At 43.9% G+C, this 55762-nt stretch carries 44 protein-coding genes; 8 read left to right on the top strand and 36 right to left on the bottom strand.

The window, feature by feature from the left end; genetic code table 11:
* Positions 1–341, bottom strand: a 341-nt coding sequence (locus tag ACRRU2_RS23670) for a hypothetical protein (RefSeq protein WP_432505480.1), incomplete at its 3' end; no start/stop codon positions are given.
* A 223-nt stretch (positions 342–564) separates the two neighbouring features.
* Positions 565–1161 carry a xanthine phosphoribosyltransferase gene (locus ACRRU2_RS23665; RefSeq protein ID WP_432505478.1) on the bottom strand — a complete coding sequence of 199 codons (597 nt, stop codon included), beginning with the start codon at positions 1159–1161 and terminating at the stop codon, positions 565–567.
* 196 nt (positions 1162–1357) lie between these two features.
* On the opposite strand from ACRRU2_RS23665, the gene ACRRU2_RS23660 reads away from it, so the two are divergent.
* Together ACRRU2_RS23660 and ACRRU2_RS23655 are read left to right on the top strand one after the other, a co-directional pair.
* On the top strand, positions 1358–1783 hold the full coding sequence (locus ACRRU2_RS23660) for a MerR family transcriptional regulator (RefSeq protein WP_432505476.1): 426 nt from the start codon (positions 1358–1360) through the stop codon (positions 1781–1783).
* A gap of 55 nt (positions 1784–1838) precedes the next feature.
* Entirely contained in the window at positions 1839–2048 is a 210-nt protein-coding gene (locus ACRRU2_RS23655; protein WP_432505474.1) for a hypothetical protein, read from the top strand.
* A 577-nt stretch (positions 2049–2625) separates the two neighbouring features.
* Here ACRRU2_RS23655 and ACRRU2_RS23650 read toward each other — a convergent pair.
* The 6 genes from ACRRU2_RS23650 to ACRRU2_RS23625 all read right to left on the bottom strand — a co-directional run bounded on the left by ACRRU2_RS23650 (position 2626) and on the right by ACRRU2_RS23625 (position 12167).
* Positions 2626–6642 (bottom strand): S-layer homology domain-containing protein, encoded by a 4017-nt coding sequence (locus ACRRU2_RS23650; protein WP_432505472.1) that lies wholly within the window; start codon positions 6640–6642, stop codon positions 2626–2628.
* Between the two features lie 267 nt (positions 6643–6909).
* Entirely contained in the window at positions 6910–7794 is an 885-nt protein-coding gene (locus tag ACRRU2_RS23645; protein ID WP_432505470.1) for an NAD-dependent epimerase/dehydratase family protein, read from the bottom strand.
* A gap of 677 nt (positions 7795–8471) precedes the next feature.
* Positions 8472–9629, bottom strand: a complete 1158-nt coding sequence (locus ACRRU2_RS23640) for an MFS transporter (protein ID WP_432505468.1) — start codon at positions 9627–9629, stop codon at positions 8472–8474.
* Between the two features lie 117 nt (positions 9630–9746).
* Positions 9747–10613, bottom strand: coding sequence for an AraC family transcriptional regulator (locus tag ACRRU2_RS23635; protein ID WP_432505466.1), 867 nt, complete (start codon positions 10611–10613; stop codon positions 9747–9749).
* A gap of 82 nt (positions 10614–10695) precedes the next feature.
* Positions 10696–11259: a general stress protein gene (locus ACRRU2_RS23630; protein ID WP_432505486.1), complete on the bottom strand. Its 564-nt coding sequence runs from the start codon at positions 11257–11259 to the stop codon at positions 10696–10698.
* Between the two features lie 20 nt (positions 11260–11279).
* Positions 11280–12167 (bottom strand): LysR family transcriptional regulator, encoded by an 888-nt coding sequence (locus tag ACRRU2_RS23625; protein ID WP_331698928.1) that lies wholly within the window; start codon positions 12165–12167, stop codon positions 11280–11282.
* Positions 12168–12284: 117 nt separating this feature from the next.
* On the opposite strand from ACRRU2_RS23625, the gene ACRRU2_RS23620 reads away from it, so the two are divergent.
* Together ACRRU2_RS23620 and ACRRU2_RS23615 are read left to right on the top strand one after the other, a co-directional pair.
* Positions 12285–13463: an MFS transporter gene (locus ACRRU2_RS23620; protein WP_331698927.1), complete on the top strand. Its 1179-nt coding sequence runs from the start codon at positions 12285–12287 to the stop codon at positions 13461–13463.
* A 243-nt stretch (positions 13464–13706) separates the two neighbouring features.
* Entirely contained in the window at positions 13707–14273 is a 567-nt protein-coding gene (locus tag ACRRU2_RS23615) for a beta-class carbonic anhydrase (RefSeq protein WP_432505463.1), read from the top strand.
* Between the two features lie 240 nt (positions 14274–14513).
* Here the strand turns inward: ACRRU2_RS23615 and ACRRU2_RS23610 are convergent, their stop codons facing one another.
* The 4 genes from ACRRU2_RS23610 to ACRRU2_RS23595 all read right to left on the bottom strand — a co-directional run bounded on the left by ACRRU2_RS23610 (position 14514) and on the right by ACRRU2_RS23595 (position 19175).
* Positions 14514–15425 (bottom strand): polysaccharide deacetylase family protein, encoded by a 912-nt coding sequence (locus ACRRU2_RS23610; RefSeq protein WP_432505461.1) that lies wholly within the window; start codon positions 15423–15425, stop codon positions 14514–14516.
* A 199-nt stretch (positions 15426–15624) separates the two neighbouring features.
* A complete protein-coding gene (locus tag ACRRU2_RS23605) occupies positions 15625–16869 on the bottom strand; it encodes an MFS transporter (RefSeq protein WP_432505459.1) in 1245 nt (414 codons plus the stop codon).
* A 200-nt stretch (positions 16870–17069) separates the two neighbouring features.
* On the bottom strand, positions 17070–18173 hold the full coding sequence (locus tag ACRRU2_RS23600) for a glycerol dehydrogenase (RefSeq protein ID WP_432505457.1): 1104 nt from the start codon (positions 18171–18173) through the stop codon (positions 17070–17072).
* 105 nt (positions 18174–18278) lie between these two features.
* Complete coding sequence (locus ACRRU2_RS23595) at positions 18279–19175, bottom strand: LysR family transcriptional regulator (protein ID WP_331698922.1); 897 nt, start codon at positions 19173–19175, stop codon at positions 18279–18281.
* Between the two features lie 143 nt (positions 19176–19318).
* Between ACRRU2_RS23595 and ACRRU2_RS23590 the strand changes: the two genes are divergently transcribed.
* Entirely contained in the window at positions 19319–20806 is a 1488-nt protein-coding gene (locus tag ACRRU2_RS23590) for an SLC13 family permease (protein WP_432505455.1), read from the top strand.
* A 16-nt stretch (positions 20807–20822) separates the two neighbouring features.
* Positions 20823–22058 carry a 2,3-bisphosphoglycerate-independent phosphoglycerate mutase gene (apgM, locus tag ACRRU2_RS23585; protein ID WP_432505453.1) on the top strand — a complete coding sequence of 412 codons (1236 nt, stop codon included), beginning with the start codon at positions 20823–20825 and terminating at the stop codon, positions 22056–22058.
* A 181-nt stretch (positions 22059–22239) separates the two neighbouring features.
* On the opposite strand, the gene abc-f is transcribed toward apgM, so the two are convergent.
* The 17 genes from abc-f to ACRRU2_RS23500 all read right to left on the bottom strand — a co-directional run bounded on the left by abc-f (position 22240) and on the right by ACRRU2_RS23500 (position 45965).
* Entirely contained in the window at positions 22240–23877 is a 1638-nt protein-coding gene (abc-f, locus tag ACRRU2_RS23580; RefSeq protein ID WP_432505451.1) for a ribosomal protection-like ABC-F family protein, read from the bottom strand.
* Positions 23878–24061: 184 nt separating this feature from the next.
* Positions 24062–24199: an RAxF-45 family protein gene (locus tag ACRRU2_RS23575; RefSeq protein WP_432505449.1), complete on the bottom strand. Its 138-nt coding sequence runs from the start codon at positions 24197–24199 to the stop codon at positions 24062–24064.
* A 74-nt stretch (positions 24200–24273) separates the two neighbouring features.
* Positions 24274–24966, bottom strand: a complete 693-nt coding sequence (locus ACRRU2_RS23570) for a hypothetical protein (RefSeq protein WP_432505447.1) — start codon at positions 24964–24966, stop codon at positions 24274–24276.
* A gap of 59 nt (positions 24967–25025) precedes the next feature.
* Entirely contained in the window at positions 25026–25640 is a 615-nt protein-coding gene (locus ACRRU2_RS23565) for a CatA-like O-acetyltransferase (RefSeq protein ID WP_432505445.1), read from the bottom strand.
* A gap of 96 nt (positions 25641–25736) precedes the next feature.
* Positions 25737–27041, bottom strand: coding sequence for a D-arabinono-1,4-lactone oxidase (locus tag ACRRU2_RS23560; RefSeq protein ID WP_432505443.1), 1305 nt, complete (start codon positions 27039–27041; stop codon positions 25737–25739).
* Positions 27038–28180 carry an amino acid deaminase/aldolase gene (locus tag ACRRU2_RS23555; RefSeq protein ID WP_432505484.1) on the bottom strand — a complete coding sequence of 381 codons (1143 nt, stop codon included), beginning with the start codon at positions 28178–28180 and terminating at the stop codon, positions 27038–27040. Before ACRRU2_RS23555 ends, ACRRU2_RS23560 begins: the two co-directional genes overlap by 4 nt.
* Positions 28181–28255: 75 nt before the next feature.
* The gene (locus ACRRU2_RS23550) at positions 28256–29149 is read right to left on the bottom strand and encodes a DUF72 domain-containing protein (protein WP_432505441.1); all 894 of its coding nucleotides are present in this window, start codon (positions 29147–29149) and stop codon (positions 28256–28258) included.
* Positions 29150–29318: 169 nt separating this feature from the next.
* Positions 29319–31415 (bottom strand): alpha-rhamnosidase, encoded by a 2097-nt coding sequence (locus tag ACRRU2_RS23545; RefSeq protein ID WP_432505439.1) that lies wholly within the window; start codon positions 31413–31415, stop codon positions 29319–29321.
* Positions 31416–31490: 75 nt separating this feature from the next.
* Positions 31491–34988 (bottom strand): DUF4838 domain-containing protein, encoded by a 3498-nt coding sequence (locus ACRRU2_RS23540; RefSeq protein WP_432505437.1) that lies wholly within the window; start codon positions 34986–34988, stop codon positions 31491–31493.
* A gap of 36 nt (positions 34989–35024) precedes the next feature.
* Entirely contained in the window at positions 35025–36323 is a 1299-nt protein-coding gene (locus ACRRU2_RS23535) for a Gfo/Idh/MocA family protein (protein ID WP_432505435.1), read from the bottom strand.
* A 39-nt stretch (positions 36324–36362) separates the two neighbouring features.
* Complete coding sequence (locus tag ACRRU2_RS23530; protein ID WP_432505433.1) at positions 36363–37202, bottom strand: carbohydrate ABC transporter permease; 840 nt, start codon at positions 37200–37202, stop codon at positions 36363–36365.
* Positions 37203–37220: 18 nt separating this feature from the next.
* Positions 37221–38159, bottom strand: a complete 939-nt coding sequence (locus tag ACRRU2_RS23525; protein WP_432505482.1) for a carbohydrate ABC transporter permease — start codon at positions 38157–38159, stop codon at positions 37221–37223.
* Between the two features lie 86 nt (positions 38160–38245).
* Positions 38246–39736, bottom strand: a complete 1491-nt coding sequence (locus ACRRU2_RS23520; RefSeq protein WP_432505431.1) for a sugar ABC transporter substrate-binding protein — start codon at positions 39734–39736, stop codon at positions 38246–38248.
* A 183-nt stretch (positions 39737–39919) separates the two neighbouring features.
* Complete coding sequence (locus ACRRU2_RS23515; RefSeq protein ID WP_432505429.1) at positions 39920–42022, bottom strand: AraC family transcriptional regulator; 2103 nt, start codon at positions 42020–42022, stop codon at positions 39920–39922.
* A gap of 149 nt (positions 42023–42171) precedes the next feature.
* Positions 42172–43752, bottom strand: a complete 1581-nt coding sequence (locus ACRRU2_RS23510) for a hypothetical protein (protein WP_432505427.1) — start codon at positions 43750–43752, stop codon at positions 42172–42174.
* A 273-nt stretch (positions 43753–44025) separates the two neighbouring features.
* Positions 44026–44940, bottom strand: coding sequence for a Gfo/Idh/MocA family protein (locus ACRRU2_RS23505; RefSeq protein ID WP_432505425.1), 915 nt, complete (start codon positions 44938–44940; stop codon positions 44026–44028).
* Positions 44937–45965, bottom strand: a complete 1029-nt coding sequence (locus ACRRU2_RS23500) for a Gfo/Idh/MocA family protein (protein WP_432505423.1) — start codon at positions 45963–45965, stop codon at positions 44937–44939. The genes ACRRU2_RS23505 and ACRRU2_RS23500 overlap by 4 nt, the downstream gene beginning before the upstream one ends.
* 244 nt (positions 45966–46209) lie before the next feature.
* On the opposite strand from ACRRU2_RS23500, the gene ACRRU2_RS23495 reads away from it, so the two are divergent.
* Positions 46210–47637, top strand: a complete 1428-nt coding sequence (locus tag ACRRU2_RS23495) for an extracellular solute-binding protein (protein ID WP_432505421.1) — start codon at positions 46210–46212, stop codon at positions 47635–47637.
* A 391-nt stretch (positions 47638–48028) separates the two neighbouring features.
* Here the strand turns inward: ACRRU2_RS23495 and ACRRU2_RS23490 are convergent, their stop codons facing one another.
* From ACRRU2_RS23490 to ACRRU2_RS23475, 4 genes are all read right to left on the bottom strand, one after another.
* Positions 48029–49162, bottom strand: a complete 1134-nt coding sequence (locus ACRRU2_RS23490; RefSeq protein WP_432505419.1) for an SGNH/GDSL hydrolase family protein — start codon at positions 49160–49162, stop codon at positions 48029–48031.
* 91 nt (positions 49163–49253) lie between these two features.
* Entirely contained in the window at positions 49254–49910 is a 657-nt protein-coding gene (locus ACRRU2_RS23485) for a GAP family protein (protein ID WP_331698916.1), read from the bottom strand.
* On the bottom strand, positions 49900–50676 hold the full coding sequence (locus ACRRU2_RS23480) for a MerR family transcriptional regulator (RefSeq protein ID WP_432505417.1): 777 nt from the start codon (positions 50674–50676) through the stop codon (positions 49900–49902). The genes ACRRU2_RS23485 and ACRRU2_RS23480 overlap by 11 nt, the downstream gene beginning before the upstream one ends.
* 28 nt (positions 50677–50704) lie before the next feature.
* The gene (locus tag ACRRU2_RS23475; protein WP_432505415.1) at positions 50705–50851 is read right to left on the bottom strand and encodes a hypothetical protein; all 147 of its coding nucleotides are present in this window, start codon (positions 50849–50851) and stop codon (positions 50705–50707) included.
* A 223-nt stretch (positions 50852–51074) separates the two neighbouring features.
* On the opposite strand from ACRRU2_RS23475, the gene ACRRU2_RS23470 reads away from it, so the two are divergent.
* Positions 51075–51737, top strand: coding sequence for a DUF4097 family beta strand repeat-containing protein (locus ACRRU2_RS23470; RefSeq protein ID WP_432505413.1), 663 nt, complete (start codon positions 51075–51077; stop codon positions 51735–51737).
* Positions 51738–51790: 53 nt separating this feature from the next.
* Here ACRRU2_RS23470 and ACRRU2_RS23465 read toward each other — a convergent pair whose 3' ends face one another.
* From ACRRU2_RS23465 to ACRRU2_RS23455, 3 genes are read right to left on the bottom strand one after another with little or no spacing between them, the layout of a single operon-like run.
* Positions 51791–53917: an alpha-galactosidase gene (locus tag ACRRU2_RS23465; protein WP_432505411.1), complete on the bottom strand. Its 2127-nt coding sequence runs from the start codon at positions 53915–53917 to the stop codon at positions 51791–51793.
* A 42-nt stretch (positions 53918–53959) separates the two neighbouring features.
* Complete coding sequence (locus tag ACRRU2_RS23460) at positions 53960–54784, bottom strand: carbohydrate ABC transporter permease (protein WP_331698911.1); 825 nt, start codon at positions 54782–54784, stop codon at positions 53960–53962.
* Positions 54784–55656: a carbohydrate ABC transporter permease gene (locus ACRRU2_RS23455; protein WP_432505409.1), complete on the bottom strand. Its 873-nt coding sequence runs from the start codon at positions 55654–55656 to the stop codon at positions 54784–54786. The genes ACRRU2_RS23460 and ACRRU2_RS23455 overlap by 1 nt, the downstream gene beginning before the upstream one ends.
* Positions 55657–55762 lie beyond the last annotated feature (106 nt).

The following is a 55762-nucleotide window of genomic DNA, read 5'->3' as shown; positions in this document are numbered from 1 at the left end:
CCAAAAATCACGATTGTATATGAAATTTCATACACATTACGCTGAAAAGCCTCGAAAAACACAATTGTATATGAAATTTCATACACATTAACCCGAAACGCCCCAAAAATCACAATTGTATATGAAATTTCATACACATTAACCCGAAACGCTCCAAAAATCACAATTGTATATGAAATTTCATACACATTACGCTGAAACGCCCCAAAAATCGCAATTGTATATGAAATTTCATACACAATAACCCGAATTGCTCCAAAAATCACAATTGTATATGAAATTTCATACACATTAACCAGAAATGCTCCAAAAATCACAATTGTATATGAAATTTCATACACATTACCCCGAAACGCCCCAAAAATCACAAATGTATATGAAATTTCATACAGAATCGGTCCGCGCTACCTCAAAACTACCTCTAGTTAACACATTTCGCGATAGATGGTTTTTTCAACAGCCTGACTATATCTGTTTAAGAGAAAAAAGAGCGAATACCAGGTGATATTCACACGGCTCAATAAAACTTATTGAAACTTATTTTCGGTCCAATTACTCCCTAGCTTACTGACTAACGTCCTCATAGTCCGCTTCCAAAAATTCTATATGGCCTGGTGCCATGGAAACAATTCTCGCTAAAGAATGTACCCGTATGCCCCTTTTTTCTATCAAGCCGCGGCCTTCCTGAAAGCTTTTTTCGATTACACAGCCTATCCCGACAAGCTCAGCACCCGATTCCTCGACAATATCAGCCAGTCCGATAAGCGCTGCCCCAGTAGCTAAAAAGTCATCGATAATTAATACTTTATCCTCTGGGCTCAAATAATTTTGAGACACACTAATTTGATAATCTTCATTTCGCGTAAAAGAATGAACAGGCGCTGTATAAACCTTCTCACTCAGCGTAACTGCCTTCTTCTTTTTTGCATAAATAAAGGGTACTTTAAGCGCAATGGCTGTTGCCATTGCAAATTGAATGCCGCTCGCCTCAATTGTAACAACCTTCGTAATCGTTTCATTGCCAAAAATACGTCCGAATTGCTGCCCGATTTCAACCGCTAGCTCCGTATCGACCTGGTGATTAAGAAACGCATCCACCTTGAGCACCTTATCGGATAAAATCAGCCCTTCTTGGCGTATTCTCTCTTCAAGTAATTTCATGTGATTTGTTCGCCCCTTTGATAAAATAAAAATAAGGCCATATTCCGGCAATGATACCAGTCTAGTTTAGCTCATCCTGTAATTCTACAGGATCAATTTCAGCGCTTCAACAGTAAAATTTTCAACTTACAAGACGAATTAACTATTGACCCTGCACCTTGGTTCAGGGTTCATAATGAGAAAAGGAGGGCGGGAGATGATCAATCTGACCATTAGCGAATTAGCAAAACTATGTAACGTTAACGTTGCAACCGTTAGATATTATGAAAAAAGAGGATTAATAGCGACTCCGCCCCGAACGGAAGCCGGATACCGCATGTTCTCTCTCGAAACCGCAGCAGACATTAAATTAATTAAGCTTGCACAGGACTTAGGATTTACACTTGAAGAAATTAAAACCATTCTAGTGATTTATAAGACAGAGCATTACTTTCCAACAACGGATATGTATCGATTCGCCAAGAGCAAAATAAAAGAAATTGAAGAAAAAATAAATCAACTGAACAATCTCAAATTCCTACTTGAGAAAGCTGTGAATGATTCAGACTCAGCGCTGCCGCCTCCTAAACCATTATGTCCATTGATGAAAATATTATCTGAAGGAGAGGGTAAAAATAGCTAAAAAAGTAGAAATTTTCACTGCCAGTTCATATTTATGCGATGACGTCGTTAGCCGAGTGCAAGGAATTGTATGTAAGCGATGTGAGGTTATTGTTTATGACTTAAACAAGCTGAATGTGACCGCTGATGCCAAAGAAAAGGCTGCCAACTATGGCATACAATCTGTTCCGTCAATTGTGGTAGATGGGAAACAAGAAGATATTGAGCTGTTGAAAAAAAACAACTTGCTGCATCAATGGTTTCGTAAAAAAGCCGTTGATCAATGAAAAAGCAACCAGCTTCACTCTTGTCGAGGCTGGTTGTCTTTTAACTTGCCTATCTGCTTAATACGACACTATTACTTTCCTCAATCCACATCACCTTCAACTCGAGCTGTTGGGCAAGAATAAGTATGGATGTAAGCCTTATTTTTGAATTTTTTAAAGTGTATCGCTTCATCCTCAGTCTCTTATTCACCGCCTCTCCTAGCTGGTCAGTCGTTCCGTTATTTCGCCCAAAATCGCCGTTTTGAGGCGGCAAAGTGACACACGTTCCGTTATTGACCAATAAATCGCAGAAAAAGGTTAGTAACGTTATACCTGTCTACAATAAATAACTCCACTCATTTACGGCCAAAAAAGTAGCTCACCGAGCATTAAAATATTTTTCATTTTAGTTCTCCCTATGTAATTTTAAAAAGCTTACCATATAAATATAATACGCGGATCTTTGTTTTTAAGATTGCAACGCAAAGCCTGTCCCGCTTCTTATTTAATATAAGCTTAGGTAGAAATCACGCTATCTGTAAATACCAAAAGATCCACCCGCTCAAAGCAGGTGGATCTGTGCATGAAATATAGTTAATTACTTCAACATTCTAATGATAAGCGCAACCGCTTCCGCTCTGGTGATTGACTCATTCGGAGCCAGCAAAATGCCTTTCTGTCCTCCGCGGCCTTCAATAAGCCCTTCTTTCACAGCAGCTATGAACTCCCCAAATGCCCACTTCGGAACATCATTCGCATCTGCAAATTCAAGCGTTCCATGCGGATCAATCGGCAGCTGTAAACCTCGCACAACCATAACGATAGCTTCCGATCTCGTCATTTGTTTTGCCGGACGGAATGTGTTGTCATGAAATCCGCCTATGATCCATCTTTTCACAAGACTTGCTACATAAGGCTTAGACCACGCCGGAATTGCATTAGTATCGGCAAATAAAAGGTTGTCCTCATCGCCTTCTAACTGCAAGGCACGGGCAAGCATCGCGGCAAATTCCATTCGTGTTACTTCGCGATCTGGACGGAACGTTCCATCTGCGTATCCATTTACAATCCCCCGTTTAATCGCTTGCCGGACAAGTTCATTCGACCAATGACCCGAAATATCTGTAAACGAGAGCGTTGGCTCCTGCGGAGGCTCTGGCTGTTCGGGTTGTTCAGGTTGTTCAGGTTCTTCAGACTGTTCTGGTTGTTCAGGCTGCTCTGGAACGTTAGGAATATACGGATATTCCGGTGTGCTTGGCTGGCCATTGCTTTCGGTAACAGTCATCACAAATGGCTCTGATTCAACCGAGACGCCATCAAGCGTTACTTGGACTGTAATTTGCACAGTGCCAGCGCGTTTAGCCTGCACATTCCCTGCACTGTCGACCGCTGCAACGGACGGATTACTGCTCGTATAAACTTTTTTAGCACCAGTAAGCTCTCGTGTTGTCCGGCCTTTTTCAAGTATGCCTGTTAAAGAAAGCTTTATTTCTTTGCCCGCTTCGATCTGGGCGGCTTCTGCCGAAACTTGTACACCCGTCAGCTTTAGCAGCAGCTCTGGAATCGTATACCTATACAGATTCGGACTCTCTGGCTCGGTGAACATATAAAAGTTACCGAAATCGTCCTGCGCCAGTTTACGAGCACCGGTCGCTAAAACAGTCACTTCTTTTGTCTGTGCATCTACTTTGAAGAAATGACCTCCAACTGTGGCATAGACGTTACCGTCGCTCCCTGTTTCCATAGAGCCGTCAATCCATCTTCCAGCTGCGTTCGGAAAGGCGTTATTGCTGTAAATGACTTGCTTTGTATCGATATCAAAAATAAACAATGCCCCGTTAGCAAGCCCCCACACATTTCCGTCAGGGCCAATATGCAGCGCTGTTATCGCCTTTTTACCTGGTACAGGTACGAGTTCAAACACTTTCTTCTTCGCCGATATGTCCCAAACAAACAGTACAGCCTCGCTTGCTGTCGGTACTCCGCCTTGTCCGCCATAAATCGAAGTCCCTCCATAAAGAAGACCATCTTTGTAGGCAAATGACAATATGCTCTGATCTGGAACAACTTCATTATCGGAATAAAGATCGGGCTCTCCGCCGTTTGCCAGATCATAGACAGCCAGCATCCCCCCCAGCATACCGTTTTTTGGAACCGTTCCGACAAACAACTTATTCAAATCTTCTGCGCCTTCAATGGCAAAAGGCCTGTCCTGATTCAAATCCCCCAAGGTGAACAAACGATTTGGATTAAGATGATCAGCATTCGAGCGATTCCACGGCTTATCCGGATCATATTCGTAAATGCTGGCGTTAGGATAGATTCCGAGGTACAGCTTGTTATGAATGGATGTCAACCCTTCACCTTGGCCAATACCATCCAAGTACATACTTTCTCCTGACGACGGTGTATAGACACCCAAATTTCCTTGTAAGTATCCTGCCGTATAAATTTTACCATCAGGCCCTTTCGTAATTTCATGAATGTTTACAGGCTCCGCTGGCACTTGTACATCGGTCAGCTTTACCTTACCTGTTTCAAGATTATATTTATACAGCTTACCTGAATTACCGGACAATCCAACCAAGCTATACCCTGGGAAGCCTTCTTCATTCAACTGAACAAATTCATAAGCAATGGCAGCGCCTTCAATAGAAGCTCCAAGCGACTTGTACACATTTGAATCCAAATCGTATTCGAACAATTCTCCTCCAGCTCCAGCAAAATATATTTTGCTAGCTATTGGCGATACCGGAGATACGCCCCTCGACAAATTGGTGAACGTTGCTGCAACTACTCCCGTGTCCCCATTCCTCGTCTCAATCAATTCGCCGCTTGTGATATCGATAACGAATGTTTCGTTCGCATTGTTCGCTTCTTTACGGGCAAATAGCTTGCCTCCTGCAATGTTCAGGTCGTATACGGATACAATATTTTCAAAGCCTTCAGGCAGCAGATCCCTCTTTGCTCCAGTCGAAAGATCATATTCTAAAAGGCGTGGTACATTGCCTACACCTGCATAGATTTTATGATGCTCCTCGTCGTAGGCAACAACGCGCGTCCAACGCTCACCTGAGGTCAATTTCGACATCGTTCCATAATCCTCAAATTCGTTCAATGCAGGATTATATGCGTACAAATGAGCTGTCGGATACGTGCTGCCGTACATGATGCCGTCCTTCCCTGCAGCCATCGGATATAGGACAGAATCCTTGGTAGCGAATGGATGTCCGAGATTCGTCAATTTATTAGCAGCGGGCTCGTATCGATACAGCAAACCTAAATTGTATGCCCCTAAATATACCGCCCCGTCACTAGACATCGTGACCGACCATGCCCCTGACGTATCCGGCATCGGAATGCTGTTCACAACCTTCTCGGTCTCCAAATCTATAACCGTAAATATGGACGGGGCTCCGGCCACTACGGTGTAAATAACGTCGCGCCCTTCGCCATCCTTCCCGATTGCCCCGCGCATTAGTGTTGCTTTTCGGATTTGCGGTCCAAGATCGTCTCCAATTATGCTGATTGCATTTTCCGGAATAGGCTCTTCTATAATTTCATGTTCTCCGCGCAGCAGCTGGACATCATCTATATAATAGGAATACGTCTTCTTATTGCTGCCGGCAAACAGAATTGCTGCATATTGAGCACCTTCCGGTGCTTGGGCGGTTACATACTGATCGAACCAAACGTCCGTAGGACCCGATTTGATGCTCCACGCCTGTTTGCCCATATAGACGTGATCCGCATCAAAAAATCTGACATACATATCCGCAGAACCGTTTTCAATCCAGGTACGAGACTTCGCCGTATAGGTAGCCCCTGCCTCGACTGGAATGAAGTCGCTGATGACATTTAAAAATTTTTCAGGTGTATTCGTCAAATGAAGGCTTTTGCTTCCTTGGCTGTAACGATCGCCAGTCACGTAGAATGACGAAGCATCGTCCGGCTTCGTCTTGCTCCAGCCCGGAATAATACCGTCTTGTACAGGCTGTTCAAAATCACCATTGCCTACTCGCTTCGTAACACTGATCTCATCTACATAGAAACGAAGATCCTTTTTATTTCCTGTTATTAATGACACCTTCAGCTTCTCTCCCCCTGGCTGCACCTTGAACGTCCTTTCGTGGTAGTTCCATTGGTCGTGCCCTGTTGTCGCATTTAAGTAAACGTGGAAGTTCTGCTGCCCCTCACTCTTGACAAGATTGCCATCCCCATCATATACGTATACGTACAAACCTTCCATCGTTCCTGTCTGCAAGAGTACTTCTGCAGAAAGCGTATATTCTGTATTCTCTTCTATGTCTATGAAATCCGACTCCATGTTGATTGCTTTATTTCCTGCTTTCAGGCTAGCCAACAAACTTTGGCTCCCTGCTTTGGCCTCATCGCCCGCTAGCGTTGGCTCGCCGGATATAATTGTCCAATTTGGAATTTGTTCCCCTTCTTTTGGTTCCTTCTCAAAACCAGCATTTGCAATTGACAAGCTGGATTTCGGAATCAGTTCAGCTTCAGCTAGAACCTTCTCTTGGGGTACCCCCATGAAAGAAAGCGTTAACAATAAGAAGCATAAAAATAAACTTACTCCTCTTCTTACTTGTTTGTTGTACAAAATCGATTCCTCCTTAGGAAAAAAAGTCTTATAATTCAAAAAACCTGTATACGTGTATAATACATGTATACAGGTTGTAATAAAGTTCGTCAAGGCATAATTTGTAGAATGAGTCAAAATAACTAATATTTTCATTTCTCGGTTCATGCAGCTGTGCTTGGATCCCTATCATATATTTTCACTTTACCGCTAACAGAAAAAGGCGAAGATTATATTTAATCCTCGCCTTCTTCTTTGTTCTCGGCTCAATAATGAGCAATTATTCCGTCATGTATTTTTTGTTGTAACAAGCGCCTTAATTAACGGCTGCAGCCAATCGTGCAAATTTGAAAAACGGAATCCATCTTTTGCTGCTTTGTCATTTATCATTAACCACGAAGCTGGAATGGCATATGGCGAGCGGATATCTTCAGGTCCAGCTAAAGATATTTGGGCAGCTTTGCCTACTTCTTGTTCGATTAGCGCTATTAATTCATGTAACGAAATTTTTCCGTTTGAAGCTGCATTATAAGATCCTTCGATTCCGCTTATGCCCGCCCACTTTAAAAACTGTGCTGCCTCCGCCGCTTGAATAAATGGCATTTCTGCATCCATGTCTAAAAATCCAATTGGTTCTTCCCTTGCAATACGTTCCACATGGAAATGCAATCGGCGTGTATAGTCATCCTCTCCCATTACGATTGGGAAGCGAACGGCTGCAACAGGAAATTCGGCATATTTTAAAAACACAGCTTCAGCTTGGCGTTTGCCTTCCCCATAAGTGAAATCTGTTTTATCGCCCATTATAATTTTATAACTATAGGGATCAAAATCGACCTCGCTCTTTTCTGCCCCATCTGCCTCATACACTGCGAGTGTAGAGGTGAATACAAGTCTGCCAATCTTCCCGTTAAATATTTCACAAAACTCAAAAGCTTCATTAGGCGAGTAACAAATATTGTCATATACTATGTCAAATTTACGCCCTTCAAACTTGCTTGCCAACTTTTCCTTATTCGTACGATCCGCTATAATATGTTCTACTTTATTACCATATGGATTACCTGATTGACCGCGTGTCATAATTGTTACGTTATGCCCGTCTTCAATAAGCAGCTCCACTAATTTACGGCCAAAAAAACGTGTCCCGCCCAGCACTAAAATATTTTTCATTTTATAGCTCTCCTTACTAGTCAATTTTATTATCAAATTCTAACCACTTTAATGAGACTGTCGATTAATTGTGGATAGAGCAACAAGCAATAGAAAGGGAGGCCACTGCGGTCAAGGTTGGGATTCCGACCGCTGTTGTAGTCCAATTTTTGTGATTAAATAACCCCTGTAGAGGATAAAATTGACCTACAAAGGCGGACGCTGCCGCTTCTCCATTCCCAATCTTGCTCTTCGCCCCTTTCTTATTGCCTATCAATCGTTGCCCACAATTAATCGACAGTCTCAAATGATGCGTTGCTATTTGCGGTGCGGTCATCCATGACCGTTAGAACCAAATAGCAGTCTTTTTGCTGCATACGCGGACATTTATGACCATTAGAAGATAATTCCGTCGAATTCTCAAGCTTTTTTCCCTCTAAGGGACATTTCTGACCGCTAGAAAGTGGGAGTTGGCGAAATATGAGCGCTAACGGTCAAAATTGTCCTCATCCTTACGCATCATTACGTATCATTAGAATCAATTCGAGCTCAACAACTACATCGAATTCTTTAATGATTGCATAATTTCCTAAACAATTAGAAAAGCCGAGCAAATACCAGAAAAATCCTAGATCTGCTCGACTTTGTTCTGCACTACCTTATTAACGCGAAACATCTGTTAATTAATAATTGCTTCATTATCTTTTCTTTTGATTCCGATAATCCTTATAAACTAGAACAGCAACAATAATAAAACTTAGACTTACGATCCGAAAGATCAGCTCTAAACTTATCCATTCTGCTAAAAAACCTAATCCAAACGCGCTGATTCCAACTCCAACGTCAAAACTGGAAAAGAAGGTTGCGTTGGCAGCACCGCTTTTTTCTTCACTTACCTTTTGAACGGCCCAGGTTTGCAAGCATGGCATAACCGTTCCATACCCTGCACCGAATAATATCGCTGCAATGATAAGCTGAAGATCATTGGCTGCAAATGAAAGCACAACCAGAGATAGGAATCCTAAAATAGCGGACACTATAATAATCTGCCACGGCCCTTTTTTGTCATACCATTTCCCTGTAAAAGGACGCAATAATGTTGCTGCCGTTGCATTAACTAGGAAGAAAAGAAAAATATGCTCCAGTCCTTTTTGCTGTCCAAAAAGAACTAAAAATGTGATAATCGCTCCAAAGCCTAAAGTTGTAATAACCGTCAGCAATGCGGGAAACCATACTTCTTTTTCGTAAATCATATCCCAAAATTGAAATGGTCGCTTCTCACGCTTTACCGGAGCTGGCGAATAAACAAATTGAAGAGCAATGACAGCCAGCAGGCTCAGTGCCGCTGATGACCAAATTAATATATCGAAAGAAAAAGAATTGTAGATAAAGATTCCTATGCTCGGTGCAATGATCGCTCCGATCGTTGTTGATACAGAAAAATACCCCATTCCTTCTCCGAGCCGCGACTTAGGAATTAAATCGACTACCATTGTACTATTCGCTGTAGTGGATACTCCCCAAGCTGCTCCATGAAAGGGCCGCATCACTAGAAAAAGCCATACGATATTAAGATAAGGATAAATAAACGTTATTATCGATAATGCTGCACTTGCCCCAACCGCCAGACTTTTCCGCTTGCTATCTATTAAAAAGTACCCTGCAAAGGGTCTAATTAAAACGGCGCCTATAGTAAATATCGTTGTCACTAAACCCGCTTGAATAGATGATGCGTTCATACTTAACAAGTAGGCTGGCAATATAGGAAGAAGCATTTCAAACCCTACAAATACTAAAAAATTGCTTATAAATAAAAATAGAAAAGATCGATTAAAGATTATTTTTTTATTTGGCATTTCAAATTCCTCGCTTCTAAATTATAATTGCTAATTCAGAAGCGCTTGGAACACTGAAACATTTTTCAATTGTCTAAGCTTTTTAGTCAACTGACTCACCTCTCATGTAGAAGCTTATTATAGCACAGGAATCCATATCTCGCTTTTAAAATGCGGTGATTGTAAATCTTTGCTTTCATTCCACAGCAGCTCTGGCCCTTCAGTCTGCTCGAAATTAGACGACGGAAACCATTCGGAATAGATACGTCCCCACATATTTTGCAAGGCATCAGGGAAGGGGCCAATCGACTGGAAAACCGCCCACTTAGAAGCAGCTACTTCAAGACATTTGAAATGACTTGGACACTCCTTCGTTGTTGCTGCCCCAATATAATGGTCCAGTTCTCCCTTTTCCTCCATTCGTTCTTCCGAAAAGTTAACCGAAGCACTAATCAATCCATTCGGCTCTATATTCGAAAGCTCCTTCAGCTGCTTGATCATCTGCTCATTCATGCTCTGCCACATAGCATTAATCTCAGGATTTACACCGTTGAAAATAATAGGCACTCTTTTATGCAAACCGACAATACGAAATGCTTCCTTCTCTACAATACGGTAGTTCATTTCTTCAGCTCCCCGAATAGTTAGTTGGAAGGTCATTGGTGGAAAGGCTTTAAGTGATTTACCGTTATGCCTGGCTTCTGACGGATTGATTCCGTGCATATTTTGAAATGCTCTTGCAAAAGAATCTGCGGAATGGTAGCCGTATTTGATCGCAACATCGATCACCCTGCTGTTATGATCTCTGAGCTCAAATGCGGCAAGAGTAAGACGTCTGCGCCGGATATACTCGGATAACGAAACACCTGAAAGAAAAGGAAACATTCTTTTGAAATGATATTCCGAGCTGCAAGCCCGCTTGGCCACTTCTTTGAAGTCGATTTCTTCCGTAAGATTATCCTCAATATATTGCATAGCGTTGTTCACATTTTTAAGCACATCCATGTTCATAACCTCCTTACTCTCAAGATATCAGAAGCAAAATGAAGAAACCCGACAATTCGTGCACCTTTTTGCAGCATCCTCTCTATACATCATGCGTTATTTTTTTGGTCAAAATAGTGTTTTGTCCTCTGCTCAGTCTTTTAAAATCTTTACGCAAGCATGACTGCTTCAGCCTTCTTGTTATGAAAAGATATTTTAAATCTGAACGATTATCATAGGAAAGCTGGACATGGAAATAATTAATGTATTCGATACAGGCAAAAATATAAATAAAAGCTGAAACAGAAAGTCCGCTTATAGGCAGTGCCGGAGCCCACTTCACGACATCAACAATAAAGCCGACAGGAGCGGCGATCATCCAAGCGATATTCCATTTTATTAAGCTTTTTAACTGTTTGACCAGCTTGATCGGAGTTACAGAATTCTTTTCCGTTTTCAATCTTTTCCATTTTACATACCAATACACTGTGCCTTGCAGCAACAAAAATTCCAAATAGATAAAGGAAGACCAAAAGGATAATAGAGAATACAGCTTTAATCCTGGAAAGGTTTGATTTACAAAAAAGCTAGTCACAATAAATATAATGGATGAAAATAACTCGCCTGTATATAAATAAGAAAGTCTTTTTTCAATATGCCACAAAATGGATAACCTCCGCAAAGTTTTTATCTAGCTGCTGTGTGCTGAAAAAACTGCTGCAGTCTTTTCATGAATGTTTGTGCGGCTACACTCATATATTTATCGTTACGATAACAAATTTCCAAATCTCTAATCGGCGCATTTTCAATTTGAATCTCACAAATGCCCAATGACTGAAAACTTTCGTACAGAGAACTCGGTTGAATAGTCGCCCCTACTCCTTCCTTCACTAGCCGAAACAAAGAGGTTACGGATCCCGTATCCATCATCGTCTCAATCGTAACGCCCCGCTCCTCCCCCCATGCCTCGATCAGTTCACGCCCAACATATCCCTTTGGATACATAACAAATGGAAGTCCCATTAATTCTTTCGGAGAAATCATCGTTCTGCCCGCAAGCTCGTGCTTATTATGAACAAATAAACTGTAGGTTTCAGTATAAAATGGAATTCGTTTTAATCGGCTGTCTGGTTTGCTTGTAAGACCAACCCCGATATCTGCTTCATTGTCCAAAACCATATCTACAATCTCAATCGATGGATTTACTTGAACCTTCGTATTTGGAAATTCTTTATGGAAATCAACCAGCAAGGCTGTTAATCGATAATCAAGATCGGAAGGCAGTACAGCAACTCTTAATTGCCCTGCATGCAGCTCTGTAAGATCAGTAATAGCGTTTTTAGCATTTTCAAGCTGCTGCATAATGTCTAGTGCATACCGCTCAAGAATTGCGCCCGCTTCCGTCTTCACTGTCTTTTTACCAATGCGGTCAAATAAGGGCACACCGATTTCATCTTCTAACACACGTATTTGCTGACTTAGAGTAGGCTGAGAAATTCCGATTTTATAGGCCGCTTCAGAAAAATGAAGCTCCTTGCACAAGGTAAGAAAATATTGCAGCTGCCGAAATTCCAACTTGAAAGCTCCTTCCAGCTATAGTCCCAAGCTATAGTTTTTATAGAAAAAATAGTATTGATCTATTATACATGCCATCATAAACTTAATTCTATAATAATTGAAGGAAGTGTTGAAATGCGTTTTATTTACCTCATCATCGTGATCTTCTTACTCTCATTGAATTTACGGCCCTCGATTACATCGGTAGGCCCTCTACTTGATATCATTAAAACAGATCTTGGCATGAGCGGCATTACAGCTAGTTTGATTACGACCCTTCCTGTATTTTGCATGGGGTTATTTTCATTATTATCCATTAAATTAAGCAATCGTTTAGGGATCGAAAAATCATTGCTATTTGCCATGATCCTTATTTTTGCTGCAACCTTGCTTCGTGTCTTTTTTCATAGCAGCGCATTTTTGATTGTAACTGCATTCGTTGCCGGCGTTGGCATAGGTATTTCAGGACCGCTTATTTCGGGGTTTGTTAAGAAGCACTTTCCAGATAAGCTTGGAGTCACTAGCGTTTATTCCTTGGCGATGGTTATTGGCGCTGCTGTTGCGATTACCTTCTCGATTCCATTATTCCATGCGTTTAATGATTCTTGGCAATTATCTTTAAGCTTTTGGAGCATTTTAGCTTTGGCTGCAGCGCTCTTCCTTATTCCACTTCTAAAAGGAAAACCTGATCATCAGGCATTCGCGCTTCCTTCACTGCGCATTGCGAATAAACGAGTGTATGCGTCTATCTTGTTTTTTGGCTGTATGGCAGCTATTTTTTACTCTGTTACAGCTTGGCTTGCTCCCTTTGCACAGTCAAAAGGAATGAGCTATGCGGAATCCGGGCTTCTGCTCACATTATTCACACTCATACAAATTCCTATCAGCTTTTTATTTCCTATGCTCGCAGGCAAAACCGTAAGCAGAAAGCTTTTGCTGCTTTCATGCTGCTTATCAGAAATGATTGGCATCCTATTATTGTTAACCTATATTTCGCCGTGGGCTGCTGCGATCTTCTTAGGAATTGGGGCTGGCGGCCTGTTCCCTCTCGCATTGCTGATTCCAATTGCCGATTCGAAAAATACAGAGGAAGCAACCTCATGGTCTGCTCAGATGCAATTTGGCGGATTTATGCTCGGATCTATTGGCCCTTTAGTATTTGGTCTTACTTTAGATATGTTCGGCAGCTTTACACCTGCGTTGGTTGTCGTTTTGGTTACGATTCTGGTTATGAGTGCGGCGATTGTAGGAATGGAGAAAAGGAACCCTCGCCCTTCACCATCCGAGCCTTTATTGCCTGCAAGTAATAATTAAGCTTGGGCGGTCATTCATTCAATGCCAAAGCCGCAAGCCTTTCCCCTACCGGAGTGCAGACAATCCGCAGCTTTGAGCAGGTAGCAGGCACAGTTGGGCTGCTAAGTGCATTTTGTACATCTAGTTTCTCCTTTCTTCGCAGTCGCTACAAGCTCTAAACAGCTTTCTTGTATATTGACAAGTATGATAAAATCATAAATAAAATAAATTACAGCTAGGATTAGTTGGAAAGGTGTTTTTAAAATGATGCTGCTTGACGAAATGATTGAACATAACAAAAAGTTTGTGAACAACAAAGAATACGAGAAGTTTCAAACATCAAAGCTGCCAAATAAAAAATTAGTTGTTGTGTCATGCATGGATACAAGACTTACAGAACTTTTACCGCAAGCAATGAACTTGCGCAACGGAGATGCAAAGATTCTTAAGACAGCAGGCGCTGTAGTTTCTCACCCATTCGGCAGTATTGTTAGAAGTATTATTATTGCTATTTACGAGTTGAATGCCCATGAGGTTTGTATCGTAGGTCATCATGATTGTGGTATGGCCAATGTCAACCCGGAGGAAACAACTAAAAAAATGATTAGCAGAGGAGTATCAGAAGAAACCATCTCTACCCTCGATTATGCTGGAATAAAATTCAAGGACTGGCTTCGCGGATTTGATTCTGTTACCGAAAATGTTAGGCAAAGCGTTGAAGTGATTAGAAATCACCCGTTAATCCCCAAAGAAGTTCCAGTTCATGGTCTTGTTATTGATCCGGAAACAGGAGCGCTTGAAATTGTTGTAAATGGCTACAATGAATTATAAAAACAGAATAGTATAATACTGCTTCTGCTCCAGGGGATTGAGGACACTCGTTCCGCTATTTGCCCTAAAAATACTGTTTTTGAAGTTTCGCGGACACTCGTTCCGCTATCGACTCATATTTCAGCCTTTTTTCTGTATTTTCTGAGCAATAGCGGAACGTCTGTCCTTTTATCCCGTAAATTGGGCAATAAAAGCACAATAAAGGAACGTCTGTCCAGCTTACGCAAGCAGTTACGATAATTACTTTTGAGATAGTACTTCCGGTACAGTTACAAACTCAAACCCTTTCTCCTTCAGTATCGGAAGCTGTTCGTCGAGCGCTGCCGTCATGCCGCTCAAGTCCTGAGTCCAATCTCCTGCGCAGTGCATCAAGATTATTGCTCCCGGATACAAATCCTTCAACAAATTATGCTGAATCTCTTCGGATGAAATTTGCCTCCAGTCCTGTGTATCGACAGACCAGCCAATTACACTTTTTCCCATCTCACCAAGCTTCTCGACATAGGTCTTATCCAGTCCGCCATAAGGAGCACGAAACAGCGTTGGAATATAACCGACCGTATTGTTAATCCATTTATCGGTCTCCTCCACCTCCCAGACCATTCGCTCGACGCTTTCCGAGTATAATTTAGGATGCCAGAACGTATGATTTCCTATTGCATGTCCTTCTTTATGAATGCGCTCAGTTACGTCGGGATGAGCTTTAACTCTGGAGCCCATTAAGAAGAACGTGGCTTTCACATCATGCTTTTTCAATATATCTAGCACCTGAGGCGTAAATCGGCGATCAGGTCCGTCATCGAACGTGATGGCAATCCGATTGGATGACGAAGGTCCATTCAGCGCTATAATATCTGGATACAATTGGACCAAAACATGATTGTTCGCCGGGCTTTTGGGACGTTCTCTTTTTTCCGTCCCGCCTTCCAGCCGCGGCGTTTTGCCTGCTTCAATTTTGGTTTCATTCTGCTCATGCGGATCCGAAAGCTCATGAGAACTCCCTGCATTCCCTTCCGGCAATTCGTAAGTCCGCTCGCCTAACGGCTGAATGCCGCGATCCGGGCTTTCACCCTTTGTTAGTCCACTTTCTTGACCGCACGAGCAGAGCATCACCGCGCTAATTACTATGGCGATATACTTAAACTTGAACACTTTGCTTGCCTCCCATTCAATGCCTTTTACGTAAGTATTCGATTATTACGCACTTCATATTCCTTTTGCGCAAAAGGGTCGACATAATAGGTAGGTATGGGTTAGAATAACAAGCAGCTTTCATTTGATACACTTTCAGAGTATTTGCACTTAAAAAGGAGCAGAATCCTGTCGGACTCCGCTCCTTTTCTTTTCTCAATTACGATTCTTGCAATGCCGGTTTGCCAGCTTCGACCAGCACTTTGTTTCGATCCAGAAAAATAGCCAGTATAATAATGAATATTCCGGTGCCTAATAGCAGCCATTCGATTTTAATTATATCTGCAATTGGACCGAATATTAGCATGCCAAGCGGCATCATTGAGGTCGAAATCATCCCCATGATCCCAAATACTCTGCCTAAATAATCTTCTTCTACCTTCTCCTGCAGCAAAACAGTAGCTGGTGTATTAAATAGCGGCATGGCTACTCCGAACAAAGCCATGAAAACCAAGTAAATCCAAAAATTCGGGATAATCCCAAGCGCAAATGTGCAAACGCCCATTACAACACTAGCAAGCGCCAATGTTTTTATTTTGTTTTGAAAACCTCCCCAAGAAGCAATGACTGCTCCGCCGGCCATCATGCCAATTGAAAAAGCAATTTCAATTGCTGTCAGCCGCCACACATCATCGCCAAAGCTGCGTGCCACCTGTAATGGAGTCAAAAAAGCTGCGGGAGCCATCAATACAAAAAACACGGCAAAGAACATAAAAAATCTTTTCAGAAATACGTGGTTGTTCACATATTGCAAGCCTTCTTTAAAATCACTAAAATAACTCGTTGCTTGTTTGACCATGGCTTTCTCATGCACAGCGACCTTTACAAAAGCAAGCAAAGTGACAATGGCAATCGCAGCAGTAACGACATCAATAAATAATATCATTTCAATCGAAGCCATCGATAATAATGCCGCACTGACCATAGGCGATACGAACATAATTACAGCTTGGATACTGCCGTTTGCGCCATTTACCTTTATCAGTTTATCCTTTGGCACAATTTGCGGCAAAATCGCCCCTACGGCAGGCGTCTGGATTCCCGTTCCAAAAGCACGAACGGCCGCCATCACAAAAAACAGCCAAATCGCTTCGTATCCCATTAAAAAAAGAATGGCAAGTATTAATGTAGCAAACGCTATTAGGCCATCCGCCAAAACAATTAATTTTTTTCGATTATAGCGATCCGCCCAAACCCCTGCAACCGGTGATAATATAAACGTCGGTATAAATCCGCAAATGATATATAGGGTCATCATAAGGCCTGATTCTGTCGTTAGCGTTATGTGCCACATCATAGCGTATTGAACCAATGATGAGCCAAAAAGCGATATCGTCTGGCTGCTTAAAAAGAGAATAATATTTTTCAACCAATTTTGTTTTAGATTATTATCTGCTATATTCATAAATTAACAACACCTTTCAATCGTTTTTATTGCACGGAAGAAAGGTTAAATCTTAATCTGATTGATGCTGTCATTAGGCAAACCCCCGTTTCCTATAAGCTCGGTAATATAATATCAAAAGAGTTTTAGTAACACAATTAGTTTTAAAGCTCCACTTTGAACCAATCGTCCAAGGCGGAGCTTTATGTCAACTTCTTCTTCTAATCGTGATAATATTCCGCTAACGCATTAGCTGCTATAATCGCTTGATAAACATCCTCCGGCGTTACTGGATGCGGCATATTTTTCATCGTATCCCCTTTGGCACATGCCTGCTCTGCAGCCTTGCGCCATTCTTCTTCCCGAAACTTGTCCAGCCCCAAATCTTTCAGCGTTAACGGCAGGCCTATTTGTTTAATAAACTGTATTACTGTCTCAAGATCTTCTTTTGGCGCATTTTCCAATACGAGCTGTGTCAGCAAACCAAATACAACCTTCTCGCCATGCTGCGCATGGTGAAGTGATGGAACAGCAGTCATGCCGTTATGAATGGCGTGGGCAGCAGCCAGTCCGCCAGCTTCAGCGCCTACGCCGCTCAAGTAGATTGTCGCTTCGATTACATTTTCCACTGCAGGGGTAGAGATGCCTTGATCTACAGCAATTTTAGCTTGAAGACCGTATTCCAATACAGTTTCGTAGCACATTTGAGCGAGCCCAAGTCCGGCCAGGGAAGGCTTTAGATTAACAAGATTATCACCATTTTTATTGTAACAAGCACGGGCTTCAAAATAAGTAGCAAGCGCATCTCCAATGCCAGCTACGAAAAACCTTGTTGGAGCAGCAGCCAAAATTGCCGTATCTGCAAGCACGGTATCCGGATTTGACGGCAAAAATAAATAGTGGTCAAACGATCCGTCTGTATTATAAATGACAGCAAGTGCCGTGCATGGCGCATCCGTCGAAGCGATTGTCGGAAATATAACAACTGGCAGATGCTCATAATAAGCCGTTGCTTTAGCTGTATCCAGCGTCTTTCCGCCGCCAATGCCCACAATGACATTAACGCCTAATTTTCTAACTTCAGCGCGGTGACGATCTATTTCCTCTTGCGTTGCCTCATAATTGAATTTAGCAAAATGACTTTTATGCCCTTCTGCTGCAAAAGAATGGCCCGCTTCCTCTTCCGCGCGCTTCAAAATAAACTCATCGCAAATAACATACGCATGGTCGCCGTAAATCTTTGTATATTGCGCCAACTCACGCAGCAGATGCTGACCTAAAATGAACTTTTTCGGTGATGTGACCGACTTTACTGTCTTGGACATGGCAAATAATCTCCTTTGACTTGGATTTATCCGCCTTATTATTCTCTTCAACCAAAGGAAAATATGCCAAGCAAAGAAACGGCAAGAATCGTACGCCTTGCTCGTTTACAATTTCTCGACACTCTCATGCAAATGAGATAAAAACTGTTTGGCAGCTGGTGAGAGATGTTTGTTACGGTGATAGACGTAACTGACACCTCGATTAAATTGGACACCTCGAATTGGAATCTTTATTAATAAACCATTTGCGACCTCTTGCTTGATGGCAAAGCTGGTAATGATGGAGATGCCAAGTTCATGGATTACGCCTTGCTTAATACCTTCTAAATTGCTAATCTCTAAATATTTAGGCGGATTAAAGCCATGCGCTGCAAATTGATTTTCTAAATAGGTTCGGGTTGCGGATTTATCAGGCTTGATAATAAATGTTTCATTGACCAAGTCCTCCAGATTGCAATCTTTCTTTGCCGCAATCGGGTGTGTTGGCGGGACGACAAGGACAAGCTCATCTTCATAAAAGGTTGTTCGCTCGAAGCGTGTTTCGTCGATTACAACGCGATCCGAAATTATTAGAAATTCAACCTTGTTAGATTCCAGCATCTGAATAAGATGGTTGGAAGATGTAATGTTCATGTTGATCCTGATGTCTGGGAAAGCTTTTGTATAGTTTCTCAGTATTGCAGGAACCACGTAAACACCGACAAAATTACTGGCTCCAAATGCCAATGTTCCGAATGAGAGATCTTCCAGCTGCTTAATGTGATCTCTTGAGGCATGAAGCAAATTGATCATTTGCTCTGCATAGGGCTTGAAGCATTCTCCTTGTTTAGTAAGGTACAATTTTTTTCCGATACGATCAAAAAGCGGTACCCCTAAATCCTCCTCAATGCTTTGGATTTGCATGCTGACTGAGGGCTGTGAGCAATAGAGACGCTCTGCAGCTTCGGTGAAATTGAGACATTCCGTAAGGGTGACAAAGGTGCGGAGCTTACTAATATTCATTAATTATTCCTCCTCAAGCCTATAAGCTAAGTTGATTAATTATAACAAAACGTTATCGTTATTAAAAATAAATCAAATTGTATTATAGTATGAAATTACATAGAATGAAAGCGTAATCAACAAATGATTGAGGAGGATGAAGGATGGCTGAAAAGCTGGAACAAAAAAAGCAAGATAAAAATGAGCCGTCTGGGAAGACAACAAGCAAGTTTGAGGCTAGGATGAAAAAGTTTGGTATTCCATTAGCTATTGTTGTTACGCTAATTTTGATCTTGATGCCAACACCAGAAGGAATGAGTCTGGAAGCTCAGCGCGCAATTGGAATATTTTCAGGCGCATTGATTTTATGGATTACGACGCCAATCCCCATTTATTTAACATCACTTGCAGCAATATTGCTCTTGCCTCTTGTGGGAGCCGTAAAAAGTCAATCGGTAGCTTTCGGAACGTTAGGCTTCGATGTAATATGGCTGATGATATCAGCATTCGTACTTACATCTGCAATGGTCAAGTCCAATCTGGGCAGAAGAATGTCATTATGGATGGTTACAAAATTCGGCAAGACACCAGTGATGACATTGTTATTATTAGTTCTTATCAATTTTATTTTGGCATTTTTTGTCCCTTCCACAACAGCAAGGGCAACATTGATGGTTCCAATTTGCTTGATTCTGCTCGAGGTATACAAGGCTATTCCTGGTCAAAGTAATCTTGGAAAAACAATGATGCTGCAAGGGGTACAAGCTGATGCACTGGCAACATCAGGTGTTATGACTGCGACGGCTGGAAACATTATTGCAGTTGGCTTCATTAATGAACAGGCCGGCGGCGACATTGGATATATGGATTGGCTGCTGGCTTCAATGCCTACAGCTGTTATTACAATGCTTATTACTTTCTTTATTGGACTAAAAATGTTTAATTTCAAAAATGAAATCAACTTTCAGAGCGCAACAGATACCTTGAAGGAAGAACTGAAGAAGCTTGGAAAGTTTTCGCTTGATGAAAAGAAAGCGGTCATGATCTTTATTCTTACTGTTGTTTTATGGGCAACAGGAGATTATCAAATGGGCTGGTTCGGCTTCGAACTGAGTACAGAGCAAACAGCAGTATTAGCTGCATTATTATGCTTATTGCCTAAAATAGGTCTGTTAAAATGGAAAGAAGCTGAGATTAAATGGGAACTGTTGATTTTCGCTGCAGGTGCTTATGCAGTAGGTAATGCGCTAGATAAATCTGGCGGAGCCGAATGGATTATCAATAAAGTAGTTGTTGCTCTAGGGATGGAAAGTATGAACCATACTTTAGTTACAATTGTCGTGATATTCCTTAGCATGTATAGCCACCTCATCTTTACGAGTAAAACAGTGCGGGTTACGATACTCATTCCCGCGTTTATAGCTTTAGCTAAATCATTAGGGATGGATCCGGTTCCTCTGGCGCTAGCTTCTGCTATGACAATGACTTATACAATTACATTACCGCCTCATTCGAAGGTGAATACGATCTATTTTGGAACAGGCTACTTTACTGTGTTAGATCAAGTGAAATATGCTATCGTGACTTGCTTTATCGGAGCAGCGGTTATTAGCTTAGCGGTATTCACTTGGTTTAAAGTAATTGGAATATAGATAAAGGGGAAACCGTATGAACAGAAAAGTGATTATTGCAATTGCAGATGGTTCAGGTGACCGTCCAAATCCGCTGTTGGAGCATAAGACGCCGCTTGAATATGCACATACGCCCCATTTGGACCGACTGGCTGCCGAAGGTATTACAGGAATGATGGATCTCGTAGGATCAGGCATTCCAGTAGGTACAGATATGGGACATTTAATATTGTTTGGTTTTCAACCTGAGGACTATCCTGGACGCGGACCTATCGAAGCACTTGGCATTGGCATGGATGCAAGAGCTGGTGATATTGTGCTTCGTTGCAATTTTGCAAATGTAGACGAAACAGGGATTGTAGTTGATCGAAGAGCTGGCAGAATTCGCGAAGGAACGGATCTACTGGCAGAAGCGTTAAGCGGTATAGAGCTTCAAGGAGTAACTTTTTATTGCAAGCCCGCGACAGAACACAGAGCTGTACTAATTTTACGAGGAGAAGGGCTAAGTGATCAAATTAGCGATTCCGATCCTAAAGCTCCTAACGATGGTAGTCCATATCAAGTAATTAGAGCGTTGGACTCGTCTGACGCAGCACGAAAAACAGCTGCAGTATTAAATGAATATTTGCAAACAGCTTATCAGATTTTAGCTAGCCATTCTGTAAATAAAGAGCGTGCAGGGTCAAAGCAATTGCCTGCTAATTTTTTACTAACTAGAGGCGCTGGAAGGATGGTTCAGCACAATCCTGTCACAGAGCGTCTGAACATAAAGGGCAGCTGTATTGCAGGAGAAAGTACAGTGCTTGGCGTTGGCTTACTGGCTGGATTTAAACCGGTAACGGATAGTCGTATGACAGGTAATATGGATACGGACATTGCACTGAAAGCAAAATTGGCGATTAAAGAAATTGAAGAAAATGATATGGTGCTGGTTCATTTGAAGGCACCTGATTTGAAAGGGCATGACAACCAGCCGTTCGAAAAGGCCAAGGCGTTGGAGCTTTTTGATAAAATGGTAGGAATGATTGCGGACGAATTGCCTGGGAATGTGTATCTGGCAGTAGCTGCTGATCACTCCACGCCTTGTGAGGTGGGGGAGCATACGGGCGAGCCCGTTCCCATTTTAATCTTCGGACCTAGCATCCGCAAGGATCGAACCTTGCAGTACAACGAGCTGGACTGTGCATATGGCGGTCTAGGACGTCTATCCGGACAAGAGTTTGTAAGAACCTTGCATGGGCTGATAGGCAGAGTGAAGAAACTGGGCAATTAGTAAAGCGGCAGGCTTGCCTAACAAAACCAGTGGTTGTTCAATAAGTCCCTAAAACAAAAAGTTGGACGGAAAATGTTTCTCCTTCCAACTTTTTTGTACTTTATCTGGCCCCTGCATGAAGCTCATTCGTGAAGATTTCTTCCTCGATTGCCAAATAAGTGCGGTAAAAAATCCGTTGCAGCTAAATGGAGCCATCCTTCTCCATACGCTCTCTTGCCCAGCTGTAGTTGCCTTCGAAGCATCGTACCGTGTTCGAGGAAATCCAATATATTTTTTCAAACAGCTTATCAAGAAAATAACGGTCATGAGAAACGGCCAGAATCGTACCGTTATATTTCTCCAGCGTTTCTTCCAGCACCTCCAGGGACTCAATATCCAAATGATTAGTGGGTTCATCCAGTATAAGCAAATTGGTATCCTGATACATTAGCTGAGCCAGACGAAGGCGCATTTTCTCACCGCCGCTAAGCTGCGATACTTTTTTGAATACCGCATAGCCATAAAATAAAAACCTGGCCAGCATCTGTCTCGCTTGCCCTTCGGCCATTTCCACCTCGCTGCGGAACACATCGAGTACCGTTTCATTAGCCGCATCTGCAAAGACATGCTGCGATAAATACCCAATTTTGACGTTGCTGCCGATTCTGATTTCTCCTGCATCGCTTTCCAGCTGTTGAAGGATCAGCTTCACCATCGTAGACTTGCCCGTCCCGTTCTCGCCAACGACCGCTGCCCGCTGCTGATAAGCCAAATTCATATTCACATTTTCAAATAATAGCTTCTCTCCAAAGAGCTTGGATACCTTCTTCAACTGGATAACATCCTTACCGCTACGGTCTGCTGCTTCCATCTTCAACTGTATTTTTTTGCGGTCTAGTACAGGACGGCTTAGCTTCTCCATTCTTTCCAGCGCCCGCTCCATATTTCTTGCCCGTTTATGAAGCCCTTCGTTAGGCGGGTTCGCCCTGTTCGCCCATTCCCTCAGCCGCTTTATAGCTTCCTGCATTTTTTTGATTTTTTTCTGCTGCTCCTTGTACGCTTCAAATTCCCTTAGCAGACGCTCTTCTTTCTCCTTCACAAAGCCTGTGTAATTCGCATAATATTCCTCAAGCGTTCCATCTTCCAAATCTATTATTTTATTTACGGTTTGATCTAAAAAATACCGGTCATGCGAAACTACAACAATCGTACCGCTGTAATTTTGCAAAAAACCGCCCAGCCATTCAACAGAGGCGAAGTCCAAATGATTTGTCGGCTCATCCAGCAGCAGCAATCCGGGATTTTGAAGCAGCGCAAAAGCAAGACCCGCTTTTGTTTTCTCGCCGCCGCTCAGAGCAGCAAACGGCTTTTCCAGCAGCTCGTTCATGTTTAAGCCGTTCACAACCTTTTTCATTTTCGACTCGATCTCATAACCGCCCTCTGTCAAAAATTGCTCCTGGAGCTGGCCATATTTCTCAAGCAATTGCTGCATTCGATTATCATTTGTTTCCGTGCCCATCGCTTGTTCAAGCTGCTTCATCCTATCCTCCATTCCCAAAAGCTCTGAAAAAGCTTTTCTTAAAATTAGTTCAACGATCAGCTCAGGAGCAAAATCCGGAATTTGCTTTACATATCCTGTTTTACAATCCTTCCTCCAGTGAATAACACCGGAATCAGGCGTTTCTTCCCCTGCAAGCAGCTTTAATAAAGCCGTCTTGCCGCTTCCGTTGCGGCCGACCAAGCCAACCCGTTCCTTTTCGTTAATATCAAAAGACAGCTGATCAAATATAATATTGCCGCCGTACATTTTTGTAATTTGTTGAACACTGCATGTAATCATTGCAGCAACCTCCTTTAATATATGGATGTAGTAGATGCTCCGCACCTAAATTTCACTATCAGAAAAACACAAAAAAGCCGCAGGGAATAAATCATCCCGGCAGCTTCAATAATACGTCACAAAAAAAGAAGAGCATGAAAGGCTCCTCTTCACCGCGTTATATTAATGGCGAATAGAGATGTTTTCACTGTTTTAGTTCCGCTATGCAATTGCTAAAAAAGGACATACGTATCCCGTTAGCAGCCACAACGGCAAATTTTGCACGGTTAAAATAAAGGAACTCCGTCCAGTATCCGCGCACTAAAACAGTATTATTAAACATCTCTACCCACCCCCATTTCCTGTAAATTGATTCTATCATAAATGGTTTGGGTAAAGATTGCAAGCCTATTGCGATTAGAGACTAATTTTTGTGCGATATTTACCTACAAAATCATAAAATCTTTCTTTATCTAATACATACCTTTGCCTTGACAATGGGTCTACAAAAACGTAACCATTTCCAGTCACTTCTAATTTTATTTCGTTCTGATCGTTGGTTTGAATTGCGATGGTGTAAGGCCAATCATCAGGAGCAATCCCTGAAAAAGCAAGTGCGCCATGAAGTATGGATAATAGTTCATCCAATTGTTTCGATTCGTTAATTTCTAAAACTATCTCATCGCCACGATAAACGGTTACCTTAACAACTTCTTCTCGATTAACATGATAGGGATCTATAGGTTTAGCTGCTTTAATACGTACAACATCTTTTGCGCGAAGCGAAATGGGAGCATTTCTTTTAAGCTGTTTAGCATTCAGTGGTTTTGAAAGGATAGCCTTAATTTCTGACCCAGGTAAAAAATCATTAGAGGTTAATATATTGCCGTTTATATCTTGAAATATTGTATGACTGGTGAATTTAACATAACAACCGCGTTTGACAGTACTGGCAGATTTGTTTTTTAATTTATTCACTTCATCTGAGCAGTCAACGTAGAAACGATTTGCTTGAATCTCCAGGATTTCCCCTTGTATATAATCTATAGACTTAGAGCACCCAGTTAAAATAAAAGTTGCCATTAAAAACATCGTAATAACACGTATCATTGACTAGCCTCCTTTCATGCTAACCTAAATATCAATTAGAAATGTTCATTTCGCCCCGTTTAATATTTGTTCAAGCAATCTTGCAAATGTTCAACGAATTTACCTACATGAAAACCATTGATAAAAGAGTGATGCACTTGCAGCACTTTTCCATCTTGCTCTTCATATTTTCCCCAATCAAACATAGGGTTAGATTTATTGCTTTTACCTGAATGCGTATGTGAGAAATGGGTAAATTTTATCCATGGCAAAGAAGAAAACTGATATACATCGTTGGCTATAGGTCCTGTTATATATTCTATTTGATTTTCGATTATTTCTTTTGCCAACTTCATATAATCTTCCATATTTACTTGCATAGGCACATTCACCACTTTGAACAATTCTGTTTCTTGATTCAAATAGGTAAAGGATGTATGAATCGTATCGTATAAGACTACATCATCATTTAAAAAGCGATAACGAAACTCTTCTATTTCATTGGCACATTTCGTTGCCGTATGTATGAACGCCAGTGTAAAGGGCCATTTATTTTCTTTCACTTTACGTAAAAACTTTGTGATATCCAATTCTAAAGAAACATTATATTGCGGCTGTAGTGCATCTTTAAACAGCTGATAGTGCAGCTTTCTTTTCCATGTAGAGGTATCAATCACTTTGTATGAAGTATCCATATTCATCCCCCCTGTAAAAATATTGAATATTTTTCTTTTATTATATCGTATTGAAAAGAAAAGATGGCATGGAATTCAAGTTCCACGCCATCCCATTCAACCAATTATAAGCTCTCTCATATAAGAGCTAAGAAAAAGCTTCTCAGGGTCCATCTGAGCCCGAACTTGGGCAAACTGCTGCCACATCGGATACAGCTCCTTCAATTGCGCGGCCTTCAGCGTATGCATCTTCCCCCAATGAGGCCTGCCTCCCTGGCTTTGCAATATTTGTTCCATCACTTCAAAATAGCGCTCATAAGGCATGCCCCGGTACATATGAACGGCTATATATCCAGAATCACGCCCATATGAAGGGCTAAGCCAAATATCGTCTCCAGCAGCAAATCGGCACTCTATCGGAAAATGAACATGGAACTTCTCACGATTCATAGCCGATCGCATCTCATTAATCGTATCTTCCATCGCCTCAACCGGAATACTGTATTCCATCTCATTAAATTTAACAAGTCTTTGCGTCGCAAACACCTGATGGCTGTAGCTCGCCTTCGTTGAAACCGGCACACTCGAAGCACTAATCCTGCTTACTGTGGCACTTAAAGGAGGAAAGGCTCTGCAAAGAGACGACAAACAGCCAAAAAGCTTATTTTCCAGCAAACTCTCATTTATGTAATCACGGATCGGTGAAGCTTTAGTCATATAAGCCGCTTCATTCGTCAGCTTCACTTGGCAGGTTTGCGCATAAGGAAACCAAAAAAATTCAAAATGCCGATTATTTTCCGCTAAATCCTTCAACTGCCCTAAGCAATCTGACAGCTTTATCCGCTTGCTTTCACAAGCTAAAATATAAGATTTTCGCAATCTGAGCTTAACTTGAACGATGATGCCGAGGGTGCCAAGAGACACCTGCAGCGCTTTGAACAGCTCCGGATGACTCTGCTCAGAGCATTCCAAAACTTCACCCAGTCCATTCACGATCGTAAAGCCAATGACCTGCGTTGACAGACTTCCCAGCTTTAGACCTGTGCCGTGCGTTCCTGTACTGACTGCTCCTGCAATACTTTGAGCATCAATATCCCCCATGTTCTCCTGTGCCAAGCTTTCAGAATACAGCAGCTGGCCAAGCAGCTTCAGCTTCGTTCCTCCCCATACGACTGCCGTCTGTTCCTCGTGATTGACGTTGACGAGACCTTGCAGCTTATCCAGCGATACTAGAACCTGACTGGAAGCAGCAACCGCTGTGAAAGAATGACCTGTCCCCACGATTCGGATATAACGCCCTTCTGCTCTGCACTTGTGCACAAGCTCGACAATTTCACCTATTGAGCCTGGATACGCAATATGCTCTGGATCAGCAGTAACCGAGCCCGACCAATTGCTCCACCGATCTTTTTGGCTTCTCATAAAAAGCACTCCCCTGCACCGCGGTAAGTTACATACTCATCTACGATTGAACCTCCAGATATCGCGTACAGCTTATCGAATCTTTCGCACAGCTCACCTGCTTTTGCGTGCCGAAAAAACACAGGATCACCAAGCGCAAGCTTTACATCCTTGGGACAGCGAAGCGGCGTTTGCACCTCACCAGCCCCTTCCAGCGAAAGCAGCTTTAGCCCTTCAGGCAAATGCGGCTGAGGCAGCTTATCTGAACCGGAAGCTCCTGATGCTGTATAGCCACCGCCAAGACAAGTCACCACACCATCCTTAGGCTGGCGAACGACTTGAACGGCAAAGCCAGCTGCCGGCAAATATCGGAAGCCGGCATAGTTGTCAAACAAAGCTGGGGCATAGAAACCGGAGCCTGCTGTAATTTCTGTAACAGCCGGCTCGCTTCTGGAGCTGGCGATGCTGCCAGTACCGCCTGCATTGACGAAGCGGAGGTTAACACCAAGCTCGCTTATCCCCTGTACAGCATCAGCACGACGCTCCGCAACTTCACGAATCGATCTGCGCTTTAGAAGTTGGATCAGACTGTTTTTAAATATTTGACCCGGTACCCGATCTCCAACGCCTGAAATTTGCGCCTCATAACCCATCATGCCGTCGAAAATAAGCCACTTGGAAGCAGCAATTTTTTCTGCCACTGGTCTAGCGTGTGCCCATGACCTTAGCGGTGATCGCATAACTCCAAAATGCAAGCCAGGATAGCTTGCTGACATATCAACATCAAGGCATACCCGCACTTTCTGCCCGTAAGATTGGGCCAGCCGTTCGATATGCTCGACATGCGTCATGCAATCTACCATAAATACTACGATACGCCCTTCGCTAATCGATTGCATCAGAAACGGGAGTGCAGCATCATCCCACACCGGGTATCCGAGCAGTAAGTCATCAAAGCCTTGCTTTAATAAATATGCTGCCTCTCCAGCAGTGTAGCACATGACTCCTCTAAAAATTGAATCCGCTTCCATAATTCTTCGCAAAACGGGAATGCAGCGGATTGACTTACTTGCAATGCGAATGCTTTTCCCTTGTGCCGCCGCAGCAATTGATTGAATGTTGGCATCGAGCAGATCCAAATTTACATAGGCAAGGGGCATGGAAACCCCTGCAAATGCCGATTTGTACTGCTCATATTGAGGAAGCTTGTTATCCACCGCATCACTGCCTCTCTATTAAAATAGTTCCAGCTGCTCCGGTTGATCTCCCGGCTGCTTCGACTTCGGCAGCAGCTCTAGCGGCGGCTTGCCGTCCGGGCGCTTCTGCCCTAGCAGCTCCATCATTTGCTTCGCATTATGCGCAGCATCGCCGCCAGAATTATTGTTGAAAATAACGCAAACATGCTCGCTTGTCTGCTCCAGAAATTGCAGCTTGCCAGCCCACTCCTTAAGCTCCTCCTCACTATAACGGTACAAATAACGTACCTCGCGCCAGTTCGGAGCACTGCTTTGGCTCCAGCCGCTCACATTGCGGCCGTGAAATCGCACAAGCGTCATCTCTTTATTTGTTGTCCTTAATACCGTGGGAATAGAGCCCTCTCCCGCCTGCGGCTCATCGCAAACGCTATGAATCCATCCTTCGTTTTCCATGAATTCAATCGTTTTATTGCTGTACTTTTCAGAAAACCAGCTCTCATGGCGAAACTCCAGCGCACAAGGAATCTCTTCCATATAAGCCTTAGCTTCTCTAAGCTTCCTAACATTCTCACTGTTGCATTGAAACCATGGCGGATACTGAAATAAAGCGGCCCGCAGCCTATTCACCTCTATTGCTGGCTCCAGCATATGGCGAAATGCAGCGAACTGGCCTGCCAGCTCTGTTTTTTCTTGTTTGCCGCGCTGGTGGCCCGTCATTCCTTGATAAGCCTTTACGACAAAATGCAAAGAGCTTGGCGTATCTGCTACCCATTTGGCAAAACGTTCCCGGGATTGAATCGCATAAAAAGTGCTATCGACTTCAACAACGGGAAAATGGTTCGCATATTGCGCCAGCTTATCTCCAGGCTTCACGCCCGCTGCGTACAAATCATCGTGATCTCCCCAGCCGGCTAAGCCAATATGAATGGTCATACCGTTTACCACCTTTAAAACAAATCTATTCTTAATTTACGTATACCATGCGCGGAACTGAATGTCCAATTTTCATTCAAAGCCAGGCCAAAATACGAATGGCTTCGTCCCCTGACAATAAGGGGCGAAGCCATTAGATATTCTGTCTAAGAACAAGTGTATATTATAATCAGTATGCTTGCGTTGGACACGTACGATATGCAATAACATACTCCGATTGCAAGCTGTCCAAGGATAGTTCATAGCGATGATCGCCGATCGCACAAAATGTACCTGCTTCGCAGGCCGGTTCAATTACACTTGTCAATCGCAGCACCGCCGGACGATTGCCAGTACGAATTCGCAGCGATATCTCATCCATGTATATCGCAACATCGTCATCTTCGGCTGTCGGAACGGTTCCTTCAAACCATGACAACCCGCCAAGCGTCGGTTCGATAAGCACTTTAGCATAACCGGCATCAAGCGGACGTACGCCCATAAAATATTTGCCCAACAAATAAATCGGACCGGCTCCCCAGGCATGACACAAGCTTTTGGCAAATGGACGGCCGGATGACTCGTATTGTGCTGCGCCTTCCAACTCCGGGTCATACTTTTCCCAGAATGTAGTAGCACCGAGATCGAGCATGCCTCCCCAATAGCTTTTCATCTCAGACAGCACATAAGCTTGTTCTCCCACCTCGCACAAAGCAGCAAGCTCAAAGAAACGCATATAGGGTGTTACAATGCTTGGCACCGCATCATTTTTCAGTACATGCCTTGCTACCAATTGCCGCTGCTTCTCATCCAGCATATCCAGCAATATGGCGAACATATTGGAATACCGGGTCATTTCTCCTTGCAGCACGCCATTCACTCGGTTATGGAGCAGCCCCCCGCGTTCTTCATCCCAGAACGTTTCGAACAACAGCTTTTTCAGCGATGCCGCTTCCCTGGATAACTCTTGTACTCGCACTTCGTCTTCAAGTAATGCCGCCAATTGTGCGGAAACTTCCAGACTACGGCAGTACAAAACCTGCTGAAAACTCAATTCGCCCTGTTTGTCTATATCCGCCCAGTCGACAAATACCCAGTCCCCCGGTTGACCTTCAAGCATCCCATTGCTATTCGCCCTTCCCCGGCAAAAATCCAGTAATCCCAGCAACTTTTTGTACATACTGCGGACAAATTCCAAATCTCCCGTATACCTGTAATGATCATAAAGCGCAATCATCCAGAAAAAAGAATAGTCCAAAATCGTATTCAAATGAGTGTCGAGCGGATCCTTGCCGCGGAGTGCTATTGTAGTCCGTCGATTGACTGCTTCATCGAAAAAGGAATAATAGTTGATCAAGTAGCTCTGATACGCATCACCCGACCATACCCAGCGATCCCGCTTAATGCCATCAAGAAAAAATTCCCGTGTCGTCAAATGCATCGTATAAGTGGAAATATTCCATATTTGGTTGATGAGCTCATTCGAACAGCGGAATTGTCCCCGGTATTGTACAGGCAAATATTCATATAGAAGCGAGACATCCCGCACCTCGATCCCCGCTTCAACTACTAAGCGCACATAGCGCAATGCCCGGGATGCATGGTGGGTGTACTCCAGTGCAGCATCAGCCCCAATCTCGATACAATCCAGCGTCTCGCAATGTGCCTCGGATAACGCTTCCTCTCGCGACTCGCCATAATACAGCATCACTTTGCCAACACCGGATAGACCATGCAGCTGAATATAACCAAAGGTTTCCTTTCCAAAATCAATAAGCCGCGAACCATCCGGCAGCTGCTCCTCGCAAATATAGCCCTGCTTCATCGTAGCAAGGCGATAAGCAGACGGCGGGTCGGTCACCTTATTGAAATCCCACGAGCCGGGAGAAACCCACTGCCAGTTCGTATGCGAGACGTTCCAGTGGGGACCGCTCGCTACCGAGCTGCCCTGTGCAAATAAAGCCGGCAATCCCGTTTCATTGACGACCGAAATAATCAAGTTGTGCTCGCCTGCCGGCAGTACGATGCGTCCGCTTGCCGACGGCACCATCAAGCCGTCGATCATAACATTGTAACGCCCTTCTGCCGCAATGCTTATTTCCTCTGATTCTGCTATCGTGTAAATATACTGGAACTTCAAAGAGACATAAGGGGAATCCAAGCGGTAAAATGGCGGGTAAATGCTCCCCCGCTCCTCCCGGCGCAGGCATACTTCGCGGTGCAGCCAAATTTCAAAATCGCCGGGATACCAAATCCAGGTTGCGGTCTGTTTCTCCGTCGTCAACAATGGTAACGCTCCTTTGCTAATAAGCCCGCATTGGGGGCGGAAGCCGCCGCTTTGCGGGCCATATATTATTGATTGTTATTGATATACATTAGCGTCATCCACATAAAGCTGGGTTCCGCTCTCCAAATTGCTCACGTTAATCGTGAATTGTATCCTTCCAACAACAAGATCATTATATTCGGCGGGAATATAGGCGGCGAAACTAATCGACGACCACCCATCCGGCGAGTTGATAATCGGTCTGATCTCGGAACGCATAACTGTAATGCCTTTTCCATCGGCCGTGTTCAAATTGAAACCAATCTGGATCGTACCTCCGGTTGTTGTCGAGCCCTCAGGCAGCTTATAATATACTTTGGCAGCAGCCGGTCCGGCTTGCGGAATAAAGTATTGATAAGGAACTACAGATGGCCCGGCACCAGTAATTACAATACTGGAATTGCTTTGATGCCCATAGTCCGTAACTCGCGTAACTGTGCCCTGATTCTGTACATAGAAAGCCCACGGCGGTGCAGAAGTTGCCGTCCCTTGCTCAAAGGACGCGTTGCTCGTAACCGGAGCCGCGCCTTGCAGAACGTTCAGCAAAAGCGCAGCGAACTCTCGCTCCTGCGCGGAAGCGGAGTTTCCGCTGAGCGCTTCAATCCGATCTGTCAAAACACCGCCGCTCGGCTCATGCTCCTGAATATAATCGGCGAATTTCCAGAATGTTTGTCCGTTCAACCATTCCTTACTTCCCTGATAGATGACGAAATCGTCCAAATACAGCGTCGTTTCCGGCTCTACCTGGTTCAGAAGAACGACCATCTGGACACTCTTGACGCTATCCGGAATGTCTGTCAGGAAATCGACGGATGACCATGTTCCCGTTGTCGCCCCTACCTTCTTAGTTTCCGAAACGAGCGAGCCGATCTGCTGATTGCTGGCATCCCGCAAATTGAAGGTGATTTGGATCGTTGCATTAGTCTTCGTTCCCTCAGGGGTAAAATAGTGAATACGCGACGCCATCATCCCCGGATTGACATTGACGGTCTGATGCGGACCACCGCGGCGCAGCGTGCTGATCATCATACTGGAATCACCCGAGTGGCTGTAGTCTGTCGAACGCTTGTACACGGTATTGCTTTCAAACCATGGGGACCACGACTGCGGAACGTCCCCGCCAAGCTCGAATGAAAAATTGTTATTGAGCGCAAACAGCTCCAAATTTACGTTTTGCAGCAGATCGGCGTATTCGCGCAGCTTTTCGTTTTCTGCATGCGTGGTCAAATCATAAACCTGCTGACTTACCGTTCCACCGTTCGGTTCGGACACTTTCATATAGTCCGCCAGCGCCCAGAACGCTTCGGAGTCAAGACCATTCCAATGCAGAAGCGGGTAATAAATGCCTGTCGGCGACGGCTTGATGAAGTGCATCAGCACAGAATCCTGTGCGAATTCATCCAGAAGTTCGTAGCGTTTCCGTGCTTTGTCCATCTTCCGCTCCATGGTGGCGGGATTCAGCAGGGCAAGTGCGTCTTGCTCGTTCAAAGACGCGAACTTCGGCGTATAGCTTAGCACCGATGCTTCGTAGTATTCGAACGCACGCAACAGCATAACCGCTCTCGATTTTTGCTGCTCCGTGCCTGCCTTCTCGACTACCGATTCCAGCAAGCTCCTGCTATCCGATATTTCTTGTTCCGTGGCCAGTGCTAAATAACCAGGGTCGCCAAATTCCAGATAAGTCGTCCGTTTCCGAGCTTCAAACCAGGTCGAGCCTTGAATGCGCTCTGTCCAGAACTGTTCCCAGTGATCATAATAGGAGCGGAGGTCGGCTGCGGCTTCTTCACCTACCGCCCGCACATACCATTCGTCGAGAAGTGCATCAACGTCCTGATCGGGATTCCATTGCAGCTTGGCGGCGATCCACGGCTTTGGCCCCTCTCCCCAGTTCGGGGACAACTCTGCATAATGCGCCAGCACGCCATGTTCCCCGGCATAGGCGTAATTGTCTGCCATCTGCCTGATGTACATGCGAGGCAGCAAGTAAGGATTGCCGTAGATGTAATCGTACCAGGCGATATGGTCCGCAGCCTGCTTCCATTTCTCCAGCACTTGCTTGGATCCACTCTCTACTTCGGCATCTATCCACGCCATCCGATCCTGCGTAATAAACGGTACTACGCGAGAATTCAGCCTGAAGGAAGGCGGATCCATGACGCTATCGTAAGCGAGCAATCCGAACCATTTATCCGGGTATATGGCCAAAACTCCTTCCGCAACTTGATTCACCCAATTATAGTAAATATCCGACATATCCAGAACGCCTACGGAATTGATTTTCCCTGTGTACAGCGGATGATCAGGCTCTGTCTCGCAATAGCCTTTGCCGTCGTTTACCCCAAGTGAGAAAGAATCGGCTTCTGGATTGTTCGAGAAAAATTCAATAATTTTGCCTACCGCCACGTCCACCGTTCCAGGCTCCGAAAAACAAGGCTGCCAGGAATTCGTCAAGGTTGCCGCCGGAATGTACGGTACACCATTGCGCACCGGGTAAAATTCCGGATGACTCTGACCGAACTCCTCGGGCGGAAAGAGTGAATAAATGTTATGGTGGAACGAGAGTCGGCTATGCATACGATTTTTGCGTGCCCATGCTGCTTGCACCGGATACGTGGTTCCATTAAGCGGGCTGAACACGCGGGATATAAAAACCGGCTCTTCTTTCATCATTTCGCGGGAGATAGACAATGTCGCATGCTGCGGGACATCCTCGCCGTCCGGTCCCGGCATCAGCCATCTGACACCCACATACTTTTCTAGAAAAGCATACACACCATACTCGGTCCCCCAAGAGGTCGGACCGCTTACTGTAATCCTCTCTTCTTCAGGAAGAATGACGTAACCGTCTCCATCCATGCCTTGCAGCAGTTCGCCAAGCCGCGGCTCCGCTTGGGCATCGCCGACATAAATACGAATCCAGTCTGCCGGCTCCCCATCGCTGCTCCCCGCCTGCTCCTCAGCCAGCACCGGCAAAAGCACGCCTGTCGACTTCTTCACGTACTCCGCCAATGTTGCTGCGGCCGCTTGCGTGCGCTCATCCGCGCCTTCTGCGATGATAATCGTCGATTTCGCTTGCCCGTCGCGCACGATGACCAGAGGTGGTAAGACGGGAATCACAAACGCCGGAGCAGATACGGAAGCCGCGCCTTTAAAGGAAACGCTGTACACAACCTCAAGTTCCATAACTTCGGGAGCAAGCGGGGGGACAGTAAATGTCGCGATCTTGCTTGAAGTCTCCCAGGCATACGAAGTCGGAGCTATAACCTCGGCCGCTCCGCCTTTCACCTCCCGTTGAATCGTAAAATCGCTTGCTTTCGGTTTTCCGCCAGGCGGTTGCTTGTTGAATCTGACGTTAATTGTACCGTTGTCTGAGTTTACCGACACAATGATCCCTTGACTGTTGCCTCTCTCTTTCCCTTCCCCAGCGGTGCCGCCATCATAGACCGCCTGCGAGTTGCCAAACGAAATACCTGGAAATGTAAACAGCAGGCATATAACAAGTAAAGCAGATCGTAAAAACTGCATTTTCCTCATATTCACCACATCTCCCCTTTGCCATTTCAGCGGTTATTATATCGAGATCGTCCTCCGTTCTTCTCTCGACCTGTCCGCAGCAAACCCTATAAGATGGCCGTAAAGCGATTGTTCCAGTGATGTAGATGACAGCGACGGCATTCCACCGCGCAGGACGTTGATAAAATCAGCTACAAGCCGTAAATCTCCGCCCCCATGCATATCCATCGATACATTTAGCTCCACCTTGCGTTCAGAATACTCATGACCTTGGCGCGGATCGGGATGTCTGACGGTGAACCAGCCATCCTCCATTACGCCTTGAATTTCACCTTTTTCTCCAATGATATGAATGCTGCGGCAAGGCTTTGCCGTTGCTCCGTTCAAATTATGCGTCGCCGTACTTCCATCCTCGAATTCTACGATCACCGATTGATGGTCGACAACATCGTTATCACAACGCCATACACAACGTCCATAAGGATTGTCTGTCCGCAACGACTCCAGGACTTGATCAGGCGTTTGATTTACTCCGAGATGCTCATTATAAGAAACATAAGGAACCCACAATCCCTGCTCCACATAGTGCTTCCTGGCTGAATATATGCATGTGGATTCGATTTGACAATCTGCGAGACAACGCGTTCCTGATCCTTCCGGTGCCCGTTCCGGCCGGAATTGCAGCAGACTGCCTACGCTTGCAACAGTCGCCGGTCTGACTCCGCTCTTCATCCAGGTAATCAAGTCTAGATCATGACAGCATTTGGCCATCAACATAGAGGAACCGCCTGTCTGCTTGCTGTTCCACTTTCCGCGAACATAGGCCATAGCCATATGATGATAACTGACATTTTCTTCAGTATGGATGTGAATAATTTTGCCGATTTCATCTTCTGCAATCAGCTTGCGAATTGCGGCATAATAAGGAGCATAGCGCAGTACATGACATACCATCACATGGCGGTTGTAACGCTTGGCAGCCGCTTCCAGCTCCAACACTTCCGCCTCAGATGCGCCAATCGGCTTCTCTAGCAAAATATGATAGCCTGCCGCCAGCAACGGCAAAGAAGTCGCTACATGCACATTGTCCATCGTTCCATTGATTGCCACATCCGCTATTTGAGGTCCTGCCACTAGCTCATCTACTGATTCAAAGCTCATTTCTGCAGCAAGTTGATATTTATCCGCTACCAACTGTCTGCGTTCTGCATCCGGATCTACAACAGCAACAATTTGCAGTTCCTCCGGGTGTTCATCCGCATAGGATGCGTATACGAGACTACGATGCCCCGCCCCGACAATAACAGCAGTCATCGGCCGGTCTGCTGGAATGAATTTGCTTTCTATCTGTTCCATACTCTAGTTAAACTTCCTCTCCATATTTTTTTAGAACAGCTAACCTTTAACGCCACCCAAAGTAGCTCCTTCCATAATCCAGCGTTGGAAAAAGACGAACATGAATACGGACGGGATCATCGCAATTAATACGCCTGCAAACAATGTCACCCAATCCGAAGTGTACTGCATCAGTTGGTTGGCTTGATACATAGCAACGCCAATCGTATATTTTTTCTGGTCGCTCAAATAAATGAACGGCGCCAGAAAATTGTTATACAGACCAAGAAACTTGAAAATCGCAACCGTTACAATCCCCGGTGTTGCTAGCGGCGCAATAATCCGTAAAAAAACTTGAAAGATCGAGGCTCCATCTATATAAGCGCTTTCTTCTAACTCTTTCGGCAATGACTGCATAAAGCCGCCTAGCAGCAGCAGAAAGAATACACTTTCACCGAAGCTGTCCAAAATAATCAATCCGGTAAGACTATTCGTCAGTTGCAAATCCCGCATCAGCACAAATTGCGGAATAAGGGCGTTAATCCCTGGCAAGAACAACGAGAGCATAATGATGCCCCAAATCAGTTTCCTGCCCTTAAACTCAATACGTGTTAATGCATAGGCATTCAGCGTAGTCAAGAAAGTACCAATAATCAAACTTAAGCCTACATAATACAAAGTGTTTAATAGCGATTTGCCGATGCCGTACTTCACCCAGGCCGTCTTATAATTGCTCCATTGGAGCGTCTCAGGCAGTGACCATATATTTTGAAAAAACTGTTGATTTGTTTTCAGAGATTGGTAGAAAACCCAGACTAACGGGTATAATACCGATAATGCACCCGCAATGAGCATCACAATCCAAAGCACATCGGCTAAAGAACGCTTTTCAGTCACCATCGTTCATCCTTTCAACAATCAGTACTCCACAGTTTGGCTCGTTATATATTTATCTGTAATAATTTTTGCAATAACGAGGACGACAAACAAAAACATGCCAACCGCGGAAGCATATCCGTAATTATGGTATTCCGCTCCGAAAGCCAGATTGAACATGTATAGCCCGATAACATCTGTCGAACCTGCCGGACCGCCATTTGTCAAAATCAGCACATGCTCAAATCCTTTCAAGGAACCGAGTACCAGGAACAAAGCGCCTACACGAACAATCGGCATGATCAGCGGTATGGTGATCTTCACCAGACGGGTCATCGGCGTTGCTCCCTCGAGAATAGCGGACTCGTAAAGTGACTTTGGAATAGTAACCATTGCATTCATAAAAATAATGACGTAGAAGCCTACCCCTGCCCAAACATAAGGCGGAATAATTGCCCAAAGCGCCGTCTTAATTTCTCCCAGCCAATAGTATTCTCCAATATGAATGCCAACGAGGCGAAGCATAGAATTAAGCAGACCAAAGCTGCCATCGTAAACGAATGCCCATAGCAAAGCTACAACAACGCTAGAGAGCACATTCGGAAAGAAAAATATGACTTTATAAAAAGGAGTTCCCTTATAATTTTTGTTCGTCAGTATATAAGCAAGCAACAATGAAATCAGAATAACAAGAGTAGGCACGAAAATCATATAGATGAGATTATGAAATAATGCCCGCCACACGTATTTGTCTTGAATAAGCGTGACATAATTTTGAAACCCGACAAAAACAGGATCGGATATGCCGTTCCAGTTCAGTAACGAATAATAGGCGGACATCAAGTTGGGATACAGCGTGAAGAGCAGATAACCGCCAAATGCCGGAGTGATGGCAAGCAATAAAAATATCCACTTTTGAGTCTGCTTTCTGCGCAGCCAGCCTTCCCGTTCAGGAACGGCATTACGGGTCAACTGTTTCATATTGTTCAAAACGTGCAGCTCCTTTCATGTGCAAATAGTGAGGAGGAAGAAAGCTTCCTCCGCTATTTACGCTGCGAACATGATGTTTACTTCTGCTCTGCAGCAATGGCTTTGTCTATTAATTTTTGCGCTTCTTCCAGAATTGGAAGCGGGTCCTGCTTGCCGGAGGCAATCTGGCTCGTCGCTTCGTTAATCATTTTCAGCGCTTGCGCATAGGAAGGATCAGCAAGGGTCGTATTTCTGAAACCGCTCTCCATTTTCACATTATTGTTTTTGATGTACTCGGCAACTGCCTTTGACGCTTCCTGGATTTTGTCCGCACGAGCCGGATCATCAGCAAAGTCTTTACGGACGGACAATTGCCCGCCTTTATCGGCAATGACTGTCTGAACATCCAGGTTCCACAGCCAAACACTGAATTCTTTGGCCCACTGCTTGTTCAATTCCGGCTTGGCTGACCAGATGAAAAAGCCATTGCTGATTGAGCCGCGAATATACTTTGTACTCTCAGGATCATCTCCCAGCGGCACCGCCATAAAGCCCCATGTAAAATCTGCCGGCGTTGAATCCTTCATCTCATTTTGCACCCATGCGCCAGTGGACACCATCGCTGCTTTTCCTTGCAGCACCTGCATTTGCGATTGCGTGTGGTTCAATGCGGCTAATCCTTCAGGGAAGAAGCCTTTCTGTCCCAATTCATAGACTCGTTTCCACACTTCTACTGTCTCGGGTGAGCTGTATTCATTGCGAAATTCTCGAAAGTCAGCCTCGAAGGCATCCGTTCTGCCGTTTATTTCCGCGAGCTCAAACCTCTTCCAGACTCCGAATGCATGGTTAATATAATCAGGCACTTGCCCTGGCAGAGAAATCGGAATAATCCCTGAAGCTTTAATCGTTTCACCAAGCTCTACAAATTCAGCCCATGTTTTCGGATTTTGATTCCAGCCGTTCTCCTCAAACAGTTTTTTGTTGAAGAAAAGCCCCGCTGTCGTTCCGGAGTTTGGCAGTGCATAGGTTTTGCCTAGTATTCTCGGCGCTCCTTCAAATTCGCCGTCAATCGCCAGCTCTTTAATTGTTTTGCCGTTGCCATCATAAGCTTTACGATCCCATAGATCCTCTTGCGACTCAATCTTGCCGCTTTCTGCAAGCGGAATTTGTGCGGCATTCCCGCCCGGCAGTACCGCTGAGAACAGATCGAACATATCGTCATCATTATTTGCGGCAATTTTCGTAGCGGTCAAATCGCCTATTTTCGGTGAATACGTCACTTCAAAGCTAACATTCGGGAACTTCACTTTAAAGGTATCCATCGCATAATCGAACCATTCCCGCCCCATGCCAGCTTCGAAAAATCCGACCTTCAACACTACCTTCTCATCTTTTGGCAAGCCATTTTCTTCGTAAACAGCGCTTTCAGCAGGAGTATTAGCGCTACTCGGGGGATTGGTTTGATTTCCTTGGTCGCTGACCTGCTCGTTATCCTTGCCATCCTTGCTATTGCTGCTGCAGCCGATCAGCGCCATCGACAACGCCAGGCAGGCGACAAATACAAATACTATCTTCTTTTTTGTAAACAATGTGAACCCTCCTCATAATGATAATCGGACGTGCGGTACGATTCCCGCCAAACAAAAAGGGAGTCGATCTCGCTGTCTAAAAGTAACACAGCCCGTCGCTCCCCGTATAGATTCATTATTATCACTACATATACAATATTTGAATAGACTGAAAACCCGCTATTTTCCTGTATATTTGAAGCTTCATATCATGTCCTTCCGATAATTTCCCGGTGTGCTGCCCATCACTTTTTTAAATACGCGAATAAAGCTCAAAGCATGCGTGTATCCCACTTTAACTGCCACTTCATGGATTGGTGCCTCTGTTTCTTTTAACAATTGTTTGGCTTTGTCGATTCGTATTTCTGCAACATAATCATTAAACTTTTCTCCAAATTCCTCTTTAAATAATCGGCTAATATAGCTTGCCGTTACATTGAATTCTCCGCTCAATTGCGCAAGCGACAGATCCGGATTGTCATAGTGTTCATTAATATACTTTTTAATCTGATGAATCAATTGATGGTGATTGCGATTTTCACGGACTTCTCTCATCTGCTCGAATGCGCCTTCTAATACATGTTTAACATCACGATAGATTTCATCAATTGTCTCATTGTCGGCCAGCACAAGCTTCAATTCACCCTGCACCTCTTCATTCCAAAAATCATGGAACTCCTTCGGAAGCTCCATCACTTCCTTGTGCAAATTATTAATCAAATAGCTGGTTAGACTGATAAGATCATCCCGCGAAAAGAGCTCCATGCTTAGCGTATTGTAAAGCTCCTGAAACTGCTGCTCCCAAGCTTGATTGCCAGTCCTAAACAACTGGCAAATTTCGCGGATATGCTGCATTGGCCGAAACACTTCCCCTTGCGGCAAAGCAGCTATATCCTCCGGACCGATAATCCGATTCGTGCCAAGCGAAAGCTTGAATGTAAGGGCCTCTACCGCATCCCAGTAGGATGAGGATATTTGTGCAAGTGCTGCTTTGTCGCTCCCAAGACCGATCGTCACTGTAAATAATAGATTGCGAGCCACCCATTCCTGCAGCTTATGGCATAAAGAAATCAGGTCATTAGCCGCTTCTTTTTGCTCCTTAGATGACATACATATTACTGCCATACGCTGTTGATCGATCCACTCAGCCCATGTATTCGTCGACTCATTGTCCGAGATTTCCTGACAGACCATACTTAACGCATATTTCAGCAAATGCTGATCACGCCGGCTGTAGTTCTTTTCGAACACCGAATAATGGTCGATCTCAATTAACATCATCGTAACAGACTGAAAACTCGTCTCCATCCCCAGTTTCTTAATCTCACCCAACCAGTGCTCCTCGGGTAAAGCCGCGCCCTCTTCCAACATTGCCCGAAATATATGGCGTTTGCGATAAATCAAATTTTCTTTATTTTCTTCATAGAGCTGGCTTGATTCATCCAGCAAGGATTCAATCGTCCGTTCTATGAGTTTCATCTCATCCTCTTTATCAGCCATCTGCAACGTTTTGCTTTTCTGCTTGGAATATTCTGCAATCCGATTAATAACCGTCAAGATGGGCTTGTAGTTGCGGCGAGTAACATAAATAAGCCATACACAACCGAGAATAATAACAACACAACCAAATATAATCCAAACATAAAATAGGGAGGACACCCACTCCATCATGCTGGCACGATAAATGCCGCTGCGCACCGTCCAGCCTGTGTAATCAGATTTGACACTGGAAAGAAGCTTGCCTCTTTCAGATTGCGAAACTGTAACTTGATCCTGCTGTTTGGAAACAATAACCTTGTTTTCAGCATTCACCAACTCAGCAAAGTAAAAAGGAGAGTCAGAAGTTTGTTCTATTAGTTCGGCTAAACGATCCGTGCTTACATTAACGACAAATAGACTTCGATCAGCTAAATTGGCAATCTTAACAAGACTTATGACTTCAGCCGGCTCCCCTTCTATTTCTTCATTGTACCGCCGTTTATCCACCCAATAATGAGGTTTTAAGCTTGTTACATTCCGACCTACAAACTCTTTGTCGCCAAACTGCTCAATTCCTGTCGACACTGTCGGTGTAACGACCGTTTGTCCAGTAACACGATACAAATATAGGGAATCGATAAAACGATTATTGTTCATTATTTCTTGTAATGCTGCAGCCGATTGATAGTCAATAAAACGATTGCTACCAGCTTCGGCTTCTTCGAAAAATGCTTTTATCCGACTATTGCTTGAAATTTCGCGCATCATCATGCGATCGATGTTAAGCAGCACATCATCAATAGTTTTCAACGTATGCTGTGTGATCATATCGTTGCTCCGAACGGCTGATTGTTGTGACATCTCGCTTAAAACAAGATATGTTATAAAAAGTAAGCTCAAGCTGACTACGAACAATACTGGGAAGTAAGATAACAACAATCGATTGAACCAATTTTTCCGCATATGTCTCCACCCCATTATCGCCTTTCCCCTGCAAGCCGCTTCCGAGCCAAACGAATTTTCTCTTCAAATTGCTGAAAAATTTCATTCCCTTTGTAATTGCTCATTACATCCTGCCGATATTCTGGCCAGCGCTTCCCCGATTTATCTGAAAACATCATCTTTACTTGCCATTCATTCTGTTTAGCGCGCATCGCTTCAACACTTACACCAAGAGGCGGTGTCAACGTTGTGCCTAGCTTTTCATAAACCGGCATATTTGTAATAGCTTGTAAAACTCGTTCATCCCGTTCAGTCATCCGTGGATCATTCACCTGTAGCCCCAGTACCTCTGGCGCTTTGGGCGTAAAGAAGCTCCACTTCTTCAACAGTTCCTCCTCACCGGCCTCTAAAGCTTCAGGATGTAAAAAGACCGTATTGCCTTCAAGTGTATAGTGCTTTCCTTCCAATCCGTAGTGGGTCAGCAGAAAGCCTTCCTTACCTGCTAACCAATCCAATATACTGGCAGATAGCATGAGCTTTTCCGGCGCGGCTCCCGCTGTAATATTCGAAAATACAAATGGATACTCCGGCGATGGCTCGATACGCAGCGGCTGCTGTCCAAATGGATTAAATGGAATCCAATCTGCTTCAGTATTGAACTTGCGGCTTCTCGTCTGCAAACTGTCCGGATTGGAGTCGAGCGCAAAATCTGACGTATCTCCTAATATAACGCCCGCCTTGCCATGTACAGCTTTGTCCACATGTTGATTTCCTTTATTGAGAAACCAGTTCGGGTCAACAATTCCCTCGTCCATGACAAGCAATATATCATCCACCACTTGACCAACCCGCAAATCCATCTGCATATCAATCAGCTGATCATCGGCAAAATATGCGGGATACAGCAAGCCGTTTTGGATATATTCGGGCCAATCCAACGAAATGCCCGACCCATTGCCCGATGTTATGAATCCGTAAGTGTCATTCTTCCCATTGTTATCTGGATCGTTATATGTAAACGCCCGAAGCACTTCCAAATATTCATCATAGCTTCGCGGGATATCCATTCCAAGATGGGTCAGCCAGTCTCGCCGAATATAGTAAGCACGATAGGACTTGCGATCAAAAGGGATTGGCGCGCGAGCAAACTGATTGTTCGTCTGATACTCCCGCAGTTCTTGCTCATCGACCCAATACTGAAAATAATTCGGCATTGTCTGCGGCGTAACGTAATAGGTCATGTCAGCCAGTACATTATCCATCGTGTACTTCACGCCTCCGTCAGCATTAATATTCAGCCACATATCCGGAGGATCATTCGCTGCCAGAAGCGATGCAATCGTCTCGTTGTACGCTTCACCTGGCTCTATTGCCGTCAATCGCAAACGAACATTAAATTTCTTCTCAATTGCGGCCATTATAAAATCTTGCCGATTGGGCTCGTCTGCCCCTTCCGTACCGTTAATCATAAAATGCAATGTTACTTGATCGTCTTCCAGTTGAGCGCTGGCATTAAGCTGTGAACCAGCAGACCAGCCCCGAATAAGCCCAAAGGCAGTCACTCCCGCAACCAGCAAGCCAATAGCCGCAAAAGCCCCCGCTCGCCATCCGTTCATCTTAATTCCCCCCTTGAGCACAAGTCTTAAAAGCTCCTTCATCAAACTATAGAATGCGCTTTCATAATTACATTCAAAATCGAGGATTTACGGCTTTCTCATTCTTATAATTTAAAAAATATGCGCCCCCCTACATCTCCTGGTACAGGACATGTAGAGAGCGCGTAATTTAGGGATTTTGAAGGTGTCGATTAATAGCTATTAATTTGTTTGTAGTATAGCGGAATTCGATACCCCTGTAAACGACAATTCCAACCTAGAATCTTGTTAAAACTACATCAAGCTTTTATAATAGCGGGCAAACACCGTACCATCATATCCCATGTAATCGTGGGGGATATCCTGCAACCGAATGAGTGCTCCCCCCTGCTCGGCAGATCGCTTAGCGGCAATTGCCGCCATTTCTACTTCGACCAATTCCCCGAACGGAATCGGAGCCGGCGCTACTCCAGCCAAATAAGGCAGAACATTGTCCAGCAAAGACTGATACAAACGGCTGTTGTCTACCCGGATATGCTCCACCTGGTTTTGCGTTACAGCCGTCGTATAGAAGGGTAAATACCCCTCTGTCTTTCCAATACTAATGATGCCTTTCCGGCCATCCTGCCAGGTCAATTCGACTTGCCGCTGCTGCGTTCCACCCAGGTCACGCACCGCTTCGATCCCTGACCCAAGCAGTGCGTGCAGCATGGTATAGGCGTGAATACCGTAGTTGAATTCATCCACCGAACAGCCCGTCAAGCCATACAGCCAGTCGTTTGCACCCGAGTTCCGATTCCTCCACTCTACAACCTCGCTGCAATACCTAAGTGCTGATCCACCCGTAATGACTGCGCCTTGCATAGCCCAATCCATCATTTTCTGTAAATCACCAACTTTTCCAGCAAGCGGCTTGTCGATAAATACCGCTTTCCCCGCTTCAATAAAAGGCTGCGCCTGCTTCACATGCATATCCCAATTGCAGCTATGAATCATGACCGCATCCACCCGATCAATCAATTCTTCTAATACTTCGCATGCAGCTTCGATGTGATGCTCACGGGCAAACACCTCGGCGTAACCGGGGGGATGAATCGTCCCGCTATCGAATACACCAGTAACCTCGTGCCCCATTGCTCGAATAAGCGGAACGAAGCTCCCGGGATGAGAAGTATCCAGGTCTACCAAGCCAAGTCTAAGCGATTTCATTTCATCTTACCTCCCGCGCTTCCTAATAAACCTTCCACCGAATACAGCGCCCGATTCACAATAGATTTGATCGGCTCCGGCTTGCCGCTATTAAGTGATTCTATCGCCTGGAGAACCATCAGTGTAGCATACAGCCCATCGACATGATCAATCGGCGCCTTGGCATTTTCCTGAAGACACTTCAGAAACGCTTTATTTTCCTCCATAAAACCGGACTCCGCCCCTTGGAACACCTGCGGCTCCTTCCCGTGCTCCATGTAGGTCAACGTCGTTAGACGATCGGATATTGTTATGGACTTGTTCTCGGCGAACAATTGCATGAAAAACTTGCTGGTAAGCGGCGGACAGTTGCTGTCTCCTTGAATGAACGAGCCTGCAACACCGTTATCAAACCGGAATACAGCAGCCACATTATCAACGACACCGCTTTTCTGGTAATAGTTCCCTCCCGCCGCATAGACTTCCACCGGATCACCACCTGCAACAAACCGTAGAATATCCGCGGAATGGCAGCCCTGGCTGATCACATTGCCACCGCCTTTAATAGGATCATTTGGCCAAATCTGATCTCCCCAGCGGTCATCCATCATCTGCATGGACACCATTACCGGCTGCGGTATGAGCTCCTTCGCTTTCCAAAGCAAATCGTAGTATCGCATCTTAAATGCAGTAAACAAGGTCTTGCCTGACTTCACCACCGCTTCGCCTATAGCTGTACATTGCTCCAACGTCATAGCCAGCGGCTTCTCCACAAGCACATGCTTGCCGGCTTCCAGTGCGCGAATACAATATTCGGCATGAGTATCGTGCATCGTCGTCACATAGATCGCGTCCAGAGACTCATCCTCAAATAATCGATTTGGATCGCTTGTCGCATACTCGCCTCCGAACTCCTCCAACATTCTGTGCGCATTCTGCTCAAATACATCGCAATATGCCGATAATTTCATTCCTTCCAGCTCTACAATACACGCTGCATGAATCCGTCCCAAATTTCCACATCCGATAATACCAGCTTTGATCATGGTGTGACCTCCAAATTTAAAAGTAAACTCACTATTCACTTGTTACAAACCCCATCCTCTTTCTGTACTTCACATCTACATTATATCTTCAACAATTTCATCTTATCACCTAAATTATTTTACTGTCAATTACTTCATAACTACTTTATATTGTAGTTGACAATGCGGCTAGTATTAGCCTTTAGTTTATGATATGTTATACTACAAAAGTAGATATGAAGTAATGTTTGAAAGAGGAGACGGTATGGAAGACAGACCAAGTCGGAAGCAATTTAAAGCTCGTTTAGAGCTAATGGTGCGCGAGCTCCGCAAAGATATTCTGAGCGGCAAATATTTGCCGGGAACGCCACTTCCCTCAGAGGTTGTTCTGGTTGAACAATATGCGCTAAGCAACAACTCCGTCCGCAAAGGGCTGGACCTGCTCGTTCAAGAAGGGCTTATTATTAAGAAGCACCGGATCGGCAGCATCGTTGCCAATCCTCAGCAGTCGAAAATCACGATCACGCTGGGCTGCAGCCCGTCAATCGAGCGCGACATCTCGTTATCCCGCATACTAGAGATGTTTCACAAGGCGCATCCGGCCATTCAAGTCAATGCCGTCACGATTACGAGTCCCGATTCCTTCAATTATTTGAAGACCGCTCAAACCTATCTCGAGCATGGGATAATCGATGTGATGACAATTAACAATATCAATTTCCAGGAAATTAGCGAGCATGATTGCACGCACTTGTTTGAACCGTTAATGCCACAGATAAATTTGTATCCTTTTCTGAACGAAACCTTCACTTACGAAGAGCAACTTTTTGTTCAACCGCTTGCCTTCTCGCCTACTGTACTGGCCTTCAATAAATCGCATTTCCGTAAAGCTGGCCTATTGGAGCCGGATAGCAGTTGGACATGGGATCATCTAATCAGAATGGCTAAGAAGCTCACTTCTGAAGATCGTCACGCCCTATTCTTCCATGTTCTCTCAGAAAACCGCTGGCCGGTTTTTTTGCTGCAAAGCGGGATTTCAATGGCAGATAGCGCATCAGGCAACAAAGCGTTCACCAACCCAGAGCTGCTTGACAGCATTCAGCTTATGCGACAGCTTATTAATGATCGTGACGTGTTTGCCCCCTACTTATCCAGTCATAGCAACGATGCCGAGAAATTAATGCGGCAAGGAAAAATATCGATGACCATTCAAAACTATTTCAGTATGAATGAGTTCAAAAATACGGATATAGATTATGACATCTCGCCTTTACCTTTTATGCATACGCCAACTACATTAACGCACATTATCGGAATGGGCGTTAACCGTAAATCTGCTGTAAAAGACGCTGCGAAAATACTAGTACGCTATTTCGCATCTGAACAAGCCCAACAAGCGATTCGTGATCTTACGCTGAGCATACCTGGGGTAAAGCCAATTGCTGAGACGGCTCCCTCTTCCAACAGCAGGCTGAATCGTCCGGCGAGCTATTCCCTATTCAAAGAAATCATTCCGACATTCCGCACCCATCGCGATCTTGGGTTAACGGTTCGCGGTTTTAAAAAGATGGGTGAAATTTTGAAGCTGTTCTTGTCTGGGATGCTGGATAAGCCTGCACTCTGCCGCATGATGGAAGAAGAATTGCAAGGGGAAATAATTTCAGATTCTTCTCTCAAGAGGTTAAGTCGCTAATAATGGAGAAAAAGCCGAGCGATAATCAGTAGAAAATCCTGAATCGTTCGGCGTGACGGCATTCTTTGAGTGTTGAGAATGGTTATCCGCTAATGATGTTGTTTTTGGAGTATTGTAACGAATCCTGGGAGACTGTCGATTCAATGTGTGCAACTATTGATAAGCAATGAGAAAGGGGAAACGGAGAGCAAGATTGGGAATGGAGAAGCGGTAGCGTCCGCCTTTGCAGGCCAATTTTATCCTTTACAGGGGTTATTTCATCAAAAAAATGGGACTACAACAGCGGTCGGAATCCCAATTTTGATCGTAGTGGCACCCCTTTCTATTGCTTGTTGCAACTATCCACAATGAATCGACAGTCTCCCTGGGGGCGCTATTTCGCAGGCTTCGACTACTCAAGAATGAAGCCTTTAAAGTCGACCTTCGATGATGATCCAGTAAATACTTCCAGGTGATATAAGCCTAAATCCAACTGATCGAGGATCGTTTCACCACCGTTCAAGCTTCGGATCTCACCATTGATTTTGACGTAAGTATCGGACGAGCTTCCTGTATATGCCTTCAGCTCGAGTTTTCGCTTAGCGTTAACGAACACCCAAGCGGACATGATGAGAATGTCCAAAGTGTCAGCCTTCGTATAGTCGACATAAACTTTGAAACCGTCCGAGGAAACATCGGGCAGCGACAACCAGTCGTCGGGTACGCTGTCTTTGATTTTTTGACTGGAATAATCGATTTTCGTATAACCGTCTACTACGATTGTACGGGGGCAAAGACAGGAGAAAAGTGCTCCTGCTTCGTACTGATGGCCGATGTCTCCAAAGTGCAGTTGATCCGAAATAATTCGCTTCGTGCTGACCGAGGAATACAAGAGGAACTTTTCCGTATAAATGTTCATGTCAACGAGCTGAAGCCCGTACGCTTCCGCCAGCTCTCTCTTCACCTCATTGGCTATGCATGCGATATGTTCACTTGTTCTCATCGGGTAGTCGTTAGTATATAAAGTTTTTACCCCCGGTTCGACGATCGCTTGGGTCGTTAGTAGAAATGGCTGGATTCCCTTCGCGTAACACCAATCAATAATTTGTTTGACTGCCGTTTTGAAGCCGTCCCGATAAGCTTTTTCGTTCGGATAGAGCAACCGATCGTTTATCCCGAAACCGATTCCGATCATTCGTACATCTTGATAAGCTGAGGAGCCACCAAACTGCTCCTCCAGAATTGTTGCCGCCCAGCTTGCATTCTTTCCGCTAAAACCGGAGTTATAAATGCGCAAAACTTCGTTGTTTGTCGCTTGACGAAGCAATTCCTCCAATTTTTTCGAAAAAGCGTTCGGCGAAGTGCCGTCTATTCCAATCGTATTGGCGACCCAATCCGTCGTATTCACTCCGTCCACCGTACTATCCCCGAAAAAAGCAACTGGGAACTTGTTTCCTTGTAACCATTGTGTCCATGCATCGTTAAATGTACAAATTTTTTGTGGTACTCGTAATTCTGCTGATTCCATTGCTGGGTAAGTGTCCAATGCTGCACCTCCAATATTAGTACTTTCCTTAATTTATTTTGCTACTTTTTATATTCACCTTTAAAAATATCCCCCCTCCCCTTGTTATTATTTACAAGTAGTCCAAGCTTTGAAAAATCAAAATCAACCCTACAATGCACATGATCCAAGAAGCAGCTGAGCCTGAGTGCTTCAACAGCTTCATTTGAAGCTTTTCCAGTGGTCTGTGCATCAATCCTCTCAATAATAAATGAAGTAAAAATAAAATCAATGGCGGCAGCACCATCATAAAATTATAGCCGGCTAAAATAGGGAGCCACTGATATGCTTTTAAATCTGAGGTTGTCATGAGACCAATAGCAGCGAAATATGGGAACGCCATACCTACTTCGATTAATGATGTCGTGAAGCCGAGGGCAACCATCGACATTTTACTTTTGGACTTAGGCCTCGGCAAATCCGACTTTTTGCTCTTAGGGTAATAAAAGCTGGCTATGAACAGTCCTCCGCCAGTTATCAGCATAATCCAGCTTACAACCCTATTTTGAAGAATAGTAGAAAAAGCAGTCATGACAGCATCCAAGCCTAACATCACAAAAATGCCTGCCAAAAAATAAAATACTGCAACTGATAATAAATATATCATTAAGCGTGAGCTTAAACGCTCTTTTTCAGTTAACAGCAGGTATACCGTGACCCCCAAAGTGGCAGGACTTAGCATGTCTAATAGAGCTAATCCCCCTATCATAAGAAGCAGTTCAACGCTCACAATATTCCTCCTTGCTGGCAGATGAATTCATAATAGATATGTGGATTTCATATGCTCGTTCCATATAATCCAAAACTTCTTTTTCTATCGGATAAAGTCCAAGCTTTTCAGATTGGCTTTCAGACTTTCTTATAGCCCACAGCTTATCAACAAACTCATCTTCCCCTTTGAACTCCTCTTTTTGTTTTTCAAGCATTCGGCGTATTATGTTTTGCACTTTTGTTGAGGCAGGATCATCCGTTATATGTCGTTTAATTTGGCCTAACAAAGCAATCCACTCCATAGAATCAGGATCTTCACCCTTCATTTTTGGCAACCTTGACCACAATTCAAGCTCATTGTTATTAAACATGCTCTCTCTAAAAGTCTGCAATCTTGTTTTATTTTGATTCGATAACTGGATGAGGTTCTGTATGGCAAGATGGTCGTCTCCGCCTTCTACTGCAATACTATTGATCAATTCACGCAAAGATGATTCCATACTCTTTAATCTTTCTTGTTCTTCAATGATATAAACGAGTTGACTTTTTAAACTAATCGACCAATTCCATTTAGAATCAGACAACATAGATTTAATATCTTGCAAACTGTAACCCATTCCTTTTAAAAAATGAATCTGTTGCAGCTTTTTCAAATCCTCATCCGAATATAGCCGATGCCCCCCTTCTGTTTTGGAAGTGGCTGTCAATAAACCGATTTGATCATAATACCTTAATGTTCTTACAGTGATTTTAGTCTGCTTCGCAACTTCTTTTATATGAATCAAGCACATGCACCTCGCGGTTAAATTATTATTACTCTTTGTCTTTATATAATCTAAGTTTAATTAAGTATCCCAAACCTAGTCCAACTAATACTCCGGGCAGCGTTTGATCAATTATAAGCCCAATCCCAGCACCTATAATAACACATGCATAAATAACAATATCTTCTTGCTTCATATTTTCTAACATCCTCTCGTTGCCATTTCTTCTCCCTGTCTTAAAGGACTTCACTCATGGAGAGTTTTAATATTGGCTTCATTATACAAAATGACGTAACGTCACTTTCAAGTGCTAATTATTTTGTTAAATTGTTCTTTTAGGAAAGTTCAATAAATTTACCTTGATAGTGACGCTGCGTAATCTAATATAATTGCTGTCACAATTATGAAGAGGTGATGAAATGAAAATATACTTTACTTGTCTGATTTTAACAGGAATTCTTTTTTTAAGTGCCTGTGCTAATGAAGAACAAGAAGAAATACATGCTGTAGCACTTAAAGAAGTAGAAAACATCCATATTGACCATGGCAGTACAACATTAAAAGTAGAATCAGCAGATATTGAGTCCGTTGAAGTTGGCTTGCTCTACAACAATAATGGATCGGGTATTGTGATTAATGAAGGAAAACAATACATCAAAATTCGGCTGAAAGGTGATATCAGACGCCTATTAAATATCGGTAAAATGCCTGAGCTGCTCATTCGAATTCCTGCTAGTTATACAGGGAATATAACGATTGACGGATCTTCTGGCAATGTAAATATAAAAAATCTGAACGAACAAAAACTCGATATTAAAGGCAGCAGCGGAAATGTAGCGCTAGAATATGCACATATAAACAATGACATTCATGTTTCTGTCAAAAGCGGCAACGTTCTATTAAAACTGAATGACAAGAACTCTAATGCATACTGGCTGTTGAAATCAGGCAGCGGAAGACGATCTGTAGCTATTCCTTTAGAAAATATTCAGCGTAGTAACAGGAAGACAGAGGGGCAAACGGGGGATGGTTCAGTTAAAGTGCAAATCCATACTACCTCCGGGAATATAACGATTAAATAAATTATACAGAAAGTCCCGGTGATAAAATATCACCGGGACTGCTTTCTACTTTTCTACACATTAATTGCAAGAATACGAATCAATACACTATCAAAATCGCCGCCTAATGCAAGTGGGACGCCAATATTCATCAGACCGCTTCCGCTCATAACGAAAGACTCGCTCGTCTCCACTCTATATGTCTGATTAGGCTGCAGCCCTTGCAGACGAAGCCGCGGCTGAAAGTTCCCGAATTGCTGGGCATGTAAAAACGCAAACACGACAGCTTCACTTGCATCATCATTGACATATTGAACGGCTGTCGTCGATCCTGTTCGCGGCGACAGCAAGCGATACTGCTTGCCTTGTTGAATCACTGGACGCAGCTGTTTATAAAGAGCTATCCATTCCTTCGCCTCAGAAAGCTCGGCATCTGACCACTTATTCAAATTGCCGCCAATGCCAAGCGAGCCCATCATTGCTGCATGAAAACGATATTTCAACGATACGCTGCGTTTATTGGCATGACCAGGAGAATCCGTTACCCAGCACATCATAGATTGAGCCGAATAGGTATAGGAGAAGCCCTCTTGTATTTTCAAACGATCAAATGCGTCGGTATTATCGCTAACCCATGCTTGATCGGCATAGCGCAGCATGCCGAAGTCGACTCTGCCGCCGCCGCTGGAGCAGGCTTCAAATGTAACCTTTGGAAACCTAGCTCTTAGCTCATCCCAAATCTCGTATAAATGCTGTACATGTCTAACCCAAAACTCGCGCTGCTCTGTCTCTGGAACATGCAGCCCGCCTGGCTCGCTAATGGCGCGGTTCATATCCCATTTCACGAATTTGATATTATTTTCGGATAACAGCTTCGTCATAAAATCGAGAATAAACGCCTTTACTTCCGGCTTGGATAAGTTAAGCACGAGCTGATTTCTAGCCAATGAGCTTTCCCGATTCGGAAAATGATAAATCCAATCCGGATGAATGCGATAAAGATCGCTGTCCGGATTGACCATCTCCGGCTCCACCCATATGCCAAAGTCCATGCCCAGCTCATTTATGCTTTTGATTAATTCTCCTAAGCCATTCGGAAACTTCTCCGTATTAATATGCCAATCGCCAAGACCAGCCTTGTCATGATTTCTTTTCCCGAACCAGCCGTCATCGATAACGAATAGCTCGACGCCCATAGCCGCCGCTTTTTGCGCAAGCAAAATTTGCTCGCTAATATCAATTTTAAATTCAGTAGCTTCCCATGAATTATAAAGAATCTTCCTATACTTCGACCGTTCGTTCACAGGCATAATATATTGCAGCTGATAACCGTGCAGCCTTCTGCTCATGCCTCCAAAGCCTTCGCCCGAATAGCCGCCGATAAATAGAGGCGTTTCGAACGTCTCGCCCGCCTTTAAGCTCCATTCAAAATCGAAATCGTTAATGCCGCCCGCTACTCTTACGTTGCCGAACGCTGTTTTTTCAGCTGTTATTTTCCAATTCCCGCTCCACGCAAGCGCTCCGAACCAGACAGCTCCTGTTCCCTCATCTGCGGACCCGTCATCAATTGCAAACCAGGGGTTGGCATGATGGCTTGTAATACCGCGCCGGCTTTCGATTATTTTTTTCCCTTCATGAATAATACTCGTTTTAACTTGATTCTCTTCTTGCCATTTGCCCGCAACATAAGTCATTCTGCTTTCTTTCATCGCCGGAATAGACCATACCGCTGACTGCGCAATTTCAAGCTGGATAGGATCTGCTCCATGATTGATCAAGCTTGCTTGGCGTTCAATCAGATCATAACCGGATATAACGGAATAAGTCAGTTTAACCTCCAATGGATAATACGCATCTTGCAGATGAATAACGAGTATATCGCGATCATCCAATTTCCAAAGATCATAGCTTTTATACTGCAGCTTCAGATCCCTTACCCCGTCGTGAAACTTTACTTTAAGTGCAGGTTCGATAAAGCTTAGTCCGCCCCAAGGGCTATACTCTTCTTTTTCCCGCTCTACCTCCGCGTCAAAATGAGAATGATAATAAGGCTGCAGCAATTGCGCCAAATCGTCTATTTTCACTTTGTTTCCCCAATGAATATGCAATAAGCGGTCCTGAGCATCCACTCCAAAACCGTAGCACATATTACCCGATGACAGTAAAAATAAGTTCTGCTCAGTATTTACTTGAATAGGCACAATACTTCTCCCTCTCTGTTTCCTTCAAATATTTCTATAGCGTTAACCTTTAACCGCGCCTGCCGTCATGCCTGAAATAATATATTTTTGTCCTATCGCATACACAACAATAATAGGGAGCAGATTTAAAATCATAGCCGCAGACACCAAATTCCAGGAGCTGATATAGGTGCTGAAATAATTGTACATCACCATAATCATTCCCCATTTGTCTGAGGAATTCAGAAAATAAAGCGGAATAATAAAATCATTCCAGCAGTTCAAAAAGTTAATAATGATCGCCGTAACCGTGACGGGCTTCAGCAATGGAAATATAACCTGAAAAAACAATCTTCCGCCGCCGCAGCCATCGATCACAGCAGATTCATCAAGCTCCTTCGGTATGCTGCCGATAAAGCCAAAATATAAAAACACTGTAAAAGGTATAAATATCGCAGAATAAAGCAAATAAGCACCTGTATACGTATTAATAATGTTCAGCATTTGCATAACCTTCATCGTAGTCACATAATTCATCGGAGCAACAAGCCCGAGCAAAAAGATGGAATAGATGACCATGTTAAATCGTGACCGGTTCCGAGAAATAACGAACGCAGCCATAGACGATACAACGAGCGTTATGAGAGAAGCAGCCGTCGATAAAAACAAGCTGTTTAAGAAAGACGAGTATATCCGTTTGTCCTTTAATACTTCCAGGTAATTGCTGAATAAAAATTCAGATGGAAGCGACAGGCTCATCGTTGCAGCTTCTGTGACGGATTTAACCGAATTCAACAAAACCATCAAAAAAGGGACGATGATGACAAGGCTCAGCAACCATGCGAATGCTTCCTTAGAGATGTTTACCAATCGTTTGCGCTTAACCATTATCGATCCGTTTCCTTTCTTGTAAATATCATAATAATGCCAATTGAAATAATGGCCAGGAAAATAAACATAAGAACACCCAAAGCTGTACTGTATCCATAATTACCCATAGAAAATTGATTGAATATCGTAATATTAATAACTTCGGAAGATCTTCCTGGTCCGCCATTCGTCAAGGCGAAGATAACGTCGAACACTTTTAATCCCGAAATGACACTTAATAATGTATTAATTAAAATAGAAGGCGCGATTGAAGGAATAATTACTTTTGTGAGCTTATTCCAATAGTTGGCCCCGTCCATATCGCTCGCTTCAATTGTTTCCTTCGATACCGTTTGCAGTCCAGCCAAGAAAATAATCATGACAAAGCCGGCTGCCTTCCATACTTCAACACCGATCGTCGACCACATCACCCATTTCGGATCCTCCAGCCACGCTTGCGCCAAGGAGCTTAACCCAATAAATTCAAGAGTGTGGTTCAAAATTCCATTAGTTGGATGCAATACTTGTTGAAACATTAAACCAACAATTAAATTTGAAATAATAATCGGCAAAAAATAAATCGTGCGTAAAAGCCCTTTTGTTTTAATTCCTTCGTTAAGCATTAAAGCTAATCCCAAACCAATAGCAACCTTCAGGATCGTTGTGAAAAATGCGTACATTAGTGTGTTTTTAATAAATAAAAAGCTGCCGCTGTCATTAAAAATTTCTTTAAAATTTTCTAAACCGATAAATTTAACATTATCGCTCATTGAATTCCAGTTCGTTAAGGAATAATAGAAGCCCATAAAGCTTGGAAGCAAAAATAACAGAAAAAATATAATTAGAGCAGGCAAAATAAACTTTTTGGAATATATTTTATTTACGTACATAGCGTTACCTCATTTATGAATTTCTCATACGAGAGTTGCAACAAATTGTTGAAAATGGCTGGCGGGACGTACCTTGAAGTAATCGTCCAGCCAGCCATCAAAGCCA

The organism is Paenibacillus sp. GXUN7292, from assembly GCF_050864975.1.
Taxonomy (GTDB): domain Bacteria; phylum Bacillota; class Bacilli; order Paenibacillales; family Paenibacillaceae; genus Pristimantibacillus.
This window is presented reverse-complemented; position numbering and strand designations above follow the sequence as displayed.

Bases quoted from the DNA above. Each gene is read 5' to 3' on its own strand.
- ACRRU2_RS23665 (WP_432505478.1), bottom strand. From the start codon at position 1,161: ATGAAATTACTTGAAGAGAGAATACGCCAAGAAGGGCTGATTTTATCC.
- ACRRU2_RS23660 (WP_432505476.1), top strand. From the start codon at position 1,358: ATGATCAATCTGACCATTAGCGAATTAGCAAAACTATGTAACGTTAAC.
- ACRRU2_RS23645 (WP_432505470.1), bottom strand. From the start codon at position 7,794: ATGAAAAATATTTTAGTGCTGGGCGGGACACGTTTTTTTGGCCGTAAA.
- ACRRU2_RS23640 (WP_432505468.1), bottom strand. From the start codon at position 9,629: ATGCCAAATAAAAAAATAATCTTTAATCGATCTTTTCTATTTTTATTT.
- ACRRU2_RS23635 (WP_432505466.1), bottom strand. From the start codon at position 10,613: ATGGATGTGCTTAAAAATGTGAACAACGCTATGCAATATATTGAGGAT.
- ACRRU2_RS23620 (WP_331698927.1), top strand. From the start codon at position 12,285: ATGCGTTTTATTTACCTCATCATCGTGATCTTCTTACTCTCATTGAAT.
- ACRRU2_RS23615 (WP_432505463.1), top strand. From the start codon at position 13,707: ATGATGCTGCTTGACGAAATGATTGAACATAACAAAAAGTTTGTGAAC.
- ACRRU2_RS23605 (WP_432505459.1), bottom strand. From the start codon at position 16,869: ATGAATATAGCAGATAATAATCTAAAACAAAATTGGTTGAAAAATATT.
- ACRRU2_RS23600 (WP_432505457.1), bottom strand. From the start codon at position 18,173: ATGTCCAAGACAGTAAAGTCGGTCACATCACCGAAAAAGTTCATTTTA.
- ACRRU2_RS23595 (WP_331698922.1), bottom strand. From the start codon at position 19,175: ATGAATATTAGTAAGCTCCGCACCTTTGTCACCCTTACGGAATGTCTC.
- ACRRU2_RS23590 (WP_432505455.1), top strand. From the start codon at position 19,319: ATGGCTGAAAAGCTGGAACAAAAAAAGCAAGATAAAAATGAGCCGTCT.
- apgM (WP_432505453.1), top strand. From the start codon at position 20,823: ATGAACAGAAAAGTGATTATTGCAATTGCAGATGGTTCAGGTGACCGT.
- abc-f (WP_432505451.1), bottom strand. From the start codon at position 23,877: ATGATTACATGCAGTGTTCAACAAATTACAAAAATGTACGGCGGCAAT.
- ACRRU2_RS23575 (WP_432505449.1), bottom strand. From the start codon at position 24,199: ATGTTTAATAATACTGTTTTAGTGCGCGGATACTGGACGGAGTTCCTT.
- ACRRU2_RS23570 (WP_432505447.1), bottom strand. From the start codon at position 24,966: ATGATACGTGTTATTACGATGTTTTTAATGGCAACTTTTATTTTAACT.
- ACRRU2_RS23565 (WP_432505445.1), bottom strand. From the start codon at position 25,640: ATGGATACTTCATACAAAGTGATTGATACCTCTACATGGAAAAGAAAG.
- ACRRU2_RS23560 (WP_432505443.1), bottom strand. From the start codon at position 27,041: ATGAGAAGCCAAAAAGATCGGTGGAGCAATTGGTCGGGCTCGGTTACT.
- ACRRU2_RS23555 (WP_432505484.1), bottom strand. From the start codon at position 28,180: ATGCCCCTTGCCTATGTAAATTTGGATCTGCTCGATGCCAACATTCAA.
- ACRRU2_RS23550 (WP_432505441.1), bottom strand. From the start codon at position 29,149: ATGACCATTCATATTGGCTTAGCCGGCTGGGGAGATCACGATGATTTG.
- ACRRU2_RS23540 (WP_432505437.1), bottom strand. From the start codon at position 34,988: ATGAGGAAAATGCAGTTTTTACGATCTGCTTTACTTGTTATATGCCTG.
- ACRRU2_RS23535 (WP_432505435.1), bottom strand. From the start codon at position 36,323: ATGGAACAGATAGAAAGCAAATTCATTCCAGCAGACCGGCCGATGACT.
- ACRRU2_RS23530 (WP_432505433.1), bottom strand. From the start codon at position 37,202: ATGGTGACTGAAAAGCGTTCTTTAGCCGATGTGCTTTGGATTGTGATG.
- ACRRU2_RS23525 (WP_432505482.1), bottom strand. From the start codon at position 38,159: ATGAAACAGTTGACCCGTAATGCCGTTCCTGAACGGGAAGGCTGGCTG.
- ACRRU2_RS23515 (WP_432505429.1), bottom strand. From the start codon at position 42,022: ATGATCACACAGCATACGTTGAAAACTATTGATGATGTGCTGCTTAAC.
- ACRRU2_RS23510 (WP_432505427.1), bottom strand. From the start codon at position 43,752: ATGAACGGATGGCGAGCGGGGGCTTTTGCGGCTATTGGCTTGCTGGTT.
- ACRRU2_RS23505 (WP_432505425.1), bottom strand. From the start codon at position 44,940: ATGAAATCGCTTAGACTTGGCTTGGTAGACCTGGATACTTCTCATCCC.
- ACRRU2_RS23500 (WP_432505423.1), bottom strand. From the start codon at position 45,965: ATGATCAAAGCTGGTATTATCGGATGTGGAAATTTGGGACGGATTCAT.
- ACRRU2_RS23495 (WP_432505421.1), top strand. From the start codon at position 46,210: ATGGAAGACAGACCAAGTCGGAAGCAATTTAAAGCTCGTTTAGAGCTA.
- ACRRU2_RS23475 (WP_432505415.1), bottom strand. From the start codon at position 50,851: ATGAAGCAAGAAGATATTGTTATTTATGCATGTGTTATTATAGGTGCT.
- ACRRU2_RS23470 (WP_432505413.1), top strand. From the start codon at position 51,075: ATGAAAATATACTTTACTTGTCTGATTTTAACAGGAATTCTTTTTTTA.
- ACRRU2_RS23460 (WP_331698911.1), bottom strand. From the start codon at position 54,784: ATGGTTAAGCGCAAACGATTGGTAAACATCTCTAAGGAAGCATTCGCA.
- ACRRU2_RS23455 (WP_432505409.1), bottom strand. From the start codon at position 55,656: ATGTACGTAAATAAAATATATTCCAAAAAGTTTATTTTGCCTGCTCTA.